The organism is Streptomyces sp. NPDC015131, from assembly GCF_043079975.1.
Taxonomy (GTDB): Bacteria; Actinomycetota; Actinomycetes; order Streptomycetales; family Streptomycetaceae; genus Streptomyces.
Genome location: NZ_JBIBVB010000005.1, coordinates 169643 through 225632, shown reverse-complemented (window position 1 = coordinate 225632; position 55990 = coordinate 169643). Strand labels below are relative to the sequence as shown.

Sequence of the window (55990 nt, the reverse complement as noted above, 5' to 3'; positions counted from 1 at the left end):
ACCCCCGCGCCCGGCGCCGCCGCCCAGACGGCCGCCCCGCAGGACGGCGGCCCGCTGGACCTGGGCAACACCGGCCGCGTGGAGCTGACCCCCTGGCGCCCGGCGCCGGACCGCTAGAACAACTCCGTCACCACGTCCAGCAGCGACTCCCACAGCGGCTGGGCGCCCGTGCCGAAGGCCGCCGCGAGTGCGGTGCCGACGGCGGCGTCCTGGGGCGACACCCGGGCGCCCTCGCGCCACTCGGCGCTCACCCGGCCGTCGCCGGAGGACTCCAGCTCGCCGAGCCTGCGGCCGTCGCGGAGCAGCCGGCTCTCGCCGTACGAGCAGGGCACCAGCCGGTAGCGGGTGCCGTCGACCCGGGCGTCGACGCGGTACGAGCGCCGGGACAGCCGCCCCTTGGCGGGGGTGAGCCGCTGGGGGCGGCCGTCGACGGTGAGCGTCAGCAGGGCCGGGTCGCGGGTGCCGATCGGGACGAGCGGGTCGGCCTCCGTGCCGGCGGTCCGGGCGATGCGGACGTGCGGGAGGCCGGGGCCGGTCACGTCGACCGGGCCGGTGGCGGCCGGCAGCTCCACGACGGGGGCGAGGGCGGGGGTGGGGTGCTGGTCGTGCACGGTCAGTGGTCCTGCTCCAGGATCTTGGACTGGGCGATGAGGTAGCCGAGTTGGGCGCGGCTGCCGCTGCCGAGGACGGCGGCGAGCTTGGCGATGTGGGCGCGGCAGGTGCGGACGTTCATGCCGAGGCGGCGGGCGATGGCCTCGTCGACGTGGCCCTCGACGAGGAGTTTGGCGATGGAGCGCTGGACGCCGCTGATGCCGTCGGACTTCAGGTCGTAGGGGATCTCCTCGTTGATGGGGACGGCGAGCTGCCAGAACTGGTCGAACACCCCGGCGAGGTAGGCGACCAGGCCCGGGTGGCGCAGCTCCAGGGCGACCTGGCGGTCGCTGCGCGCGGGGACGAAGGCGACCTCGCGGTCCACGATGATCAGCCGGTCGATGATCTGCTCCAGGGTGCGCACCTGCACCTCGGGCCCCACGTGTTCCAGATAGGTGAGCGTCAGTTCGGTGTGCCGGGCGGTGTGCTGGTACAGCGTCCGCATCCGGATGCCCCGCCCCAGCAGGGGCCGTACGCGGCGCAGCGCCTCGCTCAGGCCGTGCGCGGGGCGGCCGCCGCCGGGCTGGACGGTGAGCAGCTCCTTCTCGCAGCCGGCCACCACGCGGTCCAGGGTGGCGTTGATCCGGCTCAGGCCCTCCAGCACGGTGATGGCGTGGGTGGTGGGCGCGTTCTGGGCGCTGATGGCCATGAATGGCTCGAACGCGTCGGACAGTTCGACGGTGAGCCGTCTACGCTCCAGGATCTCGCGCTCGATGGGCTGGAGCAGCTGGGCCAGCGCGGAGGACGGCGGAACCGGGCGGAGCCACTGGGCGTCGTCGGGGTCGGGGTGCAGCAGCGAGAGATCGAGCAGGCAGGGCACCTCATCCGCCTCTGACCGGGGTATTCGTCCGCTGCGCAAGGCGTTGGCGTAGAGCTCGGACCCCTCCTGGCACAGCTCCGAATGGCTATGGGGGTGGCCGGGCTTGTCCGGTTTTACGCTCATCTGTACACCCCCAGGCTCCTGCATCTCAGGAACATGATGCCTGCCGTAGGTGGTGGAAGCGTGGAGAGTGAGCAATCGTCGTAGCCGCGGGGGTTGGAAAGAGACGTTGCCTTCAAGTGAGGTTGCTCGGTGATGACGAAGAGACTCATACGCGCAGTGGTGGCCGGTGCGGTCGTCGCTGCGGGCGCGGTCGGGGTTATGGGGGCGGCCGAGGGTCAGGACTCGCAGGCGGCTCCCGGCGTCGGCACCACGACGCAGGACCCGGGCTGGACCGCGGCGGGCCCGACCGTGAACGACCCCTCCTGGACCGCGGTACCCGTCAGGTCGGGTACGGCCGCGCAGGACCCCGGCTGGACCATCACGTCCGTGCCCGTGTCCGCGGCGGCGATCGACCCCGCCTGGACCGTCGTCGGCGCATGAACGTTCCCGACGACTCGCGCTTCCGGCGCGAGATGGCGTCCGCCTACCGTTCCGGGTGGCATTTCATCGACCTCGTCACGGCTGTGCCGCATCGTGGCGATTCGTTGATGGTCACCCTCTTCGGTGAGCCGATCGTCATCACGCGCGGAGAAGACGAGGACATCCGAGCCTACCGGTGTCTGCGACGGCCCCGCGGCGCCCCGCAGCCCGTCCGTTGCGCCATCCGGTACGGCATGATTTTCGTCAACCTCGACCAGCGTGACCACCAGCTCGTCGAGCCGGAGACCACCACCGCCACCCCCCGCAGCGCCTGAGCGGTTCCCCCGTCGTTGTAAATCGCTCAGGTGCTTCCCCCACACAGCGGCGCCATCGTGGACCTGAACACGATGGCGCCGCTGTGCTGTGCGCGTACGGGAAGCTGTGCTGTGCGCGTACGGACGTACGAACGAGGCGGGCGTCAGGCCCGCCCCATCGCCCGGGTGAGGGCGATCTCGATCACGACCCGGTCCGGGTTGGGCGACGGCACCCGCCGGTAGCGGGCCGCGTACCGCTCGACGGCGTCCGCGACGGCCTCCGGCTCCGTACGGACGCGCGCGACGCCCTCCAGTGTGGCCCAGCGGCCCCGGTCCACCTGGCACACCGCCACCCGCGCCCCCTCGGGGCCCGCCGCCAGGACATGGGCGGCCTTCCGGCTGTGCCGGTTGGTGATCACCCGGGCGAGGCCCCGCTCGCCGCCCTCCGGGTCGTACGTCACGCCGACCGGCACCACGTGCGGAGTGCCGTCCGGCCGGTGCGTGGTCAGGGTGCACATGTGGTACTCGCGCCAGAAGCCGAGGTACGCGTCGCCGGGGTCGCGCGGGTCGATGGCCATGCGCGCGAACCTACCGCCGGCGGGTGTCCCGGACCACCTTGAGTGGAATAGACTCAACTTTACGTACGTTGTGGGAGTCATAGCCGTTGAGTCATAGCCGTAACGACTCGCTGCACCGAGGAGGAGAGACCGCACGTGGACGCCGAGCTGACCAACAAGAGCCGGGACGCGCTGAACGCCGCCAGCAGCCGTGCCGTGTCCGGAGGACATCCGGACCTGACCCCCGCCCACCTGCTGCTCGCCCTGCTGTCGGGCCAGGACAACGAGAACATCGTGGACCTGCTGGCCGCCGTCGACGCCGACCAGGCGGCCGTGCGCTCCGCGGCCGAGGGCGTCCTGGCCGCGCTGCCCAGCGTCGCCGGCTCCACCGTCGCCCCGCCCCAGCCCAACCGCGAGCTGCTCGCGGTCATCGCCGACGCCTCGCGGCGGGCCGAGGAGCTGGGCGACGAGTACCTCTCGACCGAGCACCTGCTCATCGGCATCGCCGCCAAGGGCGGCCGGGCCGGTGAGGTGCTGGAGAAGCAGGGCGCCACCGCGAAGAAGCTGCTGGACGCGTTCGAGAAGGCCAGGGGAGGCCGCCGCGTGACCACGCCCGACCCCGAGGGGCAGTACAAGGCGCTGGAGAAGTTCGGCACCGACTTCACCGCCGCCGCCCGGGACGGCAAGCTCGACCCGGTCATCGGCCGCGACCAGGAGATCCGCCGCGTCGTGCAGGTCCTCTCCCGGCGGACCAAGAACAACCCGGTGCTCATCGGCGAGCCGGGCGTCGGCAAGACCGCCGTGGTGGAGGGCCTCGCCCAGCGCATCGTCAAGGGCGACGTCCCCGAGAGCCTGAAGAACAAGCGGCTGGTCGCCCTCGACCTCGGCGCGATGGTCGCCGGCGCCAAGTACCGGGGCGAGTTCGAGGAGCGCCTGAAGACCGTCCTGTCCGAGATCAAGGAGAGCGACGGGCAGATCATCACCTTCATCGACGAGCTGCACACCGTCGTCGGCGCGGGCGCCGGCGGCGACTCCGCCATGGACGCGGGCAACATGCTCAAGCCGATGCTGGCCCGCGGCGAGCTGCGCATGGTCGGCGCGACCACCCTCGACGAGTACCGCGAGCGCATCGAGAAGGACCCGGCCCTGGAGCGCCGCTTCCAGCAGGTCCTGGTCGCCGAGCCCACCGTCGAGGACACCATCGCGATCCTGCGCGGCCTCAAGGGCCGGTACGAGGCCCACCACAAGGTCCAGATCGCCGACTCCGCGCTGGTCGCCGCCGCCACCCTCTCCGACCGCTACATCACCTCCCGCTTCCTGCCCGACAAGGCCATCGACCTCGTCGACGAGGCCGCGTCCCGGCTCCGGATGGAGATCGACTCCTCGCCCGTCGAGATCGACGAGCTGCAGCGGGCCGTGGACCGCCTCCGCATGGAGGAGCTGGCGCTCAAGAACGAGTCCGACCCCGCCTCCGTGCAGCGGCTGGAGAAGCTGCGCCGCGACCTCGCCGACAAGGAGGAGGAGCTGCGCGGCCTGACCGCCCGCTGGGAGAAGGAGAAGCAGGGCCTCAACCGGGTCGGTGAGCTGAAGGAGCGCCTGGACGACCTTCGGGGCCAGGCCGAGCGCGCCCAGCGCGACGGCGACTTCGACACCGCCTCCAAGCTGCTGTACGGCGAGATCCCCGCGCTGGAGCGGGAGCTGGAGGAGGCCAGCGAGGCCGAGGAGGAGGCAGCCAAGACGGCCGGCAGCAAGAGCAGCATGGTCAAGGACGAGGTCGGCGCCGACGACATCGCCGACGTCGTGGGCTCCTGGACCGGCATCCCGGCCGGCCGCCTGATGGAGGGCGAGACGCAGAAGCTGCTGCGCATGGAGGACGAGATCGGCCGCCGGCTGATCGGTCAGAGCGAGGCCGTACGGGCGGTGTCGGACGCCGTGCGCCGCACCCGCGCCGGGATCTCCGACCCCGACCGGCCCACCGGCTCGTTCCTCTTCCTCGGCCCCACCGGTGTCGGCAAGACCGAGTTGGCCAAGGCCCTCGCGGACTTCCTCTTCGACGACGAGCGGGCCATGGTCCGCATCGACATGAGCGAGTACGGCGAGAAGCACAGCGTCGCCCGGCTCGTCGGCGCCCCTCCCGGCTACGTCGGGTACGAGGAGGGCGGCCAGCTCACCGAGGCGGTGCGCCGCCGCCCGTACAGCGTGGTGCTGCTGGACGAGGTGGAGAAGGCCCACCCGGAGGTCTTCGACGTCCTGCTCCAGGTGCTGGACGACGGCCGCCTGACCGACGGGCAGGGCCGCACGGTCGACTTCCGCAACACCATCCTCATCCTCACCTCGAACCTCGGCAGCCAGTTCCTGATGGACCCGGTGGCCCCCGAGGAGCAGAAGAGGGAGCAGGTGCTGGAGGTCGTCCGGGCCTCCTTCAAGCCCGAGTTCCTCAACCGCCTCGACGACATCGTGGTCTTCACCGCGCTCGACCGGGACCAGCTCGCCCACATCGCGGGCCTCCAGATCGACCGGCTGGCCAAGCGCCTCGCCGAGCGCCGGCTCACCCTGGACGTCACCCCGGCGGCCCTGGACTGGCTCGCCGCGGAGGGCTTCGACCCGGCGTACGGCGCCCGGCCGCTGCGCCGCCTGGTGCAGACGGCCATCGGCGACCGGCTCGCCAAGGAGATCCTCGCGGGCGAGGTCACCGACGGCGACACCGTCCGGGTGGACCGCTCCGAGGACGGCCTGACCGTCGGCGCCGAGCGGTAGCCGCGCCCCGCCCGCACCCCCTCCCCGCGCCGGGCCTGTCAGCTCGCAGCGGATCGGCCGTGTTCCGGCTTGCCACGCCCGGCCGGGGATGGGGGAGGATGGCAGGAATCGTTCGAAGGGAAATTCACGGTGAGCATCGACCCCGGCTCGATTCCGAACTTCGGTGGCCAGCCCGAGCCCCAGCAGGGCCCGGGACCGGCGGGCCCCGTCGTCCCGGACCAGGACCTCGTCAAGCAGCTCCTGGACCAGATGGAGCTGAAGTACGTCGTCGACGACGAGGGCGACCTCGCGGCGCCGTGGGAGGAGTTCCGCACGTACTTCATGTTCCGCGGCGAGGACGAGCAGCAGGTCTTCTCGGTGCGGACCTTCTACGACCGCCCGCACCCGGTCGAGAACCGCGCCCAGATCCTGGAGACGATCGACGACTGGAACCGCCGCACCCTGTGGCCCAAGGTCTACACGCACCTCCACGAGGACGAGCAGGGCGGCGCGACCGTGCGGCTCATCGGTGAGGCGCAGATGCTGATCGGCACCGGCGTCAGCCTGGAGCACTTCGTCCAGTCGACCGTGAGCTGGGTGCGTGCGTCGATCGAGTTCGACAAGTGGATCGTGGAGCAGTTCGGTCTGGAGACCGGCGACGAGAAGCCCGGCGACGCCGAGGGCTGAGCCCGGCCCCCGGAGTCCGGGCCCCCGGGGGCCTGGAGTGTCTACAGGGCCATCGGGGCGATCGTCAGCAGATACGTCCCATAGGCGTACGAGAGCCCGGCCAGGGCGGCGACCACCACGGCCGCCGCCCCCGGCCGGGCTCTGCGCAGCGCCACCGCCAGCGGCAGCAGCAGCGGGAAGGCGGGCAGCAGGAAGCGGGGCTTCGACTCGAAGAAGCCCGCGCCGCCCACCGCGATGACCACCAGCACCGCCGTGTACACCAGCAGCGGCAGCGGCGGCCGGTCCAGCAGGAACAGCGCGAACAGCACCACCCCGAGCGCGGTGATCAGCAGCGCGACGGTGAAGCCCAGCTCCATCGGCCCCGTCACCACCCGGCGGGCGAAGCCGAAGGTGCCCACCCCGAAGTCGAACCGGGACGTCCACCCCGCCTGCACCGCGAAGTACCCGCCCAGCGGGTCGCCCGTGCGCACCCCCACCCACAGCAGGTAGCCCACCCAGCCCACCGGCGCCACCGCCGCCCCGGCCCAGGTCCGCCAGGCGGCCGCCCAGGCCCGCCACCGCGCCCGCCGCTCGCCCCGCAGCAGCCGGTACGCCTCGTACAGCGCCGCCGCGCCCACCGCCGCCGCGACCGCGATCCCGTTCGGCCGCGCCGCCCCGGCCAGCGCGGCCAGCGTCCCCGCCCACAGCCAGCGGCCGGTGAGGACCGCGTACAGCGACCAGGCGGCGCACGCCGTCAGCAGCGGCTCCGTGTACGCCATGGTCAGCACGATCGAGTGCGGCAGCAGGCCCCACAGCAGCACCAGCGCGGTGGCCGTGCCCCGCCCGTGCAGCCGCTCACCGAGCAGGAAGATCCCCCAGGCCGCCGCCCCGGCTGCCGCCCAGGCCACCATCAGCCCCGCCGTGCCGCCCGCCACCGGCAGGACCGTGGTCACCGCCCGGACGAGCGCCGGGTAGAGCGGGAAGAACGCCAGGTCCGACTGGACGACCCCGTCCGGCCAGTACAGCGTCGTGCCGTAGCCGGCCGAGGCGATCCCCAGGTACCAGTCCGAGTCCCAGGACAGGGCCAGCAGGGCGCGCGGCGAGCGGCCGGTGTGCCAGGACCACAGCGCCAGCAGCAGCATGCCGGTGAGCCGGGCCGCGGCGAACAGCCCCAGTGCCGGTGCCGCGCGGTACAGCGCCGCGCGCCACCGCGGCACGGGCCGGGCGGTTCCCGCGGCGGTCACCTGGTCGAAGGTCTCGGCGGACAGGGGGCACCTCCGTGCGCGCGTGGACGGTCACCCCGATCCTTGGGCGCCGTCCGGGCGCGGCGCGACCGCAGGCGGCCCGCCCGGGTGGTCCGCCCGCCGCCGCCCGCCACGCGCGCGTGTCGCCGTGACACGGCGCCGCCCAGCGGCTAAGAAGGCCCGTCCGGAGCGCGCGCGGCCATGAAGCCCGTCCAGGGCGGGGCGGCCACGAAGGCTCGTCCGGAGCGCGCGCGGCCACGAAGGCCCTTCAGAGAGCCCCGAGCCGCTTCACCGCGTCCTGGAGCACCTCCGCCCGCTTGCAGAACGCGAACCGCACGAACGGCGCGCCCTGCTCCCGGTGGTCGTAGAAGACCGCGTTGGGGATGGCGACCACCCCGCAGCGGGCGGGCAGCTCCCGGCAGAACGCGATGCCGTCGCGCTCGCCGAGCGGGGTGATGTCGGTGGTGACGAAGTACGTCCCCCGCGGGCGGAACACCCGGAAGCCGGCCTGCTCCAGCCCGTCGGCCAGCAGGTCCCGCTTGGCCCGCATCTCCGCGCGCAGGCCGGTGAAGTAGCTCTCCGGCAGCCGCAGCGCCTCGGCGATCGCGTACTGGAACGGCCCGGCGGAGACGAAGGTCAGGTACTGCTTCGCCGACCGCACGGCCGCGACCAGATCGGCCGCGCCCGTCACCCAGCCGACCTTCCAGCCCGTGTACGAGAAGGTCTTGCCGCTGCTGGACACGGTGACCGTCCGCTCCCGCATCCCGGGGAAGCCGGCCAGCGGCAGGTGCGTGGCGTCGTCGAAGACGAGGTGCTCGTAGACCTCGTCGGTGACGACCAGCAGGTCGCGCTCGACGGCCAGTTCGGCGATGGCGGCCAGTTCCTCGCGGGTGAGGACGGTGCCGGTGGGGTTGTGGGGGGTGTTGAGCAGGAGGAGGCGGGTCCGGTCGGTGACGGCGGCCCGCAGCTCGTCCAGGTCCAGGACGAACCGGTCGCCGTCCGGGCGCAGGGTGACCGGGACGCGGGTGCCGCCGGCCATGGCGACACAGGCGGCGTACGAGTCGTAGTACGGCTCCAGCGCGATCACCTCGTCCCCGGGCTCGACCAGCGCCAGCAGGGCGGCGGCGATCGCCTCGGTGGCGCCCGCGGTGACGAGGACCTCCGTGTCGGGGTCGTGGAGGAGGCCGTACCGCTCGCGCTGGTGGCCGGCGACGGCGGCGCGCAGCTCGGGCACGCCGGGGCCGGGCGGGTACTGGTTGCCCCTGCCGTCCCTGAGTGCCCGGACGGCGGCCTCGCGGATCTCCTCGGGGCCGTCGGTGTCGGGGAAGCCCTGGCCCAGGTTGACCGCGCCGGTGGAGACGGCGAGGGCGGACATCTCCGCGAAGATCGTCGTTCCGAACTCGGCGAGGCGGCGGTTGAGCGGCGGTCGTGTCATGGCCGCCATCCTGGGCCGAAGCTCCGGGGTTCCTCAAGTGCGCTCTGCCGCCCCGCGCAGCACCGGACACCGGCCCCCGGCCGCCGAACCTCTGGAGTTCCTCAATTCCGATTGGGAGGGGTGCGCAGGAGGGCATCCCCCAGTCACGTACGACACGGGGGAAGGGGAAGCACATGGTGATCGTCCTGATCGTCGCCGGCCTGATCGTCCTGGTGGGGTTCCTCGTCGCGGTGGGCGCGGCGGGGAGCGGGAGGAGCCGGCGCCGCGGGAGCGCGTCCGGCGGCAGCTGGTGGGCCGGGTCCACGGGGGGCTCCTCCTGCGGGGGCGGCGGATCGTCCTGCGGGGGCGGCGGATCGTCCTGCGGCGGCGGCGGTGGCGGTGGCGGCGGCGGCGGAGGATGTGGCGGCGGAGGCAGCTGACACGGGGCAGCCGGTCCGCGGCCATCGGAGGCACCCGGCGGTGAACTCGCGCCGGGTGCCTTCACGTTGGGTTTTGTGGGTTCCCGTACTCGGTTCTCCTTGAACAGTTGAACCGGCAGGCCCCCCAGGGGATGGAAACCCCGCCAAGTTGGGTAAAAGCGCTGTGAGCCGCCCGCGGTTCATGATTCCCTCGCTGTCGAGAACTTCCAGCCGTCGGAGCTCGTGTGTGGATTTCGCGACGGAGATCCCCCAGCCCCCCGAATGGCTTCCGGGACGCCCCCGGTTCACCCGCCAACCCTGTTTGCGGAGCCGACCCATGCTCACGACGCTCACGACCTCCTACACCGACACGCGCGCCGCCGACCTGGCCTGGGCGCTGGGCCGGGAGGCGCTGCCCGCACTCGCCGTCCTGGATCTCGAACTCGCCGGAGCGACCCTCCAGCTGAGACTCCTCGGCGCGTCCCACCAAGTCCTGCTGGAGGAGGAGAACGGCAGTTGCTCCGAGACCGTGGCCTGCATGCCCGGCAGCAGCACCCCGCTGCCGCTGGGCGTGGCGAAGCGGATCGGGCCCTGGGAGTACGAGTTCGCCGCGCGCGTCGAGACCCTGTCCGGGGGCTCGTTCGCCGGGCGGGCCCAGGAGTTGCTGGCCCTCGTCGCCGACCACCCGCACGGTCTCGCCGGGACGTTCCCCGGTTCGCCGCACGCCTTCACCGCCATGCTCGCCCAGCGGCACGAGGGCCAGGTGCGGTGGCGCACCTGGCACGCGTACCCCCAGGAGGGGCAGCTCGTGGTCACCAGGACCAGCGTGGGCGTCCGTATGCACGCACCCCTCTAGTTGCACTCGTGTGGGTGACAAATGGTCATCGGGGCGTAACGTAGCGTTAATGGCGTGATCGAAGCGCCGCACGTCTCCGTCGCCGCGCCGCCCTCGCAGGCGGGCCCCGGCCCCCCGCCCGTGCGGCAGCGGGCGGGGCGGTTCCTGGTGCTGGCCACCGTGTTCATCTGCGCCGCCTGCGGCCTGGTCTACGAGCTGGAACTGGTCGCGCTCGCTTCGTATCTGATCGGTGATTCCGTCAAGCAGGCGTCCGTCGTCCTGTCGGTGATGGTCTTCGCGATGGGCATCGGCTCGCTGCTGGCGAAGCGGCTGCGGTGCCGCGCGGCGGTGGGCTTCGGCCTGCTGGAGGCCGCGCTGGCGCTGATCGGGGGCTGCTCGGCCCTCGTGCTGTACGCCCTGTTCGCCTGGGTCGGCGAGTCGCGGTTCGCGCTGGTGGGCTTCTCCCTCGCCATCGGGGTGCTGATCGGGGCGGAGATACCGCTGCTGATGACGCTGATCCAGCGCATCTCGCGGCGGGCCGAGCAGGACGCGGGCGGGACGGTCGCCGACCTGTTCGCCGCCGACTACGTGGGGGCGCTCGTCGGCGGGCTCGCCTTCCCGTTCCTGCTGCTGCCCTGGCTGGGGCAGTTGACCAGCGCGCTGCTCACCGGCGCGGTCAACGCGGTCGCGGGCGGGGCGCTGGTGCTGTGGCTGTTCGGGCGCGACCTCACCGCGCGGGAGCGGTGGCTGCTGGTCGTCGTCAACGCCGCGGTGCTGGGGCTGCTGGCGACCGCGACCGTGCTGGCCGACGACTTCGAGCGGTCGGTGCGGCGGGCGGTGTACGGGGACGAGGTGCGCGTCGCCGTGCACACCGACGTCCAGGAGGTCGTCCTCACGGGCGGCCCCGGCGAGCCGCCCGAGCTGTACCTGGACGGCAGGCTGCGGGTCAGCGGCCGGGACGAGCACCGGTACCACCGGGCGCTGGTGCACCCCGCGATGCGCGGCCCGCACGCGCGCGTGCTGATCCTGGGCGGGGGCGACGGGCTGGCCCTGCGGGAGGTCCTGCGGACGCCGGGGGTCCGGTCCGTGACGGTGGCCGAGCCGGACCCGGGCGTGGTGGACCTCGCCCGGCACGACCCGGCCCTCGCCCGGCTGAACGGCCACGCCTACCGGGACCCCAGGGTGCGGGTGGTGCACGGGGACGCGTTCGCCGGGCTGCGGGCGGCGGCCGGCCGGGCCGAGGCGTACGACGTGGTGATCTCCGACCTGCCCGACCCCGCCATCACGGCCAGCACCAAGCTGTACTCGGCGGAGTTCTACGGCCTCGCCTCGCGCGTCCTCGCCCGGGGCGGACGGCTCGCGGTGCACGCCGGGCCCATGGCCTCCCGGCCGCACCTGTACTGGACGGTGGACGCCACCCTGCGCGCGGCGGGCTTCACCACCCGCCCCTACCGCGCCACCGGGCACCTCTCCGGCTTCGCCGCCGGGCCCGACCGGTCCGCCGGCACCGGTGCCGCGGCCCACGACTGGGGCTTCCTGCTGGCCGGGCGGGACGGCCCGCCGCCCGACCCGGCCGGGGCCGCCGGGGTGCGCCGGGTGCCGGCGGCCCGCCCGCCGGGCCTGCCGCCGTCGACGCTGGTGCACCCGAGGTACGGCGAGTGACCCCTTTTGCCTCGCCCGCATGGGAGACGTGACGGCCGGGCGTGGGTAGGCTCGGGATCCATGGAGCATGAGGTGTTCGTTCCGGTTGAGGCAGAGGCCCTTCGCACCGTGCTGGCGGACCCCGCCCGGGTCGCCGCGTGCGTGCCGGGCCTCCAGCAGGACGCGGACGAGTCCGCGGGACCGCTCGCGGGCCGGCTGAAGGTACGGGCCGGGGGCCACTCGATCACCTACCGGGGCGCGCTGCACCTGACCGCCCACGAGGACGGGTCGTACACCGTCGAGGGCGAGGGCACCGAGGTGCGCGGCAGCGGCTCGGCGAAGCTGTCCCTCACCGTGGCGCTGTCCCCGGGGGACGACGGGACGACGCTGCGCTTCCGCGGCACGACGAGCGCCGGGGGCCGGCTGGCGGAGCTGCCGGACGACACGGCGCTCTCCGCCGCGCACCGCCTGCTGGACCGTTTCGCCGAGTCGCTCGCGGAGGCCGCGGGCCCCAACACCGCCGAGGCCGGCATCACCGCCGACGCCGACACCGACGCCGACACCGCCGATGCCGACACCGCCGACGACCTCGACGACCTGGACGTGGACGACGACGGGGTCGACGACGGGGTCGACGAGGGCGCCGAGCGCGCCGGTTCGGTCTTCGACGCCCCCGTCCCGCCCCCGTCGCTGGACCCGCTCGCCGACGCCGAGTTCGAGGTGCCCGCCGTCCCGGGGGAGCTGCCCGGCGAGCCGGGCGCCGAGGCCGCGCACGCCCGCCGCACCATGATCGGGCGCAGCGCCGAGGAGGTCGACCACGCGCCGCCGCGCGGCCGTTACGCCCCCGCGCCCGGGCCGGAGACCGCCACGGCCTCGGCCACGCTGCGGTGGCTCGCCCCGGCCGCCGCGCTCGCCCTGGCCTCCGCCGTGGTGGTGGGGCGCGCGCTGCGGCGCCGCAAGTAGTCTCGGTGGCGTGACCAGTAGCGAACAGAGCGTCCGGCTGGTGGCCGGAGACGTCGAGTTGACGGTGCGTCCGGACATCGGTTGCCGGATCGAGAGCCTGCGGATCGGCCGGGACGAGGTGCTCCGGCAGGGCGACCGGTACGGCTGCTTCCCGATGGTGCCCTGGTGCGGGCGGATCGCGGGCGGCCGGTTCCTCAACGGTGCCACCGCGCACCAGATGCCGCTCAACGCCCCGCCGCACGCCATCCACGGCACCGGGCGGGACACCGCCTGGCGCATCGCCCTCGCCGACAAGGCGGAGGCGGTGTTCACCTACGACCTCGCCGAGCCCTGGCCGTACCCGGGCCGGGTCACCCAGACCTTCCGGCTCACCGAGGACGAGCTGACCCTCCAGCTCGGCGTCGAGACCGGCGGCGACTCGTTCCCGGCCCAGGCCGGCTGGCACCCGTGGTTCCGGCGCAACCTGGGCGGGGAGGACGTCCGCGTCGACTTCACCCCCGGCTGGCAGGAGGAGCGCGGCGAGGACCACCTCCCCACCGGCCGCCGCATCCCGCCCGGGCCCGGCCCCTGGGACGACTGCTTCGGCATGCCGGACGGGGTCGACGTGACCCTGACCTGGCCGGGGCAGCTGGAGCTGAAGGTCACCAGCCGCGCCGAGTGGGTCGTCGTCTACGACGAGCAGGCGGAGGCGGTCTGCGTGGAGCCCCAGTCGGGCCCGCCCAACGGGCTGAACACCGCACCGCGGCTGGTCACGCCCATCGAGCCGCTGGAGATCGCGGCGACCTTCGCCTGGCGGCGGCTCTGAGCGCGACGGCTTTAAGCTTCGGGGCATGACTGACGTACGAGCCGATCTGCTCCAGCAGATCAAGGACAAGGCCGTGGTGCACGGCAAGGTGACCCTCTCCTCGGGTCTGGAGGCCGACTACTACGTCGACCTGCGCCGGATCACCCTGGACGGCGTGGCCTCGCCGCTCGTCGGTCAGGTCATGCTGGATCTGACCGCCGACCTCGACTTCGACGCCGTCGGCGGCCTCACCCTGGGCGCCGACCCCGTCGCCACCGCGATGCTGCACGCCTCGGCCGCGCGCGGCCGGACGCTCGACGCCTTCGTCGTCCGCAAGGCCGCCAAGGCGCACGGCATGCAGCGCCGGGTCGAGGGCCCGGACATCAAGGGCCGCCGGGTCCTGGTGGTCGAGGACACCTCCACCACCGGCGGCTCGCCGCTCACCGCCGTCGAGGCCGTCCGCGAGGCGGGCGCCGAGGTCGTCGCCGTGGCCACCATCGTGGACCGCGCGACCGGTGCGGCGGAGAAGATCAGCCAGACGGCCGGAGTGCCCTACCGGTACGCCTACGCGCTGGACGAGCTGGACCTCGCCTGAGCTGTCACCCCGGCTGAGCTGGGGTTTTCCCGGGGTGCGGATGGTTTCACGTGAAACGGTCCGCACCTCGCGGTATGCGGGGTGGAGCCCGGGACGGAGTCTGGAAAGATAGGGGCGACGATGACGTCGCCCCCAGGTCAGGGATCAGCAACGCAACGCAACCGCAGATCACAAGGAGCGGACAGATGCCCATCGCAATCCCCGAGGTCTACAACGAGATGCTCGACCGGGCGAAGGCAGGCAAGTTCGCCTACCCGGCCATCAATGTCACCTCGTCGCAGACTCTGCACGCCGCCCTGCGTGGATTCGCGGAGGCAGAGAGCGACGGCATCATCCAGATCTCGACCGGTGGCGCGGAGTTCCTGGGCGGCCAGTACAGCAAGGACATGGTGACCGGCGCGGTCGCCCTGGCCGAGTTCGCGCACATCGTCGCCGCCAAGTACGACGTCACCATCGCGCTGCACACCGACCACTGCCCCAAGGACAAGCTGGACGGCTATGTCCGCCCGCTGCTGGACATCTCCGCCGCGCGGGTCGCCAAGGGCGAGAACCCGCTCTTCCAGTCGCACATGTGGGACGGCTCCGCCGAGACCCTCGCCGACAACCTGGCCATCGGCCAGGAGCTGCTCGCCCAGGCCGCCGCCGCCAAGATCATCCTTGAGGTCGAGATCACCCCGACCGGTGGCGAGGAGGACGGCGTCAGCCACGAGATCAACGACGAGCTGTACACCACCGTCGACGACGCCGTCCGCACCGCCGAGGCCCTCGGCCTGGGCGAGAAGGGCCGCTACCTGCTGGCCGCCTCCTTCGGCAACGTCCACGGCGTCTACAAGCCGGGCAACGTCGTGCTCCGCCCCGAACTGCTCAAGGACCTCCAGCAGGGTGTCGCCGAGCGCTTCGGCAAGGCCGACCCGTTCGACTTCGTCTTCCACGGCGGCTCCGGCTCCACGGCCGAGGAGATCGCCACCGCGCTGGAGAACGGCGTCGTGAAGATGAACCTCGACACCGACACCCAGTACGCCTTCACCCGCCCCGTCGCGGACCACATGCTCAAGAACTACGACGGTGTGCTCAAGGTGGACGGCGAGGTCGGCAACAAGAAGACCTACGACCCCCGCACCTGGGGCAAGCTGGCCGAGGCGAGCATGGCCAAGCGCGTCACCGAGGCGTGCGCCGCCCTGCGCTCGACCGGCACCAAGCTGAAGTAGGCACCCGCACGACCGACACGGGCCCGGCATCGCGGACGCGGTGCCGGGCCTGTGACACTGGGGGCATGGGTATCCACGAAAACCTGCTGGGGGGACCGCCCCCCACCCACCTCCCCGACGACCCCGAGCCGCGTGAGCTGCTGGCGAACGGCACCGCACCGGCGGACGTCGCCGCGAAGTACCCCGCCTCCTCGCTCGCCTGGGCCCAGCTCGCCGACGACGCGTTCGAGGGCGGCCGGGCCGTCGAGTCGTACGCGTACGCCCGGACCGGCTACCACCGGGGCCTGGACGCCCTGCGCCGCAGCGGCTGGAAGGGCCACGGTCCGGTGCCCTGGGAGCACGAGCCGAACCGCGGCTTCCTCCGCGCCCTGAACGCCCTCGCCCGCGCGGCGCAGGCGATCGGCGAGCAGGAGGAGTACGAGCGGTGCTCGGCCTTCCTGCGGGACTCCTCGCCCCTGGCGGCCGACACCCTCCGCTGACCTCGCGCGTCGGCCGTACGGCACACCGACCCGCCCCGTCCCCCCGGCCCCGCCGGCCGGGACCGGGCGGGTCGTGGCGTTCCGGTTCGTGTCATCATGCGAGTGGGACCGCACATGTGCACGGTCCCGAGGGGACCGGGGCTCCACCCGGAGGCTTCGCGAACCGAGCGCCGGAATACGGAGCAGACCGCTACCCGGTAGCACGCATTGATGGAGACAGCGATGTCTACTGCCCCTGATGCCTCCCTGCCCGGTTCGGACGCCCCGAACCTGGAGCACACAGGCACGACGCCGTACGAGGACTATGTCCAGGCGGATGTCCTCACCCACCTCCAGCACCCGCTCTCGGACGATCCGGGCGAGATGGTCTTCCTGGTGACGACCCAGGTCATGGAGTTGTGGTTCACCGTGATCGTCCACGAGTGGGAGACCGCGAGCCGCGCCCTGCGCGAGGACCGCGTCCCGGTGGCGATGGACGCGCTGGAGCGCTCCACCCGGGAGCTGGAGGCGCTGAACGCTTCGTGGAAGCCGCTCGCCCGGCTGACCCCCGCCCAGTTCAACGCGTACCGCGGCGCCCTCGGGGAGGGTTCCGGTTTCCAGTCGGCGATGTACCGGCGGCTGGAGTTCCTGCTCGGTGAGAAGTCCGCGTCGATGCTGGTGCCGCACCGGGGCGCGCCGCGCGTCCACGCGGAGCTGGAGAAGGCGCTGCACGAGCCGAGCCTGTACGACGAGGTGCTGCGGCTGCTGGCCCGGCGCGGGCACCCGGTGCCGGACAGCGTCCTGCACCGCGACCTGTCGCAGAAGTACGAGCCGTCGCCGGTCGTGGAGGAGATCTGGGCGCGGATCTACGCGGACGCCGACCAGCACGGTGAGCTGGTCCGGCTGGGCGAGGCGCTGACCGACGTCGGCGAGCTGGTGTGGCGATGGCGCAACGACCACCTGGTGGCGACACGCCGGGCGATGGGCGCCAAGACGGGTACGGCCGGTTCGGCCGGAGTGGCCTGGCTGGAGAAGCGGGCCCGCAAGAACGTGTTCCCCGAGGTCTGGACGGCCCGCAGCCATGTCTGACGACCTCCGGGACAGGGCGGCGTCGCTGGACGCCCAGGACGAACTGGCCGCGCACCGGGAGCTGTTCGCGCTCGACGACGGCGGTGTGTACCTCGACGGCAACTCGCTGGGCGCGCTGCCCCGGCACGTACCGGACCGGGTGGCGGACGTCGTCGCCCGGCAGTGGGGCGAGCTGCGGATCCGGTCGTGGGACGAGAGCGGCTGGTGGACCGCGCCGGAGCGGATCGGCGACCGGATCGCGCCGCTGGTTGGCGCCGCGCCGGGACAGGTCGTGGTCGGCGACTCGACCAGCGTCAACGTCTTCAAGGCGCTGGTGGGCGCGGTGCGGCTGGCCGACCTGGCCGGCCCGGACCGGGACGAGATCGTGGTGGACGCCACCACCTTTCCCACGGACGGGTACATCGCCGAGTCGGCGGCCCGGCTGACCGGCCGGCGGCTGGTGCCCGCCGCGCCGGGCGAGGTGGCGGACGCGGTGGGGCCGCGCACGGCCGCCGTGCTGCTCAACCACGTGGACTACCGCTCGGGCCGGCTGCACGACCTGCCGGGCCTGACGGCCGCCGTCCACGCGGCGGGCGCGCTGGCCGTGTGGGACCTGTGCCACAGCGCGGGCGCCCTGCCGGTGGGCCTGGACGCGCACGGGGTGGACCTCGCCGTGGGCTGTACGTACAAGTACCTCAACGGCGGGCCGGGCGCCCCGGCCTTCCTGTACGTCGCCGAGCGGCACCAGGCGGGCTTCGACTCCCCGCTGCCCGGCTGGAACTCGCACGCCGACCCCTTCGCGATGACGCCCGGTTACGCGGCGGCGGACGGCGCGCTGCGCGGGCGGGTCGGCACCCCGGACATCCTGTCGATGCTGGCGCTGGAAGCGGCGCTGGACGTGTGGGACGGGGTGGCGATCGACGCGGTGCGCGCCAAGAGCCTGGCGCTGACGGACTTCTTCCTGGAGTGCGTGGAGCGCCATGTGCCCGGGGGGCGGGTCACGCCCGTGACGCCCCGGCCGCACGCGGAGCGGGGCAGCCAGGTCAGCCTGCGCTGCGAGGACGCCCCGGTGGTGATGAAGGAGCTGATCGCCAGGGGGGTGGTCGGCGACCTGCGCCGGCCCGACATCCTGCGGTTCGGCTTCACCCCGCTGTACGTGTCCTTCGCGGACGCGGAGCGGGCGGCGCGGGTGCTGGCGGACGTCCTTTCGGTGCGTACGGGCTGACGTTCGGGCCGATCTGCGGGGGCGGCCGGTGCTGGTACCGTCCCCGCAGGTCAGGCCAATTCGGCCCCGTCACCGAAAGGTTGGAGCACCATGCCCGACCCCGCCGCACGCGACGCCGCCGAGGAGGCTTCGGCCCTGTCGCACCCGGCCGTCGACCCGGACTCCACCGCCTCGTACGGCGAACACCCGGACCAGGTCGTGGACTTCTACGCCCCCCGCGAGGGTGATCGCGCACCGCTCGTCGTCGTGCTGCACGGCGGGGCGTGGCGGGCGCCCTACGACCGCCGGCACGTCACCCCTTTCGCGGACTTTCTGGCGAGGCGCGGGTTCGCCGTGGCCAATGTCGAGTACCGGCGGGGCGGCGAGATCCCGGCGCCCCGGGGCGGCGGGCCGGTGGCCGGGCGGTGGCCGGAGACGTTCGACGACGTGGCCGCCGCGCTGGACGCGCTGCCGGGGCTGGTGGCCGCGCACCTGCCGACGGCCGACCCGCGCCGCACGGTCGTGACCGGCCATTCGGCGGGCGGGCACCTGGCGCTGTGGGCCGCCGCGCGGCACGTCCTGCCGGCCGGGTCGCCGTGGCGGCAGGCGGCGCCGCCCCAGTGGCGCGGGGTGGTGGCACTGGCGCCCATCGCCCACTTCGGGCGGGCGGTGGAGCTGGACGTGTGCGGTGGCGCCGTGCACCAGCTGCTCGGCGGGCCGGACGCCGCCGGGGCGCGGGCCGCGCACGCCGACCCGGCGGAGCTGCTGCCGACCGGGATCGCCACGACCGTGGTGCAGGGCCGGGAGGACAGTGTGGTCCCCCGAGGGGTGGCCGAGGCGTACGTGGACGCGGCGGCGAAGGCGGGCGAGATGGTGGGCCTGACGCTGCTGGACGGGGTGGGGCACTTCCCGCTGATCGACCCGGCCGCCGACGCGTGCGCGGTGGTGGCGGAGGAGATCGCCCAGCTCGCCTGGTGAGCCGGGACGACCCCGGGACGACCCCGGGAAGCCCTCGTACGATCGCGGACCGAAGCTGACCGCAAGGGTTCGTACGGTCGGTCGCATGACGAACCACGACCACGACATGACCCTGGTCACCGGTGCCACTGGCACCGTCGGCCGCCAGATCGTCCGCGAGCTGCTGGAGCGCGGGCGGGCCGTCCGCGCCCTCACCCGCGACCCCGCCCGGGCTGACCTCCCCGACGCCGTCGAGGTGGTGCGCGGCGACCTCACCGACCCCGAGTCGCTGCGCGGCGCGCTGGACGGCGTCACCGGACTGCACCTCATCACCTTCGGCGGCCCCTACTTCGCCCCGCTGGAGACCGGCCCCCGGATCATGGAGCTGGCCCGCGAGGCCGGCGTCCGGCGGGTGACCGTCCTCAACGGCGGCGGGTCCACCCCGCTGGAGAAGGCCGTGCGGGCGGGCGGCCTGCCGTGGACGGTGCTGATGCCGGTGGAGTTCATGGCGAACGCCCTGGAGTGGGCCGAGGGGGTACGGGCCGGCGACGAGGTCCGGGAGCCGTTCACGGGCCGGCTCAGCGCCATGGTCCACGAGGGCGACATCGGCGCGGTGGCGGCCGTGGCGCTCACCGAGGAGGGGCACGCGGGGCAGGTGTACCTGATCACCGGGCCCGAGGTGCTGAGCGTCCGCGACAAGGTGGACACCATCGCCGCGGCCCGGGGCGGGGAGATACGCCTCGTGGAGCTGTCCGAGGCGGAGGCGGTCGCCCGGTGGCGGGCGGAGGGGCAGACCCAGGAGACGATCGACTTCCTGCTGGACGTGTACGGGAACACCCCGAAGGAGGGCCGGACGGTCCTGGACACCGTGGAGAAGGTCACCGGCCGCCCGGCCCGTACCTTCGCGCAGTGGGCCCGCGAGCACGCGCCCGCGTTCCGCGCCTGACCCTTCGGCCTCCGCGCCGCCCGATGACCTGCGGTTTCCGCGCCGCCCGAGCCGCGGGCCCCGGCGGCGCGGCAGTCGCCGGGGGACCGCGCCCGGCCGCGTAGTACTCCAGGGGGACGCGGAAGGATCCGCATCCAAGGTGACGACCGCGTCCCCGGCGTTGCTTACCGTTGCTGACGTGACCGACACCGACACCGGCGCCACCAGGCGCAGCCGCAGCCCGGAGTACCGGATGGCCCAGGGCGTGTTCCTGGGCATGCGCCGTGAGCTCCTCGACGACGCCCTCGCCTACCGGCCGCTGACGCCCATGCGCACCGACGGCCCGGTGACCGGACGGCTGCCGCGCGCCCTGCGCGAGTACCTGGCCTGGTTCCCGCACGCCCTGGTGGTGGGCGCCGCGCTGATCGTGATGTCCGTGGGCTACACGGACGGCAACCCGGGGCCGTCGGTCATCGCGGCCGCCGCCATCCTGCTGACCCTGGTCCGCCCGGTCGGCGCGTTCTGGCTGTCCCTGGCCACGGCGCCGTTCGTGAGCATCATGTCGGGCTACTGGGACGGCTGGCCCTGGTCGCCGGTGAGCTTCATGGGCCAGCTGACCGTGATGACGGTGGTCGCCGCCCGGACCCGGCCGCGCACCGCCGCGTGGATGTGGGTGATCACCGGGGCCTTCGGCTTCTTCTGCGAGATCTTCCTCAGCCGGGGCAGCACCGGCGCGACCTGGCCGCTGCTGGTGACCTCCGCCTTCGTCCTGCTCTGCGTCACCGTCCACCAGACCCGCCGCGAGGCGCGCAAGGAGGTCACCGCCCAGCAGACCGCCACCGCCCAGGAGCGCTCCCGGCGCACCCTGCTGGAGGAGCGCACCACCATCGCCCGCGAGCTGCACGACGTGGTCGCCCACCACATGTCGGTGGTCGCCATCCAGGCGGAGGCCGCCCCCTACCGGGTGGAGAACCCGCCGCCCGAGCTGGAGCAGGCGTTCGTCACCATCCGGGAGAACGCGGTCGCCGCGCTGACCGAGCTGCGCCGCATCCTCGGGGTCGTACGGGCCGAGGACTACGAGGCGCCCGACGCGCCGCAGCCGACGCTGGCCGACCTCGGCGCGCTGATCGCCAACGTCCGGGAGGCCGGCCTCACCGTGGACGCCACCGTCACCGGGGCGGCGCGCGAGCTGCCGCAGGGCGTCGAGCTGTCCGCGTACCGCATCGTCCAGGAGGCGCTGAGCAACGCGCTGCGGCACGCGCCGGGCGCCGCCGCGAAGGTCGAGGTGTCGTACGTGCTCGGTGGCCTGGGCCTGCGGGTGGTGAACGGGCCGCCGCGCGGCCTGGTGAAGCCCTCGCCCGGCGCCGGCCACGGGATCACCGGCATGCGGGAGCGGGTGGCCATGCTGGACGGCGAGATGACGGCGGAACCCACCCGGGAGGGCGGCTACGAGGTCGCCGCGTTCATCCCGGCGCAGCGGCAGGAGGCGGCGTGACCATCCGGGTGCTGATCGTCGACGACCAGATCATGGTCCGGGAGGGCTTCTCCGTCCTGCTGAACGCGATGCCCGACATCGAGGTCGTCGGCGAGGCCGTCAACGGCCGCGAGGCGGTCCGCCAGGTCGAGGCGCTGCGGCCGGACGTCGTGCTGATGGACATCCGCATGCCGGAGATGAACGGCATCGACGCCACCCGCGAGATCGTCGCCGCCGACGGCGACGCCAAGGTGCTGGTGCTGACGACCTTCGACCTGGACGAGTACGTGTACCAGGCGCTGCGCGCCGGGGCGTCGGGCTTCCTGCTGAAGGACGCCTCGGCGCGGCAGCTCGCGGAGGGGGTGCGGGTGGTCGCGGGCGGTGAGGCGCTGCTGGCGCCGACCGTCACCAAGCGGCTGATCACCGAGTTCGCCAAGACCGCCGAGACGGCCCGCCCCCCGGCCCTGGCGCAGGTGGGCGACCTGACCGAGCGGGAGACGGAGGTGCTGGTGCTGATCGCCCAGGGCCTCTCCAACGGCGAGATCGCCTCCCACCTGGTGGTCGCCGAGTCCACGATCAAGACGCATGTGAGCCGCATCCTGGTGAAGCTCGGGCTCCGCGACCGCACCCAGGCGGCGGTCTTCGCGTACGAGGCACGGCTGGTGACACCGGGGTGATCGGACTCTAGGGTCGGGGCGCATGGACTTCGACCCGTGGTCGCCCGCGTTCGTCGCCGACCCCTACCCCGCGTACGCCGAGCTGCGCGCCCGGGGCCGGGTGCACTGGTTCGAGCCGGCCCGCCAGTACCTGGTCCCGCACCACGCCGACGTCTCCGCGCTGCTGCGGGACCGGCGGCTGGGCCGCAGCTACCGGCACCGCTTCACGCACGAGGAGTTCGGCCGTACGCCGCCCCCGGCCGCGCACGAGCCGTTCCACACCCTGAACGACCACGGCATGCTGGATCTGGAGCCGCCGGACCACACCCGGATCCGGCGCCTGGTGTCGAAGGCGTTCACCCCGCGCACCGTCGAGCGGCTGAGGCCCTATGTGCACCGGCTGGCCGGCGAGCTGGTGGACGCGCTGGTCGCGGAGGGCGGCGGCGACCTGCTGAGCGCCGTCGCCGAGCCGCTGCCGGTGGCCGTGATCGCGGAGATGCTCGGCATCCCCGAGTCGGACCGGGCGCCGCTGCGGCCGTGGTCGGCGGACATCTGCGGGATGTACGAGCTGAACCCGGACGAGGAGACCGCCGCGCGGGCGGTACGGGCGTCGGCCGAGTTCTCCGCGTACCTGCGGGGACTGATCGCCGAGCGGCGCTCCTCGCCCGGCGACGACCTGATCAGCGCGCTGATCGCCGCGTACGACGAGGGTGACCGGCTCACCGCGCAGGAGATGGTCTCCACCTGCGTCCTGCTGCTGAACGCGGGCCACGAGGCGACGGTGAACGCCACGGTGGGCGGCTGGTGGACGCTCTTCCGCCACCCCGAGCGGCTCGCGGAGCTGCGCGCGGGGCGGGTGGAGCCGGCGACGGCCGTGGAGGAGCTGCTGCGGTACGACACCCCGCTCCAGATGTTCGAGCGCTGGGTGCTGGACGACATCGAGATCGGCGGTACGACCGTGCCGCGCGGCTCCGAGGTCGCCCTGCTCTTCGGCTCGGCCAACCGCGACCCGGCCGCCTTCGACCGCCCCGACGTCCTGGACCTGGCCCGGCGGGACAACCCGCACATCTCCTTCGGGGCGGGCATTCACTACTGCCTCGGCGCCCCGCTGGCCCGGGTCGAGCTGGCCGCCTCCCTGACGGCGCTCCTGGAACGGGCGCCCGCGCTGCGCCTGGTGAAGGAGCCGGAGCGGCGGCCGGGCTTCGTCATGCGGGGACTGGAGAGCCTGGTGGTGGAGGTGTGACCCACGGCGTGTGCCAGGGGCCCGCGGTGTGACCCACGGCGTGCCCCAGGGGTCCGCGGTGTGACCCACGGCATATGCCCTCCGTGCCGGGGCCGGTGCGATCATGGGCGGATGCCGACCGTCCTGCGCCGTACGCTCGCCGTCCTCGTCCTGCTCGCCGGGGCGGCCCTCGGATTCTGGGTCGTCTTCGGGGCCCCGCACCACTGGGAGGGCGGGATGCGGCTGGTGAAGTTCGCCCTGGGGCTGACCAGCCTCGGCATGATCACGGGCAGCGCGTGGCTGATGTTCCCCGGCTCGGCGGACGACGAGGACAACGACCCCCCGTCGCCGACGTACGCCGGCCCGCTGGACGCCCTGTAGGCGGGACCGTCAGGCCCGCAGGTAGGTGAGCACGGCGAGGACCCTCCGGTGGGTCCGGTCCGTCGGGGGCAGGTCCAGCTTGGTGAGGATGTTCCCGATGTGCTTGCCGACCGCCGCGTCGGACACCACCAGCTCCCTGGCGATCGCGCTGTTGGACTTGCCCTCGGCGATCAGCGCCAGGACTTCGCGCTCGCGCGGGGTGAGCTGCTCCAGCGGGTCGCGGCGGCGGCGCAGCAGCTGGCGCACCACCTCGGGGTCGACCACCGTGCCGCCGTCCGCCACCTCACGCAGCGCCGCCACGAACTCCTCGACCTGGCCGACCCGGTCCTTGAGCAGATAGCCGACGCCCGAGCCGTCGCCGGAGTCCAGCAGCTCGGCCGCGTACGTCCGCTGCACGTACTGACTGAGCACCAGGACCGGGAGCGCGGGCAGCTTCTCGCGCAGCCGCACCGCCGCGTGCAGGCCCTCGTCCTGGAAGCCGGGCGGCATGCGCACGTCCGTCAGCACGATGTCGGGGGAGTGCTCCTCGACCGCGGCGACCAGCGCCCGCGCGTCCCCGACGGCCGCCACGACCTCGTGGCCGCACCGGCCGAGCAGACCGATGAGCCCTTCCCGCAGCAGCACGCTGTCTTCGGCCAGCACTACCCGGAGCGATCGGCCGCCTGGGTCAACTCGCAAGGAAACTCCACCCGCAACAGGGTCGGCCCACCCGGCGGACTCGACAGGGCAAGTCTGCCATCCAGGACCGACACCCGGTCGGCGAGACCGGTGAGGCCGCTGCCCGCCGAGACGTCCGCGCCGCCGCGGCCGTCGTCACACACCTCCAGGAACAGGCGCCCGTCGCGATGGCCGCCGCTCACCCGCGCCCGCTCGGCCCCGCTGTGCTTGGCCACGTTCGCCAGCGCCTCGCAGACCACGAAGTACGCGGCGGACTCGACCGCCCTGGCCGGCCGGCCGGGCAGCGCGAGGTCGACCCGGACGGGCACCGCGCAGCGGTCCGCGGCGTCGGCGACCGCCGCCGCGAGGCCGTAGTCCGTGAGGACCTGGGGGTGGATGCCGTGGATCAGCTCACGCAGCTCCACGAGCGCGTGGCCCGCCTCCTCGTGGGCCTTGGTGAGCTGGTCGGCGAGCGGTCCGGGCGGGGCGTCGAGCCGGGCCAGCCCGAGGGCCATCGTCAGGGCCACCAGGCGCTGTTGGGCGCCGTCGTGCAGATCGCGCTCGATGCGGCGCCGCTCCGCCTCGAACGCCTCGACCAACCGGACCCGGGAGCGGGCCAGTTCGACCACCCGGGCGTCCAGCTCGCCCTCGCGGGAGGCGATCAGCAGCCGGGTCAGCGCGGCCCGGGCGCCGCCCGTGACCCCCAGGACATAGGCGCCCAGCGCCAGCAGGGCCAGACCCAGCACGGCGACGGCCCACGCGGTCGGCCAGGTGGTGACCGTCCACTGCTTGAGCACCTTCACCTCCTCGCCGCCGCCGACCGTGGCCATCAGCAGCGGGGCCCCGACCAGCGACAGCGGAAGGAGCAGCGCGGCCGTGACCGCCAGGGCGTCGACCGGCCACAACAGCCCGGCGAACAGCAGCGCGTACCCCAGCTCCCGCCAGGTCGCCTGCTCCCGCAGCCGGGTGGTCAGCCAGGCCCGCAGCCCCGGCGCGGCCGGCACCCGGTGCCCGCCGGACACGGGATCGCGGTCGAGCAGGCGCAGCCGGCGCCGCTCCACCTCCGCCACCGGTATCCCGCTGAGGGCCACCAGGAGCAGCAGCGGCAGCCCCACCACGACGACCGCGAGCGCGCCGACGACCGCGGTCAGCGCCACCAGCCCCACCAGCACGGCCGCGCCGGTGACCGCGCCGGTGAGCAGGTACGCGGTGGCCCGCCAGGGCCAGGGCGTCAGCGTGAAGCCCGGCCGGGACATGGCCTGCCACACATTCCGAGGGTGCATGGCACGACCGTAGGCGGCCCCTCCCGCCCGGTGCCATGGGCCGGGCACCCGGACCGGGGGTAGGGCCTGCCCTACCCCCGGGTCTCGTCCTGGCCTCACTGCGCGAACAGGGGTTTTGGGGGTTTCGTTGACGCATCGACCGGCGCTGCCGGACGAGCCGTGAAGACGAGCCGTGAAGTCGACCGGTGGCCGTGAAGACGACCACGAGCCGTGAAGACGACCGGTGGCCGTGAAGACGACCACGAGCCGTGAAGACGACCGGTGGCCGTGAAGACGACCACGAGCCGTGAAGACGACCCGTGATGACGAGCCGTGGAAGACCAGCCCAGGAAGACCCGGGGAGAAGGTGCGGTGGGGACCCCATGACCGACGACGCGATCCGAATGCGCTCCGTGACCCGCAGGTACGGGGCGGGCGGGGCCACCGTCACCGCCCTCGACGCGGTGTCACTCGCCTTCCCGAAGGGGACCTTCACCGCCGTGATGGGACCCTCCGGCTCCGGCAAGTCGACCCTGTTGCAGTGCGCCGCGGGCCTGGACCGGCCCACGTCGGGCTCGGTCACTGTGGGCGGGACGGAGCTGACCGGGCTGAGCCAGACCCGGCTGACCCTGCTGCGCCGCGAACGCATCGGCTTCGTGTTCCAGGCGTTCAACCTGCTGCCGTCGCTGACCGCCGAACAGAACGTGGCCCTCCCGCTGCGGCTGGCCGGCCGCCGCCCGAAGAAGGCCCGGGTGCGGGAGGTGCTCGACCAGGTCGGGCTCGGCGACCGCGCCCGGCACCGCCCGGCGGAGCTGTCCGGCGGCCAGCAGCAGCGGGTGGCCCTGGCCCGTGCCCTGATCACCCGCCCCGACGTGCTGTTCGGGGACGAGCCGACCGGCGCGCTCGACTCGCGGACCGGCCGCGAGGTGCTCACCCTGCTGCGCGGCATGGTCGACCGGGACGGCCAGTCGGTCGTCATGGTCACCCACGACCCCGTCGCCGCCTCCTACGCCGACCGCGTCGTCTTCCTCGTGGACGGCCGGGTCGACGGCGAACTGGCCGGCGCCTCCGCCGGGGACGTCGCGGCGCGCATGACCCGGCTGGAGACCGCCCCGTGCTGACCACCGCCCTGCGCACCCTGCGCACCCGCTGGACCACCTTCACCGGCAGCTTCGTCGCCCTCTCCCTAGGCGTGGCGCTGATCACCGTGATGGGCCTGGCCCTCGCCTCGTCGGCGGACGCGCCCGACCGGGCGCCCGAGCGGTTCGCCGCCGCGCCGGTGGTCGTCAAGGGCCGGGACACCCTCGCGGTGCCCACGCCGATTGGCGACCGCGTCCAGCGGCTCGCGCAGCCGCGCCCCGTGCCCCGCGACGTGGTCGCGCGGCTGCGAAGCCTCGGGACCGTCGTCGAGGACCGGTCGTTCGCGGTACGGGCCGAGGGCGGGCCCGCCGACCTGGTGGGCCACCCCTGGTCCACCGCCGCGTTCGCGCCGTACGAACTCGTCGCCGGGCGCGCTCCGGTGGCCGCCGACGAGGTCGTCGTCAGCGGTGACTGGGCCCGCCCGGGCGCCCGGGTGCGCACCGGCGGCGGCACCGTGCGGGTCGTCGGCACCGTGGCCGGACTCGGCTTCGAGAACGCGGTGTTCCACACCGACGCCCGCGCCGCCCGGCTGTCGCCGCGCAGCCTCCAGCTGGTGGTCGACGCCGACGCGACGGCCGTACGGGAGGCGGTGCGCGGCGCCGGGGGCGTCACGGTCCTCACCGGCGACGCGCGCCGGTACGCCGACGCCGACCCCGACCGGGACGCCGAGGCGCTCACCGCCATGAACGCCCTGTTCGGCACGGCCGGAGGCGTCACCGGTTTCGTGTCGGTGTTCGTGGTGGCCTCGACGTTCGCGTTCTCGGTGGCCCAGCGGCGCCGCGAGTTCGGGCTGCTCCGCACCGCCGGGGCGACCCCGGGGCAGCTCCGCCGCCTGGTCGTCACCGAGGCGCTGGTGGTCGGCGTGCTCGCCTCGGCCGCCGGCTGTCTGCTCGGGGCCCGGCTGGCGCCGAAGCTCGCCGCCTGGGTGGCCGGCGAGGGCCTCGCGCCCCGCTGGTTCACCATCGGCGACCACACCTGGCCCTACCACCTGGCCTTCTGGACGGGCCTGTGCGTCGCCCTGTGCGGGGTGCTGGCCGCGTCCTGGCGGGCGGGGCGCACCGGCCCTGCCGAGGCACTGCGCGAGGCGTCCGCCGAAACCCGGCCCCTGACCACCGGCCGCCTGCTGGCCGGCGCGGCTCTGCTGGCCACCGCCGCGGTGACCCTCGTCCTGGCCCTCATGAGCGACCCGGGGGAGCTGCTGGGGCGCAAGACCTACATCAGCCGGCCGATGCTGCTGATCACCGCCGCCGCGCTGCTCGCTCCGGTGCTGATACCGCCCCTGGCCCGGCTGATCGCCTGGCTGCCGGCCCGGCTGCCGGGCGCCGGCGGGACGCTGGTGCGGGAGAACGCCGCCGCCGGGGCGCGCCGCACCGCCGCCGTCGCGGCACCCGTGCTGGTCACCGTCGCGCTGGCGGGCTCGCTGCTGGGCGCCACCGCGACCCTCGGGGCGGCGCAGGCCACCGAGGTGCGCGCGCGGACGGCCGCCGACTTCCTGGTCACCCCGGCGGGCGGCACCGGATTCGACGAGGCGGCGCTGCGACGGCTCCGGGCCGTTCCCGGCGCCGAGGTCTCGGCGAGTGCGTCCAGCGCCGTGTACGTCCTGGAGGACGGTGTGGCGCTCATCAGGTCCGACGCCCGGGCCGCCGAGCCGGGGCCGCTCGCGGCGACGGCCCGTCTCCCGCTCACCGCCGGCCGGGCGGGCGACCTGGACGACGACTCGATCATCGTCAACGAGGAGTGGCGGACGCACACCGTGGGCGAGCGGGTGGACGTCTGGCTCGGCGACGGCACGCGCCGGTCCCTGCGGATCGCCGCCGTCATGGCCGTCGGCACCGGCGACAACGGCGTCTACGTCACCCCGCGCAACGCCCCCGCCGCCCCCGTCGACCGGGTCGACGTGCGCCTCACCGGCGGCGCCGACGCGGACACCGTGGCCGCCGGGCTGCGCCGGGCGGTCCGGGCGTCGGGCGGGGAGGTCCTGAGCCGGGACGCCTGGCTGCGGGCGGCGTACCCCGAGACCAGCCGCACCACCCGGGCGGGGCTGTTCCTCGTCCTCGGGATCGCGCTCCTCTACACCGGCATCTCGCTGGTCAACACCATGATCATGGCGGCCTCCGACCGGACCCGCGAGCTGGCCGCGCTGCGGCTGGCCGGCGCCACCGGCCGGCAGGTGCTGCGGCTGGTGGGCGCCGAGGCGCTGACGGTGGTCCTGGCCGGCGGGCTGCTGGGCGCGCTGGTCGCCGGGATCGACCTGGCGGGCATGTGGGGCGCGCTGAAGCTGCTCGGGGTTCCGGCGCCGTCCGTCGCGGTCCCCTGGGCGGAGCTGGCGGCGGTCCTGGGCGCCTGCGCGGCCCTCGCGGCCCTCGCGGCGGTCGTCCCGGCGGGGCTGTCCCTGCGCCGCGGGGCCCTGGAGCAGGCAGCCGTACGCGAGTGATCGCGACCCTCGCCCGCGGCCCCTGCCCGGTCCGGCCACGACTAAGGCCCCCACCCCCGCCCCGGGCCCCCGCCCCCCGCCGCTACGGCACCGCCGTCCCGCGGGACCGCTACGGCACCGCCGTCCCACGGGGGCGGGGGTCGGCGTCCACGGGGACCACGGCCGGCAGGGTGAGCGACCAGGCGCCCGGGCGCAGCGTCCATGTGCGGGTGGTGACCGGGCCGCCGGGCAGGCCGTCCGCGTGGTACCGGAAGGGGGCGCCCGACACGGTCACGGCGGCCGCCCGCGTCCGGACCGGCTCGGCCGCCCGGGGGCGCACCACCACCTCGGCGGCACCGCCGGCGGGCTGCACGGTGACGCCCTCCACCGGGTCGCCCGTGTCGCACAGCACCCGCCCGTCCGCCTCGACGCGGAGCCGGTGCGACCGTATCGCCGGGACGCGGGCCCCGGGGTGCGCCGGACCGACCAGGGTGCGCACCAGCGACCGGCAGGTGCCCCACACGGAGGGGCCGCCGTCGGGCGCCCGGGGGTCGCCGGCCGCACCGGCCGCGAGGACGCGCAGCTCCCGCACCACCACGTCGTCGCCGTCGTCCACCAGCAGGTCCAGCCGCCGGGCCGCGCCCTCCAGGACCGCCCGCGCCGCGGGCACCGTGCTCAGCGGCACGCCCAGCGCTCCGGCCAGCTCCACCGCGCCGCGCGGCCCCACCGGCACCATCGACAGCGCCCCGTCGGCCAGCTCCCGGCCCCGGTGCAGCAGCGCCACCGCCCGCAGCAGCGCCCGGTCGTCACCGATGACCACCGGCCGCCGCGAACCGCGCCGCGCGAGGGCCCGGGCGAACTCCGCCGGGGTCTCCGGCAGGCAGATCTTGGTGTGCGCCCCGGCGCGCAGCACATCCCTCGCGATCCGTACGGATTCCCCGTCGTTCCGGCGCGCCACCGCGTCGATGACGACCACCAGCTGGTCGGGAGCCGACACCTCGGTCCTTCCTCGGGTAGCATCTTTGTGCAAGAGCCCCTTGCGCTATTGCGCCAGGGGCTTCGTCTATTCCGGGGCACCCGGTCCGACGGCTCAGGCTGTGTCGTACACCGTCGTACGACGTCTGTACTTCCCCTGGCCTTGGACATGCCCCGCCCGGAAGGGGTGTACGCCTGTGCCCGCACTTGTGCTGCTCGGTGCTCAGTGGGGTGACGAGGGCAAGGGAAAGGCCACCGACCTCCTCGGTGGATCCGTTGATTACGTGGTGCGCTACCAGGGCGGCAACAACGCCGGCCACACGGTCGTCGTCGGCGACCAGAAGTACGCGCTGCACCTTCTCCCTTCCGGAATCCTCTCGCCGGGGTGCACCCCGGTGATCGGAAACGGTGTCGTCGTCGACCCGGCGGTCCTGCTCTCCGAGCTGAGCGGACTGAACGATCGCGGCGTCGACACGTCGAAACTGCTGATCAGCGGTAACGCGCACCTGATCACGCCGTACAACGTCACCCTCGACAAGGTGACGGAACGGTTCCTCGGCAAGCGCAAGATCGGCACCACCGGCCGGGGCATCGGCCCCACCTACGCCGACAAGATCAACCGCGTCGGCATCCGCGTCCAGGACCTCTACGACGAGTCGATCCTGACGCAGAAGGTCGAGGCGGCGCTGGAGCAGAAGAACCAGCTCCTCGCCAAGGTCTTCAACCGCCGCGCCATCGAGCCGGGCCGGATCGTCGAGGAGATGCTCCAGTACGCGGAGCAGATCCAGCCGTACGTCGCGGACACCACCCTGATCCTGAACAACGCCATCGACGAGGGCAAGGTCGTCCTCTTCGAGGGCGGCCAGGGCACCCTGCTGGACGTGGACCACGGCACGTACCCCTTCGTGACCTCCTCCAACCCGACCTCCGGCGGTGCCTGCACCGGCGCGGGCGTGGGCCCCACGAAGATCAGCCGGGTCATCGGCATCCTCAAGGCGTACACCACCCGTGTCGGCGCCGGCCCGTTCCCGACGGAGCTGTTCGACGACGACGGCGAGGCGCTGCGCCGCATCGGCGGCGAGCGGGGCGTCACCACCGGCCGCGACCGCCGCTGCGGCTGGTTCGACGCGGTCATCGCCCGGTACGCCACCCGCGTCAACGGCCTGACCGACTTCTTCCTCACCAAGCTCGACGTGCTCACCGGCTGGGAGCAGATCCCGGTCTGCGTGGCGTACGAGATCGACGGCAGGCGCGTCGAGGAGCTGCCGTACTCGCAGACGGACTTCCACCACGCGAAGCCGGTCTACGAGTACCTGCCCGGCTGGTCCGAGGACATCAGCAAGGCGAAGACCTTCTCCGACCTGCCGAAGAACGCGCAGGCGTACGTGAAGGCGCTGGAGGAGATGTCCGGCGCGCCGATCTCCGCGATCGGCGTCGGCCCCGGCCGTACCGAGACGATCGAGATCAACTCCTTCCTCTAGACCGGGTCGGCGACTCCGCGCGGGGAGTCCGGTCAGTTCCGCTTCGCGGGCTCACCGGGCTCCCCGTCCGCGTCCCCGCAGACCCGCAGCCCCTCGGGGGACGCGCACGGCAGATGGCCGTGGGTGCGGATGACGTCCTGCCCGAGGCCCCGGGTGAGGTGGGTGAGGAAGGACGCGGTCAGCGAGTCGGCGGGCGGCCGGCCGTAGGTGTAGGCGTACTCGATCTCCTTGTACGGGTACGGGGAGGACCGCGTCCCGATCTCGTCGACGCTCGCGCCCCGCCCGTCGATGGCCGGCCGGTGCAGTCCGGTCAGGCCGGTGCCCGCGCGTGCCTCGCTGTAGCCGAGCGCCCCGGGCAGCCGGGCGACCGTCGCCAGCACCTGCTCGGTGGAGTCCAGCTCGCAGCGGACGACGGGCGCCCGGGCGTCGTCCTTGGTGACGCAGTCGCGCGAGGACTGGGCGGGCTCGTTGCGGCCGAGGACGCGCCGCTGGAAGACCTCCCGCGTACCGGAGTTGGCGTCCCGGCTGACGAGCAGGACGGGCAGCGAGGGCCCGCCGAGCTGCTTCCAGTCGGTGATCTCGCCCCGGCTCTCGCGCAGCTCGGACCAGCCGCCCGGCTCGTGCGTGGTGAGCAGGAGTTCGCATGAAGTTCAATCGAGACGCATTCTGGTCTAGACCTTGACAGGTACAGACCACTCACGCTTCGGTGGGACACGTCCGCACGGCCGCCCCGCACGGCCGTCCCCACGGCATTCCCCCACGGGCACAACCCCCACGGGCACGTACCCCCACGGAAGGACACGTCTGTGCTACGACGTCTGACGATCCTGCTCGCCGCCCTCGCCACCGCCGCCGGCCTCGCCGTCGCCGTCCCCGCCAGCGCCTCGGCGGCCGAGTGCGCGACGGCGTGGAACTCCTCCACCGTCTACACGGGCGGCAAGACCGCCTCGTACAACGGCCGCAACTGGCTGGCGAAATGGTGGACCCAGAACGAGCGCCCCGGCTCCTCCGACGTCTGGTCGGACCAGGGCGCCTGCGGCGGAGGCGGCGGCAACCCGAACCCGGACCCGTCCGGCTTCGTGGTCAGCGAGGCCCAGTTCAACCAGATGTTCCCGAACCGGAACTCCTTCTACACCTACAGCGGCCTGACCGCCGCCCTCAGCGCCTACCCCGGCTTCGCCAAGACGGGCAGCGACACGGTGAAGAAGCAGGAGGCCGCCGCCTTCCTCGCCAACGTCAGCCACGAGACGGGCGGCCTGGTCCACATCGTGGAGCAGAACACCGCCAACTACCCGCACTACTGCGACCGCAACCAGCCCTACGGCTGCCCCGCCGGCCAGGCCGCCTACTACGGCCGTGGCCCGATCCAGCTCAGCTGGAACTTCAACTACAAGGCGGCGGGTGACGCCCTCGGCATCGACCTGCTGAACAACCCCTACCGCGTCGAGCGCGAGCCGGCCGTCGCCTGGAAGACCGGCCTCTGGTACTGGAACACCCAGAACGGCCCCGGCACCATGACCCCGCACAACGCCATGGTGAACGGCGCGGGCTTCGGCCAGACGATCCGCTCCATCAACGGCGCGCTGGAGTGCGACGGCAAGAACCCGGCGCAGGTCCAGAGCCGGATCAACAACTACCAGCGCTTCACCCAGATCCTCGGCGTCCCGACCGGCGCCAACCTCAGCTGCTGAGACGCACGCGTGACGGGCTCTGCCGAGCCCCACTCGTAAGGGTGAATTCGGCATATGACGAAGGGGTGGCCACCGGCGGGTGGCCACCCCATTTTGCTGAAAAACCGCAGGTCGCACCGGAAACCGGGTTTCCCGCCCTCGGGTGCCGAATGACTGTATGACGAACGGTTGTTGATTGCGGTGATCGTCTCGCATGCCGCTAGATTCGCGGCACCACCAAACGAAATGCCCCCGCGATGGGCCAACATCCGGGGGCGTGACACCAGGAGCACTACCTCCCAATGCGCGTTTACCGTACCGCGCCCACGCGCGCCTTCACCACTTTCAGCAACGCCCTGCTGCGCGACGCCACCATCTCGTGGTGCGCCGTGGGCCTCCTCGCCTATCTGGTGAGCCTTCCGAACGGCGCCAGGGCGAGCATCCGCAAGCTCTCCGAACAGCGCAAGGAAGGCCGCGACCGGATCGCCGCCGCCCTCCGGGAGCTGGAGGACGCCCGCTACCTGCGCCGCCTGACCCGCCGGGACCGCACCGGGCAACTGCGCACGGAGTACGAGGTCTTCGACACCCCGTACGACCCCGAAGCCCCCGCTCCCGGCCCGTCCGCCCGGCCCGCCGCAGGCCCCGCCGCCGCGCCCGCTCCCGCCCCCGCCGCCGCGCCCGCCCCCGGAATGGCCGGAAACCCGGCCTCCGGTGACCCGGACCACGGCGCACCTGGCCCGCTCCCTCCGGGAGAAAAGACGGGGGTGCAAGAACCTCCCTCCCCGGCCGTCCGGTTGCTCACCTCACTGGGCCGGAGCGAACCACGGCTCGCCCTGGGGGCGGGCGAGGCGGAACGGCTGAGGACCCTGGTCGAGGAGTGGTGGGCGGTCGGCGCCAGTGACGCCCTGATCCGCGAGGCGCTCACCTCCGGCCTGCCCGCCCGCGTCCACGCCCCCGCCGCCCTGGTGGCCGACCGCCTCCGCCGCAAGAAGCCCGCACCGCGCCCGGCGGCGCCCGTGCGCCCCGAGTGCGGCGTCTGCGGCGTGCCGGTGCCCGAGGGGGCCTCCTGCGCCCGCTGCGAGCCCGCCACGCCCGCCGTCGCCGGGTTCGTCGCGGCGGCGCTGCGCGGCGGCGCGTCGGTCCGGCAGGTCCTGCGCCGCCGCTGAAGACTCCCGGCCGCCGAGCGGCGGCCGGGTCACCTGAAAGAAAGGGTCGAAATGACCGCATTGCTGGACCCGCCCGAGACGGTATACCGCCGGTATACTGCCGTCATGGCCGACACCACCGTCAAGGTTGATCCCGCTGTCCGTGACCGTCTCATGGTGCTCGCGCGGGAGCGCGGCATGACGATGCGGGATCTGATCGCCGAGCTGGCCGGAGCGACGCCCACCAAGGAAGAACTCCGGAGGCGGTACGAGGAGACGAAGGCGTACTGCGAGACGCACTTCGGCGTCACGCTCACGGACCAGGATCACGACCGAGTGGAGCAGGTCTGGCAGGAGTTGGAGGCCGGGCGGCCTGTGGACAGCCTGTGACCCGGTCCACCGCCGTCGTGTACGACGAGTCCGCTCTGCTGGCTCTGGGCTCGGGCAACGTCCTGGCTTCCCAGTTCATCGCGAACACCCAGCGCGGCCCCACCCGGCACGTCTACGTTCCCGCCATGTGCCTCACGGCTGCGGACGGTGTCCGTAAGGGCCTCGCCGAGCATGTGGGCGCGCTGCCGGCCGCCGAGATCGTGGAGCTCGATTTCGCGGGCGTCTGCGCTGTGGGAGCGCTGATGCGGGACGGGGTGGAGTGGCGGCTCGGCCACGCGATCCATCTGTCCCGTCCGACGCCGGACTGGCCGGACGGCCGACCGGTGCTGACGGCGAAGCCCGAGCTGTACGCGGACATGCCGCTCGTACGGACGATCAGGCTGCCCGAACAACCCTGACGAGCCGATCGACGCGGGGCCCGGAGCGCGCCCGGGCCCCGCGCCCTACTCGGCCCAGTCGAGGAAGGCGCCCCAGGCCGCCGGGGCGAGGGCGAGGGAGGGGCCGCCGGGGTTCTTGGAGTCACGGACGTGCACGGCGTGCGGACAAGCGGCGACCTCGACGCAGTTACCGCCACTGTCGTCACTGTATGAGGAGGTACGCCAGTCGAAGGCCACCTCGACGCAGTTACCACCGCCGCTGTCGCTGTAACTCGACTTGAACCACCGCAGGGTGCCGCTCATCTAAGTTCTCCTGCCAACTGCTCGAGGAGGCCCAGCGATTCACCAGGGCCCAGCGCCTGAGCTCGGATCTTCGCATACCGCTGGCTGTACGTACTCACCTTGGCGCGGTCCTTGATCAAAAGGCTCTCGGCTTGGATCTCCAGGTACACGAGGTGGTCATGCTCCTGTGTCTCGACAAGGTTGATGTCCCCTCGGTCACCAGCGTGCTCCCCGCTCAGCCCGCAGTCCAGGGGCAGCACCTGGAGGGTCACGTTCCGCCGCCGGGCGCAGTCCGCGAGGTGGGCCAGCTGCTCGCGCATGACGTCCGCGTCGCCGATGGTCCGCCGCAGGACGGACTCCTCCAGGATCAGCTCGACCAGCGGCAGCGGCTCCCGCTCGAAGAGGGCGCTGCGCGCCATCCGCGCCTCGACCAGCTCCTCGACCCGCTGCTCGGGCAGCGGCGGGTAGCCGCCGCCGATCAACGCCCGCGCGTACGCCTCCGTCTGGAACAACCCGTGCACAACCAGCGTGGCGTACAGGGACAGGCTGACCGCCTTCTGCTCCAGCGGGGCGTAGCCCTTGAACTGCTCCGGGTACTTCTCCAGCCGGACATACACCCGCGCGGCCTCGAAGAGGCCGAGACCGTCGCCGAGCGCCCGGTCCAGGGCCACCAGCATGGTGTCGCTGGCGGGCTGGGCGCAGGTCTCCATGGCGCTGATCGCGGCTGCCGTGAAGCCGGTCTCCTTGCCGAGCTGCTCCTGGGTCCACCCCTTCCGGACGCGTAATTTGCGGGCCATCTCCGCCACGAGCCGCATCACCGCGCTCGCCGTTTCCTTGTTCTCACTTCGGGCCAAATTGCGTCACCGCCTCGATTTCAACCGGTCTCAACCGGTCACAACCAGACCACGCCGGATTCGACTGCCCTTGGGTGCCGTTCCCGCAGGTCAATGCGGTCTCGACGGATTTCCGCAGTCGGGGGAAACGGTAGCGGCGACCTTCCACAATGTCCTTGTGAATGCGCCAAGTTGCCACGCAGAGAACGCCTGGGTTCCGGCGTCCGGTTTTCAACTTCGCAAGGCGGGTGTGCAATTCGACGCCGTACGCGTCGACGGGGACGGCGGGCGCCGGGTCGCCGACGTCATGGAGCAGATGACGTCCGGCGACCCGGGGCCGATCGTCGTGGAGGCGAACGGCCGGCGGGGGGTGTACTTCCTGCTGCCGCCGGGCAGCACCGCGCGGCGCGCGTGGCCGCGCTGGGCGATGCCGTTCAACGCCTGCCACGGCACGGTGAGCTATTTGCCGGTGCCCGCGCTGCACGGGAACACCTGGCCCCTCGCCTGGCGCTGCCCGCCCCCTGCCGACGGCCGGTTCGTCCACCCCGCCCTGCTCCGCAGCACGGTGCTCGCCCTGGAACGCCTGCTGTCCTCTTGAGGCCACGGCTTCGTGGGCGACCGGCAACTGCACGATGCGCACCGCTCACTGCACGACGATGGTGTCAGTCGCCCTGGCCGTACAGCCCGGCCAGCTCGGATCCGCCGGCCCAGTGGATGTTCGTGATCTTGTTGAGGGTCGTCGGGTCGCTCCCGTACGGCTCGGCTCCGCTCTCGAAGAGCGCCCAGACGTGCTCGTTGCCGTCGGAGTTGCCGTACGCCAGGCCCTCCATCATCGAGGGGGCGCGCATGCAGAAAGCCGTCCCGTCGGTGATGTCCGTCTCGTACGACGTGGGTCGCACCCAGACGTTGCTGCGCTTGTTGCGGCCGAGCGACGTGGCGAAGATGTACTTGTCGCCCACGACCGCCATGCCCTGGGTCTTCGTCGGCACCCAGCGCTTCTTGCCGGTGTACGTCAGTGCACCGGTGCTGCTTGTCGAGTACTGCCACATGCTCTGGTGGCTCGTGTCGGAGAAGTCACCGGTCCACAAGGTGGTGCCCTCGCCACCGCCGAGTCCGAGGAACGAACCCTTGCCGGCGATGTCCTGCGTACCCTTCGGCTGGATCACCTTGTTGGTGTTGGCGCCCGCCAGCTCCGCACGCACGGTGGCGGTCGACCAGTACTTCACGCTGCCCTCGCCGCTGACGTACACGTGACCGCCGGTCACGACCACACCGCCCGCATGGGTCTTGGGGATCAGCATGTGACCGAGGCTCTCGCCCCGGCGGGGGCCGCTCAGGGCGATGCCCCAGATCGCGCTCGCGCCGTCACCGCTCGAGTGGTACGCCGAGATCAGCAGGACGTCTTCGCTCGTCCCGTCCCAGTTGTTCCAGTACGCCAGACCCTGCGGAACGAACCCGCCGCTGTACAGACCCGGCGGCACGGCCACACTGTTGTGGAACGTGCTGTCGTACGTCTCACCGGCGGAATCCCCGGGGTAGAAGGGCCGGGTCGCCCCCGGCGTCGTACGGCAGTTGGCGTCCTCGGCCGCTGCCAATGTCGACACCGACACCGATGTCGATGTCGATGCCGATGCCGGCTGTGCGGGAGCGGTCATGACGGCACCACCAGCCACTAGCGCGGCGATCGCGATGGACGTCGTTATTCGGGTGGGCAGCATGGTGATTCCCCTTTGGCGTGTATGTACTTGGGCGTGCTTGATCGCGCGTGTGGTGCGTTCCCGCAAGCTGGATCCAACGTACATTCGATCGCGTATCGTCCCGTGCGCGGTGGCCGCGAACGCTGACCGGGTCCTGCGATGTATTCGTGAATGTTCGGTGTCGGGGTTGGACAAGGCCGTCAGGGCTTTCGGCGTGACGGTTGTTTCGGAGCACACCGAACTCAACTGCTACCGGAAGTCCCTCAGTTGAGCGGCCGGCGGCCTGCCGCGCCGCGGCCAGGATGCGCTGGTACTCCGCGGGCAGCACGGTGCTCGCCCTGGAACACCTGCTGTCCTCTTGAGGTCAAGTCCGCTTGAGGTCCTAGCGTCCCTCCCGTCGACGTCCTACCGATGCACCGATCCACCGATCCACCGACCGACGGGAGCAGGGTCATGATCCTCATTGCGGGAGCCACCGGGAACATCGGCCGCGCACTGGTCCGCGAGCTGCGGGCGCGCGGTGCCGGGCCGGTGCGGGCGCTCAGCCGGGCCCCGGCGCCGGGGGCGTTCCCCGACGGGGTGGAGGCGTGGGCGGGCGACCTCGGTGACGCCGGGTCCCTGCGGCCCGCGCTGGAGGGGGTGCGGGCGCTGTTCCTGCCGGCGGGGCTGGGCGCCGACGCCGAGGTGATCGGCGCCGCCCGGCGGGCGAGGGTGGAACACCTGGTGCTCGTTTCGTCCCTCACCGTTCAGTCGCACCCCCACCTGGGGCCGGCCCGCGCCAACGCGGAGACCGAGCGGCTGGTCCGGGACAGCGGCATGTCCTGGACCGTGCTGCGGCCGACGCAGTTCGCCTCCAACGCCCTGTGGTGGGCGGACTCCGTGCGCACGCACGGAACGGTCCGGGTCCCGTACGCCGACATCGGGCTCCCCACCATCCACCCCGCCGACGTCGCGGCGGTCGCCCGCGTGGCGCTGACCGAACCCGGCCACCACGGGCGCACCTACGCACTGACCGGCCCCGAACGCATCACCCCCCGCCGTCAGGTGGCCGCCCTCGCCGCCGCCCTGGGACGGGAGGTGCGCTGCGCCGAGACCACCCGGGCGGAGGCCCACCGGACCATGGCCGCCCTCCTCGGGGCCGAGGTCGCCGACGCGGTGCTGGACGTGACCGGCGGCGACGTCAACGACGAGCTGCTCGCCGTCCGCGACACCGTCCCCGCACTCACCGGCTCGCCCGCCCGGACGTTCCACCAGTGGGCCGCGGAGAACACCGCCGCCTTCCGCCCGGACGTCACACCCGTGTCGCGATGACCACCGTGGCGTACAGGTCCTCGCACGTCACCACACGCGCGGCCAGCCCGGCGGCGGTGGCCACCTCGGTGGCGGCGGCGGCCTGGTGCTCGCTCGTCTCGAACAGCAGGCTCCCGCCGGGCGCCAGCCACCCGGGCGCCTCGGCGGCCACCCGGCGCAGCACGTCCAGCCCGTCCGCGCCCCCGTCCAGCGCCACCCGCGCCTCGTGCACCCGCGCCTCGGCGGGCAGCAGCTCGACCTCCCCGGTCGGTACGTAGGGGACGTTGGCGAGCAGGACGTCCACCCGGCCCCGCAGCCCGGCCGGCAGGGGCGCGAACAGGTCCCCCTCGTACACCCGGCCCCCGGCTGCCGTGACGTTCCTCCGGGCGCACCGCACGGCGGCCGGATCGATGTCGGCGGCGTACAGCTCGGCGCCGCCCAGCCCGGCCGCCAGGGCCGCGCCGAGCGCCCCCGAACCGCAGCAGAGGTCCACCACCACCGCCCCGGCCGGGGCGAGCAGCTCGGCCTGGTCGACCAGGAACTCGGTGCGGCGGCGCGGCACGAACACTCCCGCGTCCACGGCGTACCGCAGGCCCCGGAACTCGGCCCATCCCACGACGTGTTCGAGCGGTCGCCCGGCCGCCCGGGCCTCGACCATGCCGTCGAGTTCGGCGGGCGTGCGGGCGGAGGAGTGCAGCAGCGCGGCCTCGTCCTCGGCGAAGACGCAGCCGGCGGCGCGGAGACGGGCGGTGGTGGTGGAGAGGGAGGGTGAAACGGGTGTCACGGACATGGGGCGCAAGCCTTTCGGGACGCGTGCGGGCGCTCCCGGGGTGTGACCCGTTTTCCTACGAGCCGTGAGAGGGGAGAGCCCGGCCTGACCTGGCGTTGATGGGTCTCACCTCCCGAGTCGCTTCTCCAACGAGGGGGCCACCCTACCCCCCCCCGCCCCCCCACCCACCCCCCGGAACGCCCCCGCCCACCACTCAACCGGCCGCCCCACGTGCACCGCACCCGGCCGCCCCACGCACCCAGCCGCCTCCGCCTACCGCGCACCCGACCGCACAGCAGCCGAGCCACCCACCGCGCACCCAGACGCCTCCGCCCACCGCGCACCCGGCAGCACCGCGCGCACCCAGCCGCCCCCCGGCCGCCACGCCAACCGGCTTACCACGCCCAGCCGTTCACGCCCGCCGGCCGGCGCCGTCCTGTGTGGCTGCCACCGCCTCCAGCGCCTCCGACAGGCGCTCCAGCACCGCCGCCGTCTCGGCGAACGCCTCCTCTCCCAGCTCGGCGGCCAGCCGGTCGGCCAGCTCCGCGTGGCCCGGCTCTATCCGGGCGATCGTGTCCCGCCCCAGGGGCGTCGGCGCGAGCAGCTTGGCGCGCCGGTGCGCCGGGTTGGGGCGGTACTCGGCGAGCCCCTCCTCGACCAGCAGGTCCGCGATCCGCTGGACGCTCTGCCGGGTGATCCCCATCGCGCGGGCGATGCCGGACACCGGCAGCGGCTCCCGCAGCACCGCGCCCAGGACCTGCCACCACGAGGCGGTGATCCCGGCCGGCCGGGCCAGCTTCTCGGAGACGGCGAGGAACTGGCCGTTCAGCCGGAACACCCCGAGCGCCGTGCTGCTGAGCAGCTCCTGAAGCCGCCGTTCCACTCGTGTCATGCGTTCAGTTCCTCGTAGGCCGCGGGGTCGGAGTCGTGGAACAGCCGGTACCAGGCGTCGAGTTGCGCGCCCTGGAAGGCGCCCATCCTCCCCAGCACCTCGCGGGCGAAGGCCACCGGCTCGGTGGGCCCGGCGGTGATGAGGTCGCCGGCGGTGACGGCGTCCGTGTCGACGTAGTGCGCCCCGCCCCGGTAGCCGGTGGCCGCCAGGTAGAAGGAGACCGCGCTGGTGTGGGGGCGGTCGTCGAGCAGGCCCTCGCGGGCGAGCCCCGCCGTGGCCCCGCATATCGCGGCGACCGGCACGCCCGCGTCGAGGAAGGTCCGCGCGGTGGCCGCGAAGGGCGCCAGGTCGTCACTGGTGTCCCACAGGTCGGCGCCGGGGAGCAGGAGCATCGCGCTGTCCTCGGGCCGCAGCTCGGCCAGGGCGAGATCGGGCACGATGCGCAGCCCGCCGATGCTGGTCACCGGGTCGGTGCCGGGGCCGACCGTGCGGATCTCGAACCCGGCGCGGGCCAGCCACGCCGTGGCGTGACCCGTCTCCCAGTCGGCCAGGGTGTCGTACACCCCGAGGTGGACGGTGCGGGGGGTGGAGGTGCGGGGAGTGCTGCCGGACATGGTCGCCTCCTGCGGTCCGTGCGGGCGGCCGGCCGGAGCGAGACCCACCCCGTCCACCCACCCTTCCGATGACAGAATCCTGTCATCTCGACAGCATCCTGTCAACACCCTCGCCCATCCGGCCCGACACCCTGCCGACCTCCGTGCCTTCCGGCATACAAGATGGCCATACCGGCGCACACCAGCCCGTCCTTACCCTGGGCCGCATGACCCCTCATGCCACACCCGCCACTCCGGCCGACCCCGCGGCCGGCGCCGCCGTCAAGGCCGCCGACCGGGCGCACGTCTTCCACTCCTGGTCCGCCCAGGGCCTGATCGACCCGCTCGCCGTCGCCGGCGCCGAGGGGGCGTACTTCTGGGACTACGACGGAAACCGCTACCTCGACTTCACCAGCGGCCTCGTCTACACCAACATCGGCTACCAGCACCCCCGGGTGGTCGCCGCGATACAGGAGCAGGCGGCCCGGCTCACCACCTTCGCGCCCGCCTTCGCCATCGACGTCCGCTCCGAGGCCGCACGCCTCATCGCCGAGCGCACGCCGGGCGACCTCGACAAGATCTTCTTCACCAACGGCGGCGCCGAGGCCGTCGAGAACGCCGCCCGGATGGCCCGGCTGCACACCGGCCGCCCCAAGATCATGAGCGCTTACCGCTCGTACCACGGCGCCACCTCCACCGCGATCAACCTCACCGGCGACCCCCGCCGCTGGGCCTCCGACACCGCCTCCGCCGGCGTCGTGCGCTTCTGGGCGCCCTTCCTCTACCGCTCGCCCTTCTACGCCGAGACCGAGGCGCAGGAGTGCGAGCGCGCCCTGGCGCACCTGGAGGACACCATCGCGTTCGAGGGGCCGCAGTCCATCGCCGCGATCATCCTGGAGACCGTCCCCGGCACCGCCGGCATCATGACCCCGCCGCCCGGCTACCTCCCCGGCGTGCGCGAGATCTGCGACCGGTACGGCATCGTCCTCATCCTCGACGAGGTCATGGCGGGCTTCGGCCGCACGGGCGCGTGGTTCGCCGCCGACCACTTCGGCGTGGTGCCCGACCTGCTCACCTTCGCCAAGGGCGTCAACTCCGGCTATGTGCCGCTCGGCGGCGTCGCCATCTCCGCCGAGATCGCCGCCACCTTCGACAAGCGGCCCTACCCCGGCGGCCTCACCTACTCCGGCCACCCGCTCGCCTGCGCCGCCGCCGTCGCCACCATCCAGGTCATGGAGGACGAGAAGGTCGTCGAGCAGGCCGCCCACCTCGGCGAGAACATCCTCGGCCCCGGTCTGCGCGAGCTGGCCGAGCGCCACCCCTCCGTCGGCGAGGTGCGGGGCCTCGGCGCTTTCTGGGCCCTCGACCTCGTACGCGACCGCGAGACGCGCGAGCCCCTGGTCCCGTACAACGCCCAGGGCGAGGCCAACGCCCCCATGGCGGCCTTCGGCGCGGCCTGCAAGAAGAACGGCCTGTGGCCCTTCATCAACATGAACCGCACCCACGCCGTCCCTGCCTGCAACATCACCGAGGCCGAGGCCAAGGAGGGCCTGGCCGCCCTCGACGCCGCCCTCGCGGTGGCCGACGAGCACACCGCGTAACCGCGCCTCCGAGCGCCCCCTCCGGCTGGCTTAAGGTGTCCGGAGCCGGACGGAGGGGGCCAGGAACCATGCCCGCGAGCGGAGCTGTGACCCGCAGCACCCTGCGCCAGCAGGTCGCGGACGCGCTGCGTGACGAGGTGCTCGCGGGGCGTCTCCAGCCGGGCCAGGAATTCACCGTCAAGCACATAGCGGAGCAGTACGGGGTGTCCGCGACACCCGTACGGGAAGCCCTGGTCGACCTCACCGCGCAGGGCCTCCTCGACTCCGACCAGCACCGGGGGTTCCGCGTCCACCGCTTCTCGGTGGACGACTACCGGGGCATGGTCGAGGCCCGGGCGCTGATCGTGGACGGCATCTTCCAGCGGCTGTGCGAGCGCGTCGGCGACCTCCACGCGCGCGGGGCGCCGCTCGTGTCGGTACGGCGGCGGGCGGAGGAGGCCGCGCGGGCGGCGCGCGCCGGGGACCTCGACATCCTGATCGGGTACGACCTCCGGTTCTGGCGCGAGCTCAGCGGCTTCGTCGCCAACCGCTACATCGCCGACTTCCTGCACCGGCTCCGCGTCCAGGCGTGGGTCTTCGCGGTCCCGCACCTGCGCGCCGCCCGCGAGCCCCGCGCCTGGCTCTGGAACGGCCACGAGGCGCTGGTCGACGCGGTGACGCTCGGCGAACCGGACGCCGTGACGGCCGCCCTCGACGCGTACCACGCGCACTGCCTGCGCTGGGCGGACCACCTGGACGGACCGCGCTGACGCCCGGACGGACCGCGCCGCGCGGTCGACGCCGTCCGTACGGCCGCCCCGGCGCTCTTACCGCTCATGACGGGTGGGTAGGGGAGGGGAACCCGGCGCGCGGAAGCACCCGGGCGCCGGGGGCACCCGGCGGCGGTGCACGCGCGAGGAGCGCGCGCCGCGCGCACTAACCTGTTCCGACCGCCCGACGTAGCCGCACAACTGAAGGAGAGCGAGTCTCCCTTGGCCTGTGACCTGTGGTTGGTCCCCCTCGTCGACGTGCTGTGCCACAGCCCCGACAACCCGTTCGCGGAAGAGATCGCCGCGTACGACAAGGCCCTCACCGAAGCCGGCCTGCCGACCGTCCCCGTCTTCGCCTACATGCCCGGGCTGTCCGGCGACGTCGCCCCGGTCGCCGGGTTCGACTACGACGCCCTGCACTTCCTGCGCCGCGCCTACCTGCTCCAGATCTGCGGCCTGGCCGTCACCCCGGTCGACGAACTGGGCGGGGACTACGAGCAGCTCCTGGAGATGTTCGAGTCGACCGCCCAGCAGTCGCACCTGGTCTGGCACTACGACCACGCCGGCGCGTACGTCCCCGTCGACTTCCCCGCGCCGCTGTCCGGCGAGGAGCTGCTGGCGGGCGGCGGACCGCTCGGCTCCGCCCAGGGGCTGCTGCGCGAGCTGGAGTACGTCGCCCCCTCCATCGGCATCGACCCGGCGAACCCGCCGGCCGCGCCCCACCCCCCGGAGCGCCCCACGGCCCTGGAGGAACCCGCGGGGCCGGTCCCGTACGACGACAACCCCTTCGCCCGGGAGCGGCACGTGTGGCTCGGGCTGCACGCGGCGGCCACCCGGAGCCTCGGCCAGGGCTCAATGATCATCTTCAGCTGACTCGCTACGGGCAGTACGGCAGTACGGCTCAGCGGGGCTCCGGCGGGCGCTGCCGGGGCATGTTCGGCCGGGTGCCGGGCGGGAGCGGGAGGCGGCCGGAGGGGTGCGCGCCGCTCTCCGCCCGCGGCGGCGCGTACGACAGCGTCGACTGCGTCCCCAGCGGCGCGGGCCCCGACCGGAACTCCACCATCCAGTCGGCCGTCTCCGCCCGCACCAGCTCCGTCACGTCCTCCGAGAACCGCCGCAGGATGCCGAGGCACCGCTCCGCCGCCTCGCTTGCCGTGCCCTCGGCCGGGCCCAGCACCTCCCGGATGCTCTCCGCCGCCCAGTCGAACTGGAGCGCCTGGAGCCGCCGCTGCACCGCCTGCGCGGTCGCCACGTCGCGCATCCAGCCCGAGGTGAGGCCGAAGTACCGGTCGCAGGCCACACACGCGGCGGCCAGCAGCAGGGACACGTACCCCCACCCGGCCGCCCCGTCCACGGTGCCCGTCAGGTCCAGCAGCGGCAGCCCGGCGCCGGCGACCGCCCCCAGCGCCGTACCGGCCCGCAGGGCCCGCGCGCCGCGCCGCTTCCAGGACCGGTCCGCCAGATACCACCCGGCCGTGCACAGCGCCCGCTCCTCGACCCACCGGTAGAGCTCGTCCAGCCGCTCCGCCGGCTCGCCCCAGTCCCCGAGCGGGAAGGGCCGCCCGGTCAGATCGCCGCCGGGGCCGCCGTATCTCCCGCGGCCGTCGCCCTCCCCCCGGGCGGGGCCCCCGGGCTGCATCTCCGGCTGGCTCACCGGGGCACTCCTCTGCGCTCTGCGTGACAATCCGTGACGTGCGATCCGTGACAAGCGTTCCGTGACGTACGGGCGGTGCGGTGCGCCTGTGGGTACTGCGGTACTGATGCGCATGCCCTTTCCTACCGCCGAACGGTGGGCCGGACGGACGGTATCGCGGGATTTCCGCCCGCGAAGGCGTCGTGATCAGCTAGGGGGCTCGCCCGACATCGCCACCAATGCACTCGAAAGAGTGAGGCCGGGTGGAGGGGGCGCACCGTCCGGTGACCACGTAGGCTCGGCATACCGAACACTCGTCGTCGAATGCCAGGAGTGACCGTGATTCCCGGTGGTGGCCAGCCCAACATGCAGCAGATCCTCCAGCAGGCCCAGAAGATGCAGCAGGACCTCGCCCGCGCCCAGGAGGAGCTGGCGCACACCGAGGTCGACGGGCAGGCGGGCGGCGGCCTGGTGAAGGCCACCGTGACCGGCTCCGGCGAGCTGCGCTCCCTGGTGATCGACCCCAAGGCGGTCGACCCCGAGGACACCGAGACCCTCGCCGACCTGGTCGTCGCCGCCGTGCAGGCGGCGAACGAGAACGCCCAGGCGCTCCAGCAGGCCAAGCTCGGCCCGCTCGCGCAGGGCCTGGGCGGCGGCGGCATCCCGGGCCTGGGGATCTAGGACCTCCCGGGGCGGCGGTCCGTCCGGGCCCCGGCCCCCCGAGCCCCCGGCCCCCGGGCCCCCGGCCTCGGGCGTCAGGCGGGACCCGGGGCGCCGGTCCGTGCGGCGTACACGCGCCGGACGGGCGGCCCCGCCCTTCTAACCCGTACGCGCAGCAACTACCGTAAGCATCACAGCACTCCACGAGAGGCGTTCCGTTGTACGAAGGCGTGGTTCAGGACCTCATCGACGAGCTGGGCAGGCTCCCAGGCGTCGGTCCGAAGAGCGCCCAGCGGATCGCCTTCCACATCCTCCAGGCCGAGCCCACCGACGTCCGCCGCCTCGCCCATGCCCTCCTCGAGGTCAAGGACAAGGTCCGGTTCTGCGCCGTGTGCGGCAATGTGGCCCAGGAGGAGCGGTGCGGCATCTGCCGTGACCCGCGCCGCGACGAGGCGGTCATCTGCGTGGTCGAGGAGCCGAAGGACGTCGTCGCGATCGAGCGGACGCGCGAGTTCCGGGGGCGGTACCACGTCCTCGGCGGCGCGATCAGCCCGATCGAGGGCGTCGGCCCCGACGACCTGCGGATCCGGGAGCTGCTGGCCCGTCTGGCGGACGGAACGGTCACCGAGCTGATCCTGGCGACCGACCCCAACCTGGAGGGGGAGGCCACCGCGACGTACCTGGCGCGCATGGTCAAGCCCATGGGCCTGAAGGTCACGCGCCTCGCCAGCGGACTCCCCGTTGGCGGAGACCTGGAATACGCCGACGAGGTCACGCTCGGGCGTGCGTTCGAAGGGAGACGACTCCTCGATGTCTGACGCCACACTCCACGCGCACTCGCTGGACCCCGACAGCTTCGCGGTCCAGATCGCCGACTCGATCGAGTCCTTCATCGTCGCCACCACGGAAGTGGCCAAGGGGGACGAGCCCGACAGCGCCGTCCCGTTCCTGCTGCTGGAGGTCTCGCAGCTGCTGCTCGCCGGCGGCCGGCTGGGCGCCCACGAGGACATCGTCCCCGAGGAGCGGTACGAACCGGACACCGGCCCCGACCTGGACGTCGACGACCTGCGGATGCGGTTCGCGGCCATGCTGGAGCCGGTGGACGTCTTCTCGGAGGTCTTCGACCCGTACGAGCCGCGCAAGGCGCCCGTACCGTGCCGGATCTCCGACAACCTGGCCGACATCATCATGGACCTGCGCCACGGCCTGGCCCACTACCGCGCGGGGCGCACCACCGAGGCCCTGTGGTGGTGGCAGTTCTCGTACTTCTCCAACTGGGGTCCGACCGCCTCGGCGACCCTGCGGGCCCTCCAGTCCCTGGTGTCCCACGTCCGGCTGGACCAGCCGCTGGCGGAGCTGGACGGGCTCGACACGGACGAGGACCTCACCGAGGACGCCCTCGCGGAGGAGGCGGGCCGGGTGATGGCCCGCGAGATCCTCGGCCCGCTGGGCATGCGCAGCGTGACCTGACCCTCGCTCCCTCTCGGCAGCCAGGTCTCCCGGGCCCGGCCGCACGGCACCCGATGCCGTACGGCCGGGCCCGAGGCGTGTCCGGGTCCGCCCCCGGGGGCTCCGGGCGGGGCCCGTCACTGTGGCCCCGGGGGCTCCGGCACCGGGGTGACCCGGCACACATTGCGCGTACCTGGCCCGGAGAGGGGCAGGCACAGCCCGAGCGGCCGTGAAGCGCCCCCGCGCTGATCACGTGGTGAGCGGGACATCTCACGATGTGGTATGGCGGGGGCGATTCCCGGCCGCTCGTTAAACTGAACCGACCGCAAACGGACTGAGCGAGGAGCGCACGTGGGCCTTGTCGTGCAGAAGTACGGAGGCTCCTCCGTTGCCGATGCCGAGGGCATCAAGCGCGTCGCCAAGCGAATCGTCGATGCCAAGAGGAACGGCCACCAGGTGGTCGTCGTGGTTTCGGCGATGGGCGACACGACGGACGAGTTGATCGATCTCGCCGAGCAGGTATCGCCGATCCCTGCCGGGCGTGAGTTCGACATGCTGCTGACCGCCGGAGAGCGCATCTCCATGGCGCTGCTGGCCATGGCGATCAAAAACCTGGGCCACGAGGCCCAGTCGTTCACCGGCAGCCAGGCGGGCGTCATCACCGACTCGGTCCACAACAAAGCGCGCATCATCGATGTCACGCCGGGCCGGATCCGTACGGCGCTGGACGAGGGCAACATCGCCATCGTCGCCGGCTTCCAGGGTGTGTCCCAGGACAAGAAGGACATCACCACCCTCGGGCGGGGCGGCTCGGACACGACCGCCGTCGCGCTCGCCGCGGCGCTCGACGCCGAGGTCTGTGAGATCTACACCGATGTCGACGGCGTCTTCACCGCCGACCCCCGGGTCGTGAAGAAGGCCCGGAAGATCGACTGGATCTCCTTCGAGGACATGCTGGAGCTCGCCAGCTCCGGCTCCAAGGTGCTGCTGCACCGCTGCGTCGAGTACGCACGCCGATACAACATCCCGATCCACGTCCGGTCGTCCTTCTCGGGCCTCCAGGGCACGTGGGTCAGCAACGAACCGCGAGGGGACCGCAAGGTGGAGCAGGCCATCATCTCCGGTGTCGCCCACGACACCTCCGAGGCGAAGATCACCGTCGTCGGGGTGCCGGACAAGCCGGGCGAGGCCGCCGCGATCTTCCGCACCATCGCGGACAACGAGATCAACATCGACATGGTGGTGCAGAACGTCTCCGCCGCGTCGACCGGGCTGACCGACATCTCCTTCACGCTGCCCAAGTCGGAGGGCCGCAAGGCCATCGACGCGCTGGAGAAGCAGAAGACGCTGATCGGCTTCGAGTCGCTGCGCTACGACGACCAGATCGCCAAGATCTCGCTGGTCGGCGCGGGCATGAAGACCAACCCGGGCGTCACGGCGCTCTTCTTCGAGGCGCTGTCCGACGCCGGGGTGAACATCGAGCTGATCTCGACCTCCGAGATCCGCATCTCGGTGGTCACCCGCGCGGACGACGTCAACGAGGCCGTCCGCGCCGTCCACACCGCCTTCGGTCTGGACTCCGACTCCGACGAGGCCGTCGTCTACGGCGGCACCGGCCGGTGAGAAACCGGTCGCACTGGTCCCTCCAGCTGTCCCGCCCGGCCCGGGTGAACCGCCCGGGCCGGGCGGTGACGGCCCGGTGGGGCCGGTGACCCACCGCAGGCCGGCGCTCGCGGTCGTGGGAGCGACCGGGGCCGCCGGCGCGGTGACGCTCCGGATCCTGTCGCAGCACGCCGACGTCTGGGGCGACATCCGGCTCCTCGCCTCCCCCCGCTCGGCCGGCCGCAAGCTGGCCGTACGCGGCGAGGAGGTCGAGGTCCTCGCCCTGTCCGAGGAGGCCCTCCGGGGCGCCGACGTGGCGCTGTTCCTGGTGCCGGAGACCGTGGCCGCCCAGTGGGCGCCGATCGCCGCCGCCCAGGGCACCGTCGTCGTGGACACCTCGCCGGCCTTCCGGGAGGACCCGGACGTCCCGCTGGTCGTCCCCGAGATCAACCCGCACTGCGCCCGCGTACGCCCCCGGGGCATCATCGCCGCCCCCGGCGACACCACCCTGACGCTCGTCGTCGCGGTGGGCGCGCTGCACGCCGAGTTCGGGCTGAGCGAGCTGGTCGTCTCCTCGTACCGGGCCGCGGGCGCCGCCGGGCGCGCCGGGGTCGCCGCGCTGCGCTCCCAGCTCTCGCTGGTCGCCGGTACGGAGCTGGGCACCGCCCCCGGGGACGTGCGCCGGGCCGTGGGCGACGGCACCGGGCCCTTCCCCGCCCCGCTGGCGCTGAACGTGGTGCCCTGGGCGGGCACCTCCGGGGCGGCCCGCGACGGCGGCTGGGCCGCGGAGGAGCTGCGGGTGCGGAGCGAGGTCCGCCGCGTCCTGGACCTGCCGGAGCTGCGCGTCGCGGCGACCTGCGTCCAGGTGCCCGTGATCGGCGCGCACTCCGCGTCCGTGCACGCGCGCTTCGAGCGGGAGGTGACGGTCGCGCGGGCGCACGAGATCCTGGCGACCTCGCCGGGCGTGGTGCTGTACGACGACCCCGCCGCGGGCGACTTCCCGACGCCCGCCGACGTCGTGGGCACCGACCCGACCTGGGTCGGGCGGGTGCGGCGGTCGCCGGACGACGAACGGGCGCTGGAGCTGTTCGTCTGCGGCGACAATCTGCGCAAAGGCACAGCATTGAACGCCGTACAGATCGCAGAGGCGGTGGCCGCCGGATTCCCCGCGTAAATCGGCGGTGAACCGGCCGCCGGAACTTTGTAGGATCTGTGAACGCCCTGTGAGCAGGCAGGCGATCTGCGCCAGGTGAACCGGGGCGGTGGCGTGTTCGACGACGCCGTTCCCGTGCCGCAACCGGCGGCCGGGCGGAAGGCGTCTATGGGTTCGCCCCTCGGCACGCGCGGCATCGCGGCACGGGGGCATCGGGGCATGGGGAAGAGCGGGTACGCATGAGGGCAGACGTCGCACCGTCAAAAGCGGCCGCGTGCGCGTACAACCCTGACGGGGGGAAGCGTGTCCAACAGGCGTGGCAGAGGTACTCGACATCACGGCGGTGGCACCGCTCCGCGCCCGCGGGACAGGGGCGGGAGCGGTCGGAGCGGTTGCGGGCACCGGCATGGGCGCGGTGCGCCCCGTCCGGCGGCCCCGCCGGCCCGGTGGCATGCCGGTGATCGCGCCCATGCCCGCAGCTAGGCGTACGACCCCCATCCCGTCCGTCCCGTCCCAGCGCGGCGCCCAGAGCGCCGCCGGCGAGACGACGGCCACCGCGGGGACGACCGTCGACCACCTCACCGAGACCTACCGCGCCCACTACCGGTCGCTGCTGGGTCTCGCCGCGCTGCTCCTCGACGACACCGCCTCGTGCGAGGACGTCGTCCAGGAGGCGTTCATCCGCGTCCACTCGGCGCGGCGCCGTGTCCGCGACCCCGAGAAGACCTTGGCGTATCTCCGCCAGACCGTGGTCAACCTGTCCCGGTCCGCGCTGCGCCGCCGCATCCTGGGACTGAAGCTGCTCTCCAAGCCCATGCCGGACATGGCGAGCGCCGAGGAGGGGGCGTACGACCAGCTGGAGCGCGACGCGCTGATCAAGGCCATGAAGGGCCTCCAGCGCCGTCAGCGCGAGGTGCTGGTGCTGCGGTACTTCGCGGACATGACCGAGGCGCAGGTCGCCGAGACCCTGGGCATATCGCTCGGCTCGGTCAAGGCGTACGGGTCACGTGGCATCGCGGCGCTGCGCGTCGCCATGGAGGCCACGGCATGAGGGAGTACGAGCAGGGGCCCGACCGGCCGCTGGACGAGAACGACCGGACCGGCCGCGGCCGGACCGCGAACGACCCGACAGGGAACGGAACTGTGGACAACGGGCACGACGGGCCGGCCGAGGACCTCCCGGAGTTCGGCCCCACCGGCCCCACGGGCCCCGGACGGCCCAAGGGCCCCACCGGCCCCGGGCGCCCCACCGGCCCCGGAGGCCCCACCGACTCCACCGGCTCCACCGCCGGCCCCGGGCGCCCCACCGGCCCCGGAGGCCCCACCGACTCCACCGGCCCCGGAGGCCCCACCGGCCCCGCCGGTGACGGCTTCGGCGGCGCGGACGAGGGCGAGGACGCGCTGCGCCGGCTGCTGCACGGAGCCGTACGGGACCTCCAGCCGGCCGACGGGACCCTGGACCACCTGCGCCGGGCCGTCCCCGCGCGGCGCGCGCGCAAACGCCAGGCGCTGGTGGGCGCGGCGGCCGCGGCGCTGCTGTTCGGCACGGCCGTCCCCGCGTTCGTCCATGTCGCCCACTCCGACGGAAGCGCGGACGACCGGCCCGTCAACGCCGGGCACGGCGAGCAGGTGCAGGGCGGCACCGGCGAGGAGACCGGCGGCGAGGAGGGCGGCCCGGACGCCCCCGGCACCGGCGCGGCCCAGGGCCCGGGCGGCGGCGGCAAGCCCGGCAAGGGCACCTCGTCCGCGCCCGGCGGTCCGACGGCCGGTGCCACGGACGGCACCGCGGGCGGTACGGCGGCGCCCCCCGTACCGGTCCCCGCGACCGTCCCGGTGTGCGACCCCGCGCAGCTCGGCGCCACGGCGGAGACGGGCGCGCCCGGCGCGGACGGCACCGTCTACGGCACCTTCCGGGTGGCGAACGTGTCCGGCACCGACTGCTCGATCACCGGGGCCGGCGGTGTCGCCGTCCAGGCCCTGGGCGCGGCCGACCCGGCGAAGATCACGGTGGTGGGCCACACGGCCGGAGACCCGGCGGGCGGCCTGCCCGACCCGTCCCAGGAGACCCCGGCACCGCTCCTGCTGAAGCCCTCCGGCGCGTACGAGGTGAAGTTCGCCTGGGTGCCCGGCGAGACCTGCCCGGCCGAGGGCGGCGGCAGCGGCGGGAACGGCGGCGGCGACCCCACGCCCGCCCCCTCGCCGACCGAGGGCACCTCGTCCGAGTCGGCGGCCGGTGCCGACGGCGCGACCACCTCCACGGCGGTGGAGCCGCAGCTGGCCCGGGAGGACGACGGCGACGGCACGCGGGCGGACGGCAGCGTCGCGGTCAGCCACGCGGCGGAGCCGGGCGCACCGGCCGCCGAGGCCACCATCCCCAACGCCTGCGCGGGCACGCTGTACCGCACGGGGCTGCTGCCGACGCAGTAGCCCCGGCGCAGTGGCCCCGGCCGGCAGACCCGGCGTACGGCCTCAGCGGCCCCCGGCGACCACGCCGTCCCCGCCGACCGCCTCTGCCCGGGCGAGCGAGTCGTCCCCGGCGACCGCGCCTTCCCCGGCGACGGAGGCGTCCCCGGCGACCGCGGCGTCCCCGTCGACCGCGGCGAGGCCCAGCGCCTCGTCGCGGGCCTGCTCCGCCTCCCGGCGCAGCAGCCGGAACCACATGAAGAGCACGAAGCCGGCGAAGACGAACCACTCGCCGGTGTAGCCGAGGTTCTGGAACGCCTTCAGGTCCAGCCCGCTGCCCTCCGCCGCGGCGGCCGGGACGGGCGTCAGGCCCGCCGGGGCGTCGAGCAGGGTGATCCAGGCGTCATGGACGTCGTCGTCGACGACGTTCACCAGGGACGCCGCGCTGATCATGCCGACCTGGCCGCGCGGCAGGGCGCCCGTCGCGTGCACGCCGGCGCTCCCCGTGTGCTCGGACGCCTGGAGCGCGCCGACCACCGTGACCTCGCCCGCCGGCGGGGCCGGGGCCCTGCCGCCCTCGGGCAGCCAGCCCCGTACCACCGGCAGGGACTTCCCGTCCCCGGTGCGCAGCAGCGTGAGGACGTACGAGCCGGCCCTGCCGTCCAGCTCGCGGCCCGGCACCAGGAACTGCTCGCCGTACCGCCCGGTCGCCGTGGCGTGGCGGCCCGAGGTCTCCTTGTCGACCGGCAGCAGATCGGCGAGCGGCGCGGCCTTCACCGAGTCCGGGTCGGGCCGCCGCTCCGCCGCCTGGTGGGAGTCGACGCGGTCCTCGAACCGGCCGAGCTGCCAGGTCCCCATGAAGACGCAGAAGGGGATCGCCAGCGCGACGAAGATGTTGATCCCCCACCAGCGGGGCGTCCTCAGGAACCGGTACACACCCCCACGGTACGGAACGCGGTCACTTCGCCCGCCCGCGGGGCCCCAGATGCCGGGCGGCGAAGTCCAGCTCCAGCCGCACCTGCTTGATCCGCTCCTCCACCACCAGCGAGCCGTGCCCCGCGTCGTAGCGGTACACCTCGTGCACCGCGCCGCGGGCGGCGAGCCGGTCGACGTAGTTGTCGATCTGCCGGATGGGGCAGCGCGGGTCGTTGACGCCGGCCGAGATGTACACCGGCGCGGTCACCCGGTCCACGTACGTGATCGGCGAGGACGCCGCGAACCGCTCCGGCACCTCCTCCGGGGACCCGCCGAGCAGCGTCCGGTCGAGGGCCTTCAGCGCCTCCATCTCGTCCTCGTACGCGGCGACGTAGTCCGCGACCGGTACGGCGGCCACGCCCACCGCCCAGGCGTCCGGCTGGGTGCCGAGCCCGAGCAGCGTGAGGTACCCGCCCCAGGAGCCGCCGGTGAGGACGAGGCGCGCGGGGTCGGCCAGGCCGGAGGCCACCGCCCACTCCCGTACCGCCGCGATGTCCTCCAGCTCGATCAGCCCGATCCGGTGCTTGAGGGCGTCCGTCCAGGCCCGCCCGTAGCCGGTGGAGCCCCGGTAGTTGACCCGGACGACCGCGTAGCCGTGGTCGACCCAGGCGGCCGGGGCGGCGGCGTAGGCGTCGCTGTCGTGCCAGGTCGGACCGCCGTGGATCTCGAACACCGTCGGCAGCGGCCCCTCCGCGCCGGCCGGGCGCTGCACCAGCGCGTGCACCCGCCCGCCGGGGCCGTCGACCCACACGTCCTCCACGGGCACCGAGGCCGGGGCCTTCATCCCGGGCGGGTCGAGGACGACACCGCCCGCGGTGGACCGCACGGCCGGCGGCAGGGCGGCCGACGACCACAGGTACTCGAAGGAGCCGTCCGGGCGGGCGGTCGCGCTGGACACCGAACCGGGCGGGGTCTCCACCCGTACCAGCTCGCGGCTCGCGATCTCGTACCGCCACAGCTCGCTGCGCGCCTCGAAGCTGTGCACCACCAGCAGCCCGGCCCCGTCCGGGCACCACTCCGCCGACACGTCGCCGGGCAGCCCGAGCGCCAGGTCGGTCTCCTCGCCGGACGCCACGTCCCAGAGCATCGGCTCCCAGCGCCCGCGCCGCTGGTGCCCCACCAGCAGCCGGGTGTCCCCGTCGACCGGGGCGAAGCCCAGCACGGACAGCCCCAGCTCCTCGGTGCCGCCCGCGGTGTCGTCCAGCTCGGCGACGACCGTCCCGTCCGGCCGGACCACCCGCAGCGCGGCGTGGGTGGCGTCGCCGTGCTCGGTGTGCTCCAGCGCGATCAGCGTCCCGTCGTGCGACAGGTCCCCGACGCCGGCCGACTCCCGGTGGCGGTAGATCTCCAGCGGCTCGCGCCCGGGCGCCAGTACATGGACGGTCGATCCGTCCTCGTCGGTGGACCGCCCCACGACCACGGTCCCGTCCCGCCCGATGGCCAGCCCCGCCGAGTACGCCGGCCCCAGCCCGGGCGCCGCCGGCTCGTCGTCCCCGCCGCCGAACGGCTGGCGCATCCACACGCCGAACTCGTCACCGTCGGTGTCGGAGAACCACCAGACCCACTCGCCGTCCGGCGACAGCGTCCCGTCCGTGGTGCCGTTGGGCCGGTCGGTGACCTGCCGCTGCCCGCCGCTGTCCCGGTCCCAGGCGTACAGCTCGTACGTCCCGGTCGCGTTCGACACGAACAGCGCCCTGCCCGGCGCGTCCCACGCCCACTCGGGCAGCGACACCCGAGGCGCCCGGAACCGCCTCTCCCAGTCGGGCATGGCGGCCTGTACCTGTGCGTCTGTCGGCTCAGTCATGCGTCCATGAAACCCGATGGCCGCACGTCCCGGGTCAGTGCCTCCGCGGCGGCGGGGGAGCGTCCTCGGAGCAGAGCGCCCAGATCACGAAGACGCCGATCGCGATGGACACGATGGCCCACACCGGCTGGTACGGCAGCCAGATGAAGTTGGCGATCACCGCCAGCGCGGCCAGCGCCACCCCGCCCGCCTTGGCCCACTCGGCCCCGCTGAGGATGCCCGCGCCGATGACGGCGACGAGGAGCCCCAGCACCAGGTGGATCCAGCCCCAGGCGCTGACGCTGAACTCGAAGACGTACTCCCCGACGCGCCCGTAGACGTCGTCCTCGGCGATGCCGGCGATGCCCTGGAGCATCCCGAGCACGCCCTCCACCATCATCA

The 55990-nt window shown here is 73.5% G+C and carries 58 protein-coding genes and 1 pseudogene (2 of these 59 cut by a window edge); 40 read left to right on the top strand and 19 right to left on the bottom strand.

The window, feature by feature from the left end; all coding sequences use genetic code 11:
- A protein-coding gene (locus tag ACF08D_RS21225; RefSeq protein WP_392224298.1) for a DUF4232 domain-containing protein crosses the window boundary here: on the top strand, positions 1–117 show its 3' portion. It extends 507 nt beyond the left edge of the window; 117 of the gene's 624 nt are visible here — the last part of the coding sequence; its start codon lies off the left edge, out of view; the stop codon is at positions 115–117.
- Here ACF08D_RS21225 and ACF08D_RS21220 read toward each other — a convergent pair.
- Together ACF08D_RS21220 and ACF08D_RS21215 are read right to left on the bottom strand one after the other, a co-directional pair.
- Complete coding sequence (locus ACF08D_RS21220) at positions 114–611, bottom strand: hypothetical protein (protein WP_392224297.1); 498 nt, start codon at positions 609–611, stop codon at positions 114–116. The genes ACF08D_RS21225 and ACF08D_RS21220 overlap by 4 nt on opposite strands.
- 2 nt (positions 612–613) lie before the next feature.
- On the bottom strand, positions 614–1594 hold the full coding sequence (locus tag ACF08D_RS21215) for a helix-turn-helix transcriptional regulator (protein WP_392224296.1): 981 nt from the start codon (positions 1592–1594) through the stop codon (positions 614–616).
- Between the two features lie 132 nt (positions 1595–1726).
- Here ACF08D_RS21215 and ACF08D_RS21210 point away from each other — a divergent pair, with 132 nt between their 5' ends.
- Together ACF08D_RS21210 and ACF08D_RS21205 are read left to right on the top strand one after the other, a co-directional pair.
- The gene (locus ACF08D_RS21210; protein ID WP_392224295.1) at positions 1727–2014 is read left to right on the top strand and encodes a hypothetical protein; all 288 of its coding nucleotides are present in this window, start codon (positions 1727–1729) and stop codon (positions 2012–2014) included.
- Positions 2011–2328, top strand: coding sequence for a (2Fe-2S)-binding protein (locus ACF08D_RS21205; RefSeq protein WP_392224294.1), 318 nt, complete (start codon positions 2011–2013; stop codon positions 2326–2328). The genes ACF08D_RS21210 and ACF08D_RS21205 overlap by 4 nt, the downstream gene beginning before the upstream one ends.
- 143 nt (positions 2329–2471) lie before the next feature.
- On the opposite strand, the gene ACF08D_RS21200 is transcribed toward ACF08D_RS21205, so the two are convergent.
- A complete protein-coding gene (locus tag ACF08D_RS21200) occupies positions 2472–2885 on the bottom strand; it encodes a pyridoxamine 5'-phosphate oxidase family protein (protein ID WP_392224293.1) in 414 nt (137 codons plus the stop codon).
- A 135-nt stretch (positions 2886–3020) separates the two neighbouring features.
- Here ACF08D_RS21200 and clpB point away from each other — a divergent pair, with 135 nt between their 5' ends.
- Both clpB and ACF08D_RS21190 read left to right on the top strand, forming a co-directional pair.
- Positions 3021–5621 (top strand): ATP-dependent chaperone ClpB, encoded by a 2601-nt coding sequence (clpB, locus tag ACF08D_RS21195; RefSeq protein WP_392224292.1) that lies wholly within the window; start codon positions 3021–3023, stop codon positions 5619–5621.
- Positions 5622–5750: 129 nt separating this feature from the next.
- Positions 5751–6287 (top strand): YbjN domain-containing protein, encoded by a 537-nt coding sequence (locus ACF08D_RS21190; RefSeq protein WP_392224291.1) that lies wholly within the window; start codon positions 5751–5753, stop codon positions 6285–6287.
- 41 nt (positions 6288–6328) lie between these two features.
- Here the strand turns inward: ACF08D_RS21190 and ACF08D_RS21185 are convergent, their stop codons facing one another.
- A complete protein-coding gene (locus tag ACF08D_RS21185; RefSeq protein WP_392224711.1) occupies positions 6329–7483 on the bottom strand; it encodes a hypothetical protein in 1155 nt (384 codons plus the stop codon).
- A gap of 295 nt (positions 7484–7778) precedes the next feature.
- Entirely contained in the window at positions 7779–8954 is a 1176-nt protein-coding gene (locus ACF08D_RS21180) for a pyridoxal phosphate-dependent aminotransferase (RefSeq protein WP_392224290.1), read from the bottom strand.
- Positions 8955–9118: 164 nt separating this feature from the next.
- On the opposite strand from ACF08D_RS21180, the gene ACF08D_RS21175 reads away from it, so the two are divergent.
- The 16 genes from ACF08D_RS21175 (at position 9119) to ACF08D_RS21100 (ending at position 23714) form a co-directional block, all read left to right on the top strand.
- Entirely contained in the window at positions 9119–9364 is a 246-nt protein-coding gene (locus ACF08D_RS21175) for a hypothetical protein (protein ID WP_392224289.1), read from the top strand.
- A 316-nt stretch (positions 9365–9680) separates the two neighbouring features.
- On the top strand, positions 9681–10199 hold the full coding sequence (locus ACF08D_RS21170; RefSeq protein WP_392224288.1) for a DUF2617 family protein: 519 nt from the start codon (positions 9681–9683) through the stop codon (positions 10197–10199).
- 57 nt (positions 10200–10256) lie between these two features.
- Complete coding sequence (locus ACF08D_RS21165) at positions 10257–11840, top strand: polyamine aminopropyltransferase (RefSeq protein ID WP_392224710.1); 1584 nt, start codon at positions 10257–10259, stop codon at positions 11838–11840.
- Positions 11841–11900: 60 nt separating this feature from the next.
- Complete coding sequence (locus ACF08D_RS21160) at positions 11901–12782, top strand: SRPBCC domain-containing protein (protein ID WP_392224287.1); 882 nt, start codon at positions 11901–11903, stop codon at positions 12780–12782.
- 10 nt (positions 12783–12792) lie between these two features.
- Complete coding sequence (locus ACF08D_RS21155; protein ID WP_392224286.1) at positions 12793–13587, top strand: aldose 1-epimerase; 795 nt, start codon at positions 12793–12795, stop codon at positions 13585–13587.
- A gap of 25 nt (positions 13588–13612) precedes the next feature.
- Positions 13613–14161, top strand: coding sequence for an orotate phosphoribosyltransferase (gene pyrE / locus ACF08D_RS21150; protein WP_392224285.1), 549 nt, complete (start codon positions 13613–13615; stop codon positions 14159–14161).
- Positions 14162–14235: 74 nt separating this feature from the next.
- Positions 14236–15369: a class II fructose-bisphosphate aldolase gene (gene fbaA, locus ACF08D_RS21145; RefSeq protein ID WP_392224284.1), complete on the top strand. Its 1134-nt coding sequence runs from the start codon at positions 14236–14238 to the stop codon at positions 15367–15369.
- 65 nt (positions 15370–15434) lie between these two features.
- On the top strand, positions 15435–15848 hold the full coding sequence (locus ACF08D_RS21140) for a DUF3151 domain-containing protein (RefSeq protein ID WP_392224283.1): 414 nt from the start codon (positions 15435–15437) through the stop codon (positions 15846–15848).
- A 222-nt stretch (positions 15849–16070) separates the two neighbouring features.
- Entirely contained in the window at positions 16071–16916 is an 846-nt protein-coding gene (locus tag ACF08D_RS21135; protein ID WP_392224282.1) for a tryptophan 2,3-dioxygenase family protein, read from the top strand.
- On the top strand, positions 16909–18120 hold the full coding sequence (kynU, locus tag ACF08D_RS21130) for a kynureninase (protein WP_392224281.1): 1212 nt from the start codon (positions 16909–16911) through the stop codon (positions 18118–18120). The genes ACF08D_RS21135 and kynU overlap by 8 nt, the downstream gene beginning before the upstream one ends.
- Before the next feature lie 90 nt (positions 18121–18210).
- Entirely contained in the window at positions 18211–19077 is an 867-nt protein-coding gene (locus tag ACF08D_RS21125) for an alpha/beta hydrolase family protein (protein ID WP_392224280.1), read from the top strand.
- Positions 19078–19162: 85 nt separating this feature from the next.
- Positions 19163–20002 (top strand): SDR family oxidoreductase, encoded by an 840-nt coding sequence (locus tag ACF08D_RS21120; protein ID WP_392224279.1) that lies wholly within the window; start codon positions 19163–19165, stop codon positions 20000–20002.
- Between the two features lie 178 nt (positions 20003–20180).
- The gene (locus ACF08D_RS21115) at positions 20181–21476 is read left to right on the top strand and encodes a histidine kinase (protein ID WP_392224278.1); all 1296 of its coding nucleotides are present in this window, start codon (positions 20181–20183) and stop codon (positions 21474–21476) included.
- Complete coding sequence (locus ACF08D_RS21110) at positions 21473–22132, top strand: response regulator (RefSeq protein WP_392224277.1); 660 nt, start codon at positions 21473–21475, stop codon at positions 22130–22132. The genes ACF08D_RS21115 and ACF08D_RS21110 overlap by 4 nt, the downstream gene beginning before the upstream one ends.
- A gap of 22 nt (positions 22133–22154) precedes the next feature.
- Positions 22155–23354: a cytochrome P450 gene (locus tag ACF08D_RS21105; protein WP_392224276.1), complete on the top strand. Its 1200-nt coding sequence runs from the start codon at positions 22155–22157 to the stop codon at positions 23352–23354.
- A 111-nt stretch (positions 23355–23465) separates the two neighbouring features.
- Positions 23466–23714, top strand: a complete 249-nt coding sequence (locus tag ACF08D_RS21100) for a hypothetical protein (protein ID WP_392224275.1) — start codon at positions 23466–23468, stop codon at positions 23712–23714.
- A 9-nt stretch (positions 23715–23723) separates the two neighbouring features.
- Here ACF08D_RS21100 and ACF08D_RS21095 read toward each other — a convergent pair whose 3' ends face one another.
- Positions 23724–24356, bottom strand: coding sequence for a LuxR C-terminal-related transcriptional regulator (locus ACF08D_RS21095; RefSeq protein ID WP_392224274.1), 633 nt, complete (start codon positions 24354–24356; stop codon positions 23724–23726).
- Positions 24356–25627, bottom strand: a complete 1272-nt coding sequence (locus ACF08D_RS21090; protein WP_392224708.1) for a sensor histidine kinase — start codon at positions 25625–25627, stop codon at positions 24356–24358. Before ACF08D_RS21090 ends, ACF08D_RS21095 begins: the two co-directional genes overlap by 1 nt.
- 389 nt (positions 25628–26016) lie before the next feature.
- Between ACF08D_RS21090 and ACF08D_RS21085 the strand changes: the two genes are divergently transcribed.
- Both ACF08D_RS21085 and ACF08D_RS21080 read left to right on the top strand, forming a co-directional pair.
- Entirely contained in the window at positions 26017–26754 is a 738-nt protein-coding gene (locus ACF08D_RS21085; protein WP_392224273.1) for an ABC transporter ATP-binding protein, read from the top strand.
- Positions 26748–29207 carry an ABC transporter permease gene (locus ACF08D_RS21080; protein WP_392224272.1) on the top strand — a complete coding sequence of 820 codons (2460 nt, stop codon included), beginning with the start codon at positions 26748–26750 and terminating at the stop codon, positions 29205–29207. Before ACF08D_RS21085 ends, ACF08D_RS21080 begins: the two co-directional genes overlap by 7 nt.
- Positions 29208–29316: 109 nt before the next feature.
- Here ACF08D_RS21080 and ACF08D_RS21075 read toward each other — a convergent pair whose 3' ends face one another.
- Complete coding sequence (locus ACF08D_RS21075; RefSeq protein ID WP_392224271.1) at positions 29317–30183, bottom strand: diacylglycerol kinase; 867 nt, start codon at positions 30181–30183, stop codon at positions 29317–29319.
- Positions 30184–30358: 175 nt separating this feature from the next.
- Here ACF08D_RS21075 and ACF08D_RS21070 point away from each other — a divergent pair, with 175 nt between their 5' ends.
- Positions 30359–31642, top strand: coding sequence for an adenylosuccinate synthase (locus tag ACF08D_RS21070; RefSeq protein ID WP_392224270.1), 1284 nt, complete (start codon positions 30359–30361; stop codon positions 31640–31642).
- 32 nt (positions 31643–31674) lie between these two features.
- On the opposite strand, the pseudogene ACF08D_RS21065 reads toward ACF08D_RS21070, so the two are convergent.
- Positions 31675–32229, bottom strand: a pseudogene (locus ACF08D_RS21065) (substrate-binding domain-containing protein); the annotation flags it as partial.
- Between the two features lie 219 nt (positions 32230–32448).
- Here ACF08D_RS21065 and ACF08D_RS21060 point away from each other — a divergent pair.
- The 4 genes from ACF08D_RS21060 to ACF08D_RS21045 all read left to right on the top strand — a co-directional run bounded on the left by ACF08D_RS21060 (position 32449) and on the right by ACF08D_RS21045 (position 35245).
- Positions 32449–33333 (top strand): glycoside hydrolase family 19 protein, encoded by an 885-nt coding sequence (locus tag ACF08D_RS21060; protein WP_392224269.1) that lies wholly within the window; start codon positions 32449–32451, stop codon positions 33331–33333.
- Between the two features lie 281 nt (positions 33334–33614).
- Entirely contained in the window at positions 33615–34478 is an 864-nt protein-coding gene (locus ACF08D_RS21055; protein ID WP_392224268.1) for a helix-turn-helix domain-containing protein, read from the top strand.
- A 105-nt stretch (positions 34479–34583) separates the two neighbouring features.
- Positions 34584–34847, top strand: a complete 264-nt coding sequence (locus ACF08D_RS21050) for a hypothetical protein (protein ID WP_392224267.1) — start codon at positions 34584–34586, stop codon at positions 34845–34847.
- Positions 34844–35245 carry a hypothetical protein gene (locus tag ACF08D_RS21045; RefSeq protein WP_392224266.1) on the top strand — a complete coding sequence of 134 codons (402 nt, stop codon included), beginning with the start codon at positions 34844–34846 and terminating at the stop codon, positions 35243–35245. The genes ACF08D_RS21050 and ACF08D_RS21045 overlap by 4 nt, the downstream gene beginning before the upstream one ends.
- A gap of 45 nt (positions 35246–35290) precedes the next feature.
- Here the strand turns inward: ACF08D_RS21045 and ACF08D_RS21040 are convergent, their stop codons facing one another.
- Positions 35291–35527 (bottom strand): DUF397 domain-containing protein, encoded by a 237-nt coding sequence (locus tag ACF08D_RS21040; protein ID WP_392224265.1) that lies wholly within the window; start codon positions 35525–35527, stop codon positions 35291–35293.
- Entirely contained in the window at positions 35524–36360 is an 837-nt protein-coding gene (locus ACF08D_RS21035; protein WP_392224264.1) for a helix-turn-helix domain-containing protein, read from the bottom strand. The genes ACF08D_RS21040 and ACF08D_RS21035 overlap by 4 nt, the downstream gene beginning before the upstream one ends.
- Positions 36361–36517: 157 nt before the next feature.
- Between ACF08D_RS21035 and ACF08D_RS21030 the strand changes: the two genes are divergently transcribed.
- On the top strand, positions 36518–36937 hold the full coding sequence (locus tag ACF08D_RS21030) for a hypothetical protein (RefSeq protein ID WP_392224263.1): 420 nt from the start codon (positions 36518–36520) through the stop codon (positions 36935–36937).
- Between the two features lie 64 nt (positions 36938–37001).
- Here ACF08D_RS21030 and ACF08D_RS21025 read toward each other — a convergent pair whose 3' ends face one another.
- On the bottom strand, positions 37002–37943 hold the full coding sequence (locus ACF08D_RS21025) for a hypothetical protein (RefSeq protein WP_392224262.1): 942 nt from the start codon (positions 37941–37943) through the stop codon (positions 37002–37004).
- A 546-nt stretch (positions 37944–38489) separates the two neighbouring features.
- On the opposite strand from ACF08D_RS21025, the gene ACF08D_RS21020 reads away from it, so the two are divergent.
- Positions 38490–39347, top strand: coding sequence for an SDR family oxidoreductase (locus tag ACF08D_RS21020; RefSeq protein WP_392224261.1), 858 nt, complete (start codon positions 38490–38492; stop codon positions 39345–39347).
- On the opposite strand, the gene ACF08D_RS21015 is transcribed toward ACF08D_RS21020, so the two are convergent.
- The 3 genes from ACF08D_RS21015 to ACF08D_RS21005 form a co-directional block, all read right to left on the bottom strand.
- Positions 39328–40116, bottom strand: coding sequence for a putative protein N(5)-glutamine methyltransferase (locus ACF08D_RS21015; RefSeq protein ID WP_392224260.1), 789 nt, complete (start codon positions 40114–40116; stop codon positions 39328–39330). The genes ACF08D_RS21020 and ACF08D_RS21015 overlap by 20 nt on opposite strands.
- 391 nt (positions 40117–40507) lie before the next feature.
- A complete protein-coding gene (locus ACF08D_RS21010) occupies positions 40508–40978 on the bottom strand; it encodes a MarR family winged helix-turn-helix transcriptional regulator (protein WP_392224707.1) in 471 nt (156 codons plus the stop codon).
- 5 nt (positions 40979–40983) lie between these two features.
- Complete coding sequence (locus tag ACF08D_RS21005) at positions 40984–41601, bottom strand: DJ-1/PfpI family protein (RefSeq protein ID WP_392224259.1); 618 nt, start codon at positions 41599–41601, stop codon at positions 40984–40986.
- 206 nt (positions 41602–41807) lie between these two features.
- Here ACF08D_RS21005 and ACF08D_RS21000 point away from each other — a divergent pair, with 206 nt between their 5' ends.
- The 3 genes from ACF08D_RS21000 (at position 41808) to ACF08D_RS20990 (ending at position 44803) form a co-directional block, all read left to right on the top strand.
- Positions 41808–43181: an aspartate aminotransferase family protein gene (locus ACF08D_RS21000; RefSeq protein WP_392224258.1), complete on the top strand. Its 1374-nt coding sequence runs from the start codon at positions 41808–41810 to the stop codon at positions 43179–43181.
- Between the two features lie 68 nt (positions 43182–43249).
- Entirely contained in the window at positions 43250–43930 is a 681-nt protein-coding gene (locus ACF08D_RS20995) for a GntR family transcriptional regulator (protein ID WP_392224257.1), read from the top strand.
- 222 nt (positions 43931–44152) lie between these two features.
- Positions 44153–44803: a hypothetical protein gene (locus tag ACF08D_RS20990; protein ID WP_392224256.1), complete on the top strand. Its 651-nt coding sequence runs from the start codon at positions 44153–44155 to the stop codon at positions 44801–44803.
- A 28-nt stretch (positions 44804–44831) separates the two neighbouring features.
- On the opposite strand, the gene ACF08D_RS20985 is transcribed toward ACF08D_RS20990, so the two are convergent.
- A complete protein-coding gene (locus tag ACF08D_RS20985) occupies positions 44832–45584 on the bottom strand; it encodes an SLATT domain-containing protein (RefSeq protein WP_392224255.1) in 753 nt (250 codons plus the stop codon).
- Positions 45585–45902: 318 nt separating this feature from the next.
- On the opposite strand from ACF08D_RS20985, the gene ACF08D_RS20980 reads away from it, so the two are divergent.
- The 7 genes from ACF08D_RS20980 (at position 45903) to ACF08D_RS20950 (ending at position 52854) form a co-directional block, all read left to right on the top strand.
- Complete coding sequence (locus ACF08D_RS20980) at positions 45903–46244, top strand: YbaB/EbfC family nucleoid-associated protein (RefSeq protein WP_392224706.1); 342 nt, start codon at positions 45903–45905, stop codon at positions 46242–46244.
- A gap of 197 nt (positions 46245–46441) precedes the next feature.
- Positions 46442–47041 carry a recombination mediator RecR gene (recR, locus tag ACF08D_RS20975; RefSeq protein ID WP_064067261.1) on the top strand — a complete coding sequence of 200 codons (600 nt, stop codon included), beginning with the start codon at positions 46442–46444 and terminating at the stop codon, positions 47039–47041.
- Entirely contained in the window at positions 47034–47693 is a 660-nt protein-coding gene (locus tag ACF08D_RS20970; RefSeq protein ID WP_392224254.1) for a DUF5063 domain-containing protein, read from the top strand. Before recR ends, ACF08D_RS20970 begins: the two co-directional genes overlap by 8 nt.
- A gap of 330 nt (positions 47694–48023) precedes the next feature.
- On the top strand, positions 48024–49295 hold the full coding sequence (locus ACF08D_RS20965; protein ID WP_392224253.1) for an aspartate kinase: 1272 nt from the start codon (positions 48024–48026) through the stop codon (positions 49293–49295).
- Between the two features lie 85 nt (positions 49296–49380).
- Positions 49381–50448 carry an aspartate-semialdehyde dehydrogenase gene (locus ACF08D_RS20960; protein WP_392224252.1) on the top strand — a complete coding sequence of 356 codons (1068 nt, stop codon included), beginning with the start codon at positions 49381–49383 and terminating at the stop codon, positions 50446–50448.
- 295 nt (positions 50449–50743) lie between these two features.
- The gene (locus ACF08D_RS20955; RefSeq protein ID WP_392224251.1) at positions 50744–51478 is read left to right on the top strand and encodes a SigE family RNA polymerase sigma factor; all 735 of its coding nucleotides are present in this window, start codon (positions 50744–50746) and stop codon (positions 51476–51478) included.
- Positions 51475–52854, top strand: coding sequence for a hypothetical protein (locus ACF08D_RS20950; RefSeq protein WP_392224250.1), 1380 nt, complete (start codon positions 51475–51477; stop codon positions 52852–52854). The genes ACF08D_RS20955 and ACF08D_RS20950 overlap by 4 nt, the downstream gene beginning before the upstream one ends.
- 42 nt (positions 52855–52896) lie before the next feature.
- Here the strand turns inward: ACF08D_RS20950 and ACF08D_RS20945 are convergent, their stop codons facing one another.
- The 3 genes in view from ACF08D_RS20945 to ACF08D_RS20935 are tightly spaced (at most 34 nt apart) and all read right to left on the bottom strand, a layout consistent with a single transcriptional unit that may run on beyond the window.
- Positions 52897–53766, bottom strand: a complete 870-nt coding sequence (locus tag ACF08D_RS20945; protein WP_392224249.1) for an SURF1 family protein — start codon at positions 53764–53766, stop codon at positions 52897–52899.
- A gap of 22 nt (positions 53767–53788) precedes the next feature.
- The gene (locus tag ACF08D_RS20940; RefSeq protein ID WP_392224248.1) at positions 53789–55609 is read right to left on the bottom strand and encodes a prolyl oligopeptidase family serine peptidase; all 1821 of its coding nucleotides are present in this window, start codon (positions 55607–55609) and stop codon (positions 53789–53791) included.
- Between the two features lie 34 nt (positions 55610–55643).
- Positions 55644–55990 carry the 3' portion of a hypothetical protein gene (locus tag ACF08D_RS20935; RefSeq protein ID WP_392224247.1) on the bottom strand. Its footprint extends 130 nt past the window's final position, so the window shows 347 of its 477 coding nt (coding positions 131–477); its start codon lies beyond the right edge, outside the window; the stop codon is at positions 55644–55646.

Coding starts and splice junctions, on each gene's coding strand:
- ACF08D_RS21215 (WP_392224296.1), bottom strand. CDS start 1,594: ATGAGCGTAAAACCGGACAAGCCCGGCCACCCCCATAGCCATTCGGAG.
- ACF08D_RS21210 (WP_392224295.1), top strand. CDS start 1,727: ATGACGAAGAGACTCATACGCGCAGTGGTGGCCGGTGCGGTCGTCGCT.
- ACF08D_RS21205 (WP_392224294.1), top strand. CDS start 2,011: ATGAACGTTCCCGACGACTCGCGCTTCCGGCGCGAGATGGCGTCCGCC.
- ACF08D_RS21200 (WP_392224293.1), bottom strand. CDS start 2,885: ATGGCCATCGACCCGCGCGACCCCGGCGACGCGTACCTCGGCTTCTGG.
- ACF08D_RS21180 (WP_392224290.1), bottom strand. CDS start 8,954: ATGGCGGCCATGACACGACCGCCGCTCAACCGCCGCCTCGCCGAGTTC.
- ACF08D_RS21175 (WP_392224289.1), top strand. CDS start 9,119: ATGGTGATCGTCCTGATCGTCGCCGGCCTGATCGTCCTGGTGGGGTTC.
- ACF08D_RS21170 (WP_392224288.1), top strand. CDS start 9,681: ATGCTCACGACGCTCACGACCTCCTACACCGACACGCGCGCCGCCGAC.
- ACF08D_RS21160 (WP_392224287.1), top strand. CDS start 11,901: ATGGAGCATGAGGTGTTCGTTCCGGTTGAGGCAGAGGCCCTTCGCACC.
- pyrE (WP_392224285.1), top strand. CDS start 13,613: ATGACTGACGTACGAGCCGATCTGCTCCAGCAGATCAAGGACAAGGCC.
- fbaA (WP_392224284.1), top strand. CDS start 14,236: ATGCGGGGTGGAGCCCGGGACGGAGTCTGGAAAGATAGGGGCGACGAT.
- ACF08D_RS21140 (WP_392224283.1), top strand. CDS start 15,435: ATGGGTATCCACGAAAACCTGCTGGGGGGACCGCCCCCCACCCACCTC.
- ACF08D_RS21135 (WP_392224282.1), top strand. CDS start 16,071: ATGTCTACTGCCCCTGATGCCTCCCTGCCCGGTTCGGACGCCCCGAAC.
- kynU (WP_392224281.1), top strand. CDS start 16,909: ATGTCTGACGACCTCCGGGACAGGGCGGCGTCGCTGGACGCCCAGGAC.
- ACF08D_RS21125 (WP_392224280.1), top strand. CDS start 18,211: ATGCCCGACCCCGCCGCACGCGACGCCGCCGAGGAGGCTTCGGCCCTG.
- ACF08D_RS21120 (WP_392224279.1), top strand. CDS start 19,163: ATGACGAACCACGACCACGACATGACCCTGGTCACCGGTGCCACTGGC.
- ACF08D_RS21105 (WP_392224276.1), top strand. CDS start 22,155: ATGGACTTCGACCCGTGGTCGCCCGCGTTCGTCGCCGACCCCTACCCC.
- ACF08D_RS21100 (WP_392224275.1), top strand. CDS start 23,466: ATGCCGACCGTCCTGCGCCGTACGCTCGCCGTCCTCGTCCTGCTCGCC.
- ACF08D_RS21090 (WP_392224708.1), bottom strand. CDS start 25,627: ATGTCCCGGCCGGGCTTCACGCTGACGCCCTGGCCCTGGCGGGCCACC.
- ACF08D_RS21085 (WP_392224273.1), top strand. CDS start 26,017: ATGACCGACGACGCGATCCGAATGCGCTCCGTGACCCGCAGGTACGGG.
- ACF08D_RS21055 (WP_392224268.1), top strand. CDS start 33,615: ATGCGCGTTTACCGTACCGCGCCCACGCGCGCCTTCACCACTTTCAGC.
- ACF08D_RS21050 (WP_392224267.1), top strand. CDS start 34,584: ATGGCCGACACCACCGTCAAGGTTGATCCCGCTGTCCGTGACCGTCTC.
- ACF08D_RS21040 (WP_392224265.1), bottom strand. CDS start 35,527: ATGAGCGGCACCCTGCGGTGGTTCAAGTCGAGTTACAGCGACAGCGGC.
- ACF08D_RS21020 (WP_392224261.1), top strand. CDS start 38,490: ATGATCCTCATTGCGGGAGCCACCGGGAACATCGGCCGCGCACTGGTC.
- ACF08D_RS21015 (WP_392224260.1), bottom strand. CDS start 40,116: ATGTCCGTGACACCCGTTTCACCCTCCCTCTCCACCACCACCGCCCGT.
- ACF08D_RS21005 (WP_392224259.1), bottom strand. CDS start 41,601: ATGTCCGGCAGCACTCCCCGCACCTCCACCCCCCGCACCGTCCACCTC.
- ACF08D_RS21000 (WP_392224258.1), top strand. CDS start 41,808: ATGACCCCTCATGCCACACCCGCCACTCCGGCCGACCCCGCGGCCGGC.
- ACF08D_RS20995 (WP_392224257.1), top strand. CDS start 43,250: ATGCCCGCGAGCGGAGCTGTGACCCGCAGCACCCTGCGCCAGCAGGTC.
- ACF08D_RS20970 (WP_392224254.1), top strand. CDS start 47,034: ATGTCTGACGCCACACTCCACGCGCACTCGCTGGACCCCGACAGCTTC.
- ACF08D_RS20950 (WP_392224250.1), top strand. CDS start 51,475: ATGAGGGAGTACGAGCAGGGGCCCGACCGGCCGCTGGACGAGAACGAC.
- ACF08D_RS20940 (WP_392224248.1), bottom strand. CDS start 55,609: ATGACTGAGCCGACAGACGCACAGGTACAGGCCGCCATGCCCGACTGG.